This is a genomic window from Amycolatopsis sp. NBC_01488, from assembly GCF_036227105.1.
Lineage (GTDB): Bacteria > Actinomycetota > Actinomycetes > Mycobacteriales > Pseudonocardiaceae > Amycolatopsis.
The window spans coordinates 8,523,691-8,580,049 of record NZ_CP109434.1; the positions used below are offsets into that span (position 1 = coordinate 8,523,691).

At 72.9% G+C, this 56,359-nt stretch carries 54 protein-coding genes and 1 pseudogene (1 of these 55 cut by a window edge); 32 read left to right on the forward strand and 23 right to left on the reverse strand.

Annotated elements, in window-relative coordinates:
- Window positions 1–4 precede the first annotated feature (4 nt).
- From OG738_RS40035 to OG738_RS40050, 4 genes are read right to left on the reverse strand one after another with little or no spacing between them, the layout of a single operon-like run.
- Window positions 5–796 (reverse strand): MHYT domain-containing protein, encoded by a 792-nt coding sequence (locus tag OG738_RS40035; RefSeq protein WP_329048910.1) that lies wholly within the window; start codon window positions 794–796, stop codon window positions 5–7.
- Window positions 797–814: 18 nt separating this feature from the next.
- A complete protein-coding gene (locus tag OG738_RS40040) occupies window positions 815–1,207 on the reverse strand; it encodes a DUF742 domain-containing protein (RefSeq protein ID WP_329048912.1) in 393 nt (130 codons plus the stop codon).
- Window positions 1,204–1,713, reverse strand: coding sequence for a roadblock/LC7 domain-containing protein (locus tag OG738_RS40045; protein ID WP_329048914.1), 510 nt, complete (start codon window positions 1,711–1,713; stop codon window positions 1,204–1,206). The genes OG738_RS40040 and OG738_RS40045 overlap by 4 nt, the downstream gene beginning before the upstream one ends.
- The gene (locus tag OG738_RS40050; RefSeq protein ID WP_329048916.1) at window positions 1,710–4,415 is read right to left on the reverse strand and encodes an ATP-binding protein; all 2,706 of its coding nucleotides are present in this window, start codon (window positions 4,413–4,415) and stop codon (window positions 1,710–1,712) included. The genes OG738_RS40045 and OG738_RS40050 overlap by 4 nt, the downstream gene beginning before the upstream one ends.
- Before the next feature lie 473 nt (window positions 4,416–4,888).
- Between OG738_RS40050 and OG738_RS40055 the strand changes: the two genes are divergently transcribed.
- Window positions 4,889–5,398, forward strand: a complete 510-nt coding sequence (locus OG738_RS40055; protein ID WP_329048917.1) for a low temperature requirement protein A — start codon at window positions 4,889–4,891, stop codon at window positions 5,396–5,398.
- Window positions 5,296–5,784 carry a low temperature requirement protein A gene (locus tag OG738_RS40060; RefSeq protein ID WP_329056976.1) on the forward strand — a complete coding sequence of 163 codons (489 nt, stop codon included), beginning with the start codon at window positions 5,296–5,298 and terminating at the stop codon, window positions 5,782–5,784. The genes OG738_RS40055 and OG738_RS40060 overlap by 103 nt, the downstream gene beginning before the upstream one ends.
- Here OG738_RS40060 and OG738_RS40065 read toward each other — a convergent pair.
- On the reverse strand, window positions 5,781–6,239 hold the full coding sequence (locus tag OG738_RS40065) for a MarR family winged helix-turn-helix transcriptional regulator (protein WP_329056978.1): 459 nt from the start codon (window positions 6,237–6,239) through the stop codon (window positions 5,781–5,783). The two genes, OG738_RS40060 and OG738_RS40065, sit on opposite strands and share 4 nt — an antisense overlap.
- Before the next feature lie 86 nt (window positions 6,240–6,325).
- On the opposite strand from OG738_RS40065, the gene OG738_RS40070 reads away from it, so the two are divergent.
- From OG738_RS40070 to OG738_RS40100, 7 genes are all read left to right on the forward strand, one after another.
- Complete coding sequence (locus tag OG738_RS40070; protein WP_329048919.1) at window positions 6,326–8,119, forward strand: thiamine pyrophosphate-requiring protein; 1,794 nt, start codon at window positions 6,326–6,328, stop codon at window positions 8,117–8,119.
- Window positions 8,116–9,204: an enolase C-terminal domain-like protein gene (locus OG738_RS40075; RefSeq protein ID WP_329048921.1), complete on the forward strand. Its 1,089-nt coding sequence runs from the start codon at window positions 8,116–8,118 to the stop codon at window positions 9,202–9,204. The genes OG738_RS40070 and OG738_RS40075 overlap by 4 nt, the downstream gene beginning before the upstream one ends.
- A 13-nt stretch (window positions 9,205–9,217) precedes the next feature.
- Window positions 9,218–12,289 (forward strand): FAD-binding and (Fe-S)-binding domain-containing protein, encoded by a 3,072-nt coding sequence (locus OG738_RS40080; RefSeq protein WP_329048923.1) that lies wholly within the window; start codon window positions 9,218–9,220, stop codon window positions 12,287–12,289.
- 109 nt (window positions 12,290–12,398) lie between these two features.
- Window positions 12,399–12,737: a hypothetical protein gene (locus tag OG738_RS40085; RefSeq protein ID WP_329048925.1), complete on the forward strand. Its 339-nt coding sequence runs from the start codon at window positions 12,399–12,401 to the stop codon at window positions 12,735–12,737.
- Window positions 12,738–12,739: 2 nt separating this feature from the next.
- Window positions 12,740–13,741 (forward strand): SDR family oxidoreductase, encoded by a 1,002-nt coding sequence (locus tag OG738_RS40090; RefSeq protein ID WP_329048927.1) that lies wholly within the window; start codon window positions 12,740–12,742, stop codon window positions 13,739–13,741.
- Window positions 13,738–15,459 carry a glycoside hydrolase family 15 protein gene (locus OG738_RS40095; protein ID WP_329048929.1) on the forward strand — a complete coding sequence of 574 codons (1,722 nt, stop codon included), beginning with the start codon at window positions 13,738–13,740 and terminating at the stop codon, window positions 15,457–15,459. Before OG738_RS40090 ends, OG738_RS40095 begins: the two co-directional genes overlap by 4 nt.
- Window positions 15,460–15,507: 48 nt before the next feature.
- On the forward strand, window positions 15,508–16,425 hold the full coding sequence (locus tag OG738_RS40100; protein WP_329048931.1) for a sensor histidine kinase: 918 nt from the start codon (window positions 15,508–15,510) through the stop codon (window positions 16,423–16,425).
- A 6-nt stretch (window positions 16,426–16,431) separates the two neighbouring features.
- Here the strand turns inward: OG738_RS40100 and OG738_RS40105 are convergent, their stop codons facing one another.
- On the reverse strand, window positions 16,432–17,106 hold the full coding sequence (locus tag OG738_RS40105) for a TetR/AcrR family transcriptional regulator (protein ID WP_329048933.1): 675 nt from the start codon (window positions 17,104–17,106) through the stop codon (window positions 16,432–16,434).
- 123 nt (window positions 17,107–17,229) lie between these two features.
- Between OG738_RS40105 and OG738_RS40110 the strand changes: the two genes are divergently transcribed.
- Window positions 17,230–18,156 (forward strand): NAD-dependent epimerase/dehydratase family protein, encoded by a 927-nt coding sequence (locus OG738_RS40110; protein WP_329048935.1) that lies wholly within the window; start codon window positions 17,230–17,232, stop codon window positions 18,154–18,156.
- 13 nt (window positions 18,157–18,169) lie between these two features.
- Here the strand turns inward: OG738_RS40110 and OG738_RS40115 are convergent, their stop codons facing one another.
- Window positions 18,170–18,535: an STAS domain-containing protein gene (locus tag OG738_RS40115; RefSeq protein ID WP_329048937.1), complete on the reverse strand. Its 366-nt coding sequence runs from the start codon at window positions 18,533–18,535 to the stop codon at window positions 18,170–18,172.
- A 343-nt stretch (window positions 18,536–18,878) separates the two neighbouring features.
- On the opposite strand from OG738_RS40115, the gene OG738_RS40120 reads away from it, so the two are divergent.
- The 6 genes from OG738_RS40120 (at window position 18,879) to OG738_RS40145 (ending at window position 25,189) form a co-directional block, all read left to right on the forward strand.
- Window positions 18,879–20,444 carry an acyl-CoA synthetase gene (locus tag OG738_RS40120; protein ID WP_329048939.1) on the forward strand — a complete coding sequence of 522 codons (1,566 nt, stop codon included), beginning with the start codon at window positions 18,879–18,881 and terminating at the stop codon, window positions 20,442–20,444.
- Window positions 20,441–21,217: a crotonase/enoyl-CoA hydratase family protein gene (locus tag OG738_RS40125; RefSeq protein ID WP_329048940.1), complete on the forward strand. Its 777-nt coding sequence runs from the start codon at window positions 20,441–20,443 to the stop codon at window positions 21,215–21,217. The genes OG738_RS40120 and OG738_RS40125 overlap by 4 nt, the downstream gene beginning before the upstream one ends.
- Window positions 21,214–23,133 (forward strand): acetoacetate--CoA ligase, encoded by a 1,920-nt coding sequence (locus OG738_RS40130; RefSeq protein WP_329048941.1) that lies wholly within the window; start codon window positions 21,214–21,216, stop codon window positions 23,131–23,133. Before OG738_RS40125 ends, OG738_RS40130 begins: the two co-directional genes overlap by 4 nt.
- A complete protein-coding gene (locus tag OG738_RS40135) occupies window positions 23,130–24,023 on the forward strand; it encodes a 3-hydroxyacyl-CoA dehydrogenase NAD-binding domain-containing protein (protein ID WP_329048943.1) in 894 nt (297 codons plus the stop codon). The genes OG738_RS40130 and OG738_RS40135 overlap by 4 nt, the downstream gene beginning before the upstream one ends.
- An 11-nt stretch (window positions 24,024–24,034) precedes the next feature.
- Window positions 24,035–24,901: a 4-hydroxyphenyl-beta-ketoacyl-CoA hydrolase gene (gene couO / locus OG738_RS40140; protein WP_329048945.1), complete on the forward strand. Its 867-nt coding sequence runs from the start codon at window positions 24,035–24,037 to the stop codon at window positions 24,899–24,901.
- 66 nt (window positions 24,902–24,967) lie between these two features.
- Window positions 24,968–25,189 carry a DUF2188 domain-containing protein gene (locus tag OG738_RS40145; RefSeq protein WP_086680578.1) on the forward strand — a complete coding sequence of 74 codons (222 nt, stop codon included), beginning with the start codon at window positions 24,968–24,970 and terminating at the stop codon, window positions 25,187–25,189.
- Window positions 25,190–25,304: 115 nt separating this feature from the next.
- Here OG738_RS40145 and OG738_RS40150 read toward each other — a convergent pair whose 3' ends face one another.
- A complete protein-coding gene (locus OG738_RS40150; RefSeq protein ID WP_329048948.1) occupies window positions 25,305–26,027 on the reverse strand; it encodes an ATP-binding protein in 723 nt (240 codons plus the stop codon).
- Between the two features lie 104 nt (window positions 26,028–26,131).
- Between OG738_RS40150 and OG738_RS40155 the strand changes: the two genes are divergently transcribed.
- A complete protein-coding gene (locus OG738_RS40155) occupies window positions 26,132–26,827 on the forward strand; it encodes an HAD family hydrolase (RefSeq protein WP_329048949.1) in 696 nt (231 codons plus the stop codon).
- Here OG738_RS40155 and OG738_RS40160 read toward each other — a convergent pair.
- Together OG738_RS40160 and OG738_RS40165 are read right to left on the reverse strand one after the other, a co-directional pair.
- Window positions 26,820–27,437, reverse strand: a complete 618-nt coding sequence (locus OG738_RS40160; RefSeq protein WP_329048950.1) for a class I SAM-dependent methyltransferase — start codon at window positions 27,435–27,437, stop codon at window positions 26,820–26,822. The genes OG738_RS40155 and OG738_RS40160 overlap by 8 nt on opposite strands.
- A gap of 57 nt (window positions 27,438–27,494) precedes the next feature.
- Window positions 27,495–27,968, reverse strand: a complete 474-nt coding sequence (locus OG738_RS40165; protein ID WP_329048951.1) for a carboxymuconolactone decarboxylase family protein — start codon at window positions 27,966–27,968, stop codon at window positions 27,495–27,497.
- Between the two features lie 142 nt (window positions 27,969–28,110).
- Here OG738_RS40165 and OG738_RS40170 point away from each other — a divergent pair, with 142 nt between their 5' ends.
- Entirely contained in the window at window positions 28,111–28,989 is an 879-nt protein-coding gene (locus tag OG738_RS40170) for an RNA polymerase sigma-70 factor (RefSeq protein WP_329048952.1), read from the forward strand.
- A 16-nt stretch (window positions 28,990–29,005) separates the two neighbouring features.
- On the opposite strand, the gene OG738_RS40175 is transcribed toward OG738_RS40170, so the two are convergent.
- Window positions 29,006–29,710 (reverse strand): alpha/beta fold hydrolase, encoded by a 705-nt coding sequence (locus tag OG738_RS40175; RefSeq protein ID WP_329048953.1) that lies wholly within the window; start codon window positions 29,708–29,710, stop codon window positions 29,006–29,008.
- Window positions 29,711–29,832: 122 nt separating this feature from the next.
- On the opposite strand from OG738_RS40175, the gene OG738_RS40180 reads away from it, so the two are divergent.
- Window positions 29,833–30,390: a TetR/AcrR family transcriptional regulator gene (locus tag OG738_RS40180; protein ID WP_329048955.1), complete on the forward strand. Its 558-nt coding sequence runs from the start codon at window positions 29,833–29,835 to the stop codon at window positions 30,388–30,390.
- A 103-nt stretch (window positions 30,391–30,493) separates the two neighbouring features.
- Window positions 30,494–32,476 (forward strand): DNA ligase D, encoded by a 1,983-nt coding sequence (gene ligD, locus OG738_RS40185; protein ID WP_329048956.1) that lies wholly within the window; start codon window positions 30,494–30,496, stop codon window positions 32,474–32,476.
- Window positions 32,477–33,139: 663 nt separating this feature from the next.
- Here the strand turns inward: ligD and OG738_RS40190 are convergent.
- Window positions 33,140–34,081: a glycoside hydrolase family 43 protein gene (locus tag OG738_RS40190; protein ID WP_329048958.1), complete on the reverse strand. Its 942-nt coding sequence runs from the start codon at window positions 34,079–34,081 to the stop codon at window positions 33,140–33,142.
- A gap of 96 nt (window positions 34,082–34,177) precedes the next feature.
- Here OG738_RS40190 and OG738_RS40195 point away from each other — a divergent pair, with 96 nt between their 5' ends.
- The 7 genes and pseudogenes from OG738_RS40195 to OG738_RS40225 all read left to right on the forward strand — a co-directional run.
- Window positions 34,178–34,939: an AI-2E family transporter gene (locus OG738_RS40195; protein WP_329048959.1), complete on the forward strand. Its 762-nt coding sequence runs from the start codon at window positions 34,178–34,180 to the stop codon at window positions 34,937–34,939.
- Window positions 34,894–35,712, forward strand: a complete 819-nt coding sequence (locus tag OG738_RS40200) for a DUF3152 domain-containing protein (protein WP_329048960.1) — start codon at window positions 34,894–34,896, stop codon at window positions 35,710–35,712. Before OG738_RS40195 ends, OG738_RS40200 begins: the two co-directional genes overlap by 46 nt.
- Window positions 35,713–35,956: 244 nt before the next feature.
- Window positions 35,957–36,808, forward strand: coding sequence for a geranyl diphosphate 2-C-methyltransferase (locus OG738_RS40205; protein WP_329048962.1), 852 nt, complete (start codon window positions 35,957–35,959; stop codon window positions 36,806–36,808).
- A gap of 27 nt (window positions 36,809–36,835) precedes the next feature.
- The gene (locus OG738_RS40210; protein WP_329048964.1) at window positions 36,836–37,942 is read left to right on the forward strand and encodes a family 2 encapsulin nanocompartment cargo protein terpene cyclase; all 1,107 of its coding nucleotides are present in this window, start codon (window positions 36,836–36,838) and stop codon (window positions 37,940–37,942) included.
- A gap of 27 nt (window positions 37,943–37,969) precedes the next feature.
- On the forward strand, window positions 37,970–39,373 hold the full coding sequence (locus OG738_RS40215; protein WP_329048965.1) for a family 2B encapsulin nanocompartment shell protein: 1,404 nt from the start codon (window positions 37,970–37,972) through the stop codon (window positions 39,371–39,373).
- 5 nt (window positions 39,374–39,378) lie between these two features.
- Window positions 39,379–40,767: a family 2B encapsulin nanocompartment shell protein gene (locus OG738_RS40220; protein WP_329048967.1), complete on the forward strand. Its 1,389-nt coding sequence runs from the start codon at window positions 39,379–39,381 to the stop codon at window positions 40,765–40,767.
- A gap of 102 nt (window positions 40,768–40,869) precedes the next feature.
- A pseudogene (locus tag OG738_RS40225) lies at window positions 40,870–41,037 on the forward strand (NAD-dependent epimerase/dehydratase family protein); the annotation flags it as partial.
- A gap of 77 nt (window positions 41,038–41,114) precedes the next feature.
- Here the strand turns inward: OG738_RS40225 and OG738_RS40230 are convergent.
- From OG738_RS40230 to OG738_RS40265, 8 genes are all read right to left on the reverse strand, one after another.
- Entirely contained in the window at window positions 41,115–42,116 is a 1,002-nt protein-coding gene (locus OG738_RS40230; protein ID WP_329048968.1) for a proline racemase family protein, read from the reverse strand.
- Window positions 42,117–43,028: a dihydrodipicolinate synthase family protein gene (locus OG738_RS40235; protein ID WP_329048969.1), complete on the reverse strand. Its 912-nt coding sequence runs from the start codon at window positions 43,026–43,028 to the stop codon at window positions 42,117–42,119.
- On the reverse strand, window positions 43,025–44,422 hold the full coding sequence (locus OG738_RS40240) for an FAD/NAD(P)-dependent oxidoreductase (protein WP_329048971.1): 1,398 nt from the start codon (window positions 44,420–44,422) through the stop codon (window positions 43,025–43,027). Before OG738_RS40240 ends, OG738_RS40235 begins: the two co-directional genes overlap by 4 nt.
- On the reverse strand, window positions 44,419–44,670 hold the full coding sequence (locus OG738_RS40245; protein ID WP_329056980.1) for a (2Fe-2S)-binding protein: 252 nt from the start codon (window positions 44,668–44,670) through the stop codon (window positions 44,419–44,421). Before OG738_RS40245 ends, OG738_RS40240 begins: the two co-directional genes overlap by 4 nt.
- A complete protein-coding gene (locus OG738_RS40250; protein ID WP_329048972.1) occupies window positions 44,670–45,827 on the reverse strand; it encodes an NAD(P)/FAD-dependent oxidoreductase in 1,158 nt (385 codons plus the stop codon). Before OG738_RS40250 ends, OG738_RS40245 begins: the two co-directional genes overlap by 1 nt.
- Before the next feature lie 37 nt (window positions 45,828–45,864).
- Window positions 45,865–46,509, reverse strand: a complete 645-nt coding sequence (locus OG738_RS40255) for a helix-turn-helix domain-containing protein (protein ID WP_329048973.1) — start codon at window positions 46,507–46,509, stop codon at window positions 45,865–45,867.
- Between the two features lie 117 nt (window positions 46,510–46,626).
- Window positions 46,627–47,586 carry a threonine ammonia-lyase gene (locus OG738_RS40260; RefSeq protein WP_329048974.1) on the reverse strand — a complete coding sequence of 320 codons (960 nt, stop codon included), beginning with the start codon at window positions 47,584–47,586 and terminating at the stop codon, window positions 46,627–46,629.
- Between the two features lie 141 nt (window positions 47,587–47,727).
- Window positions 47,728–48,909 carry an MFS transporter gene (locus tag OG738_RS40265; protein WP_329048975.1) on the reverse strand — a complete coding sequence of 394 codons (1,182 nt, stop codon included), beginning with the start codon at window positions 48,907–48,909 and terminating at the stop codon, window positions 47,728–47,730.
- Window positions 48,910–48,999: 90 nt separating this feature from the next.
- Between OG738_RS40265 and OG738_RS40270 the strand changes: the two genes are divergently transcribed.
- Window positions 49,000–49,713, forward strand: coding sequence for an ArsR/SmtB family transcription factor (locus OG738_RS40270; protein WP_329056983.1), 714 nt, complete (start codon window positions 49,000–49,002; stop codon window positions 49,711–49,713).
- Window positions 49,714–49,797: 84 nt separating this feature from the next.
- A complete protein-coding gene (locus OG738_RS40275; protein ID WP_329048977.1) occupies window positions 49,798–51,315 on the forward strand; it encodes a DUF2235 domain-containing protein in 1,518 nt (505 codons plus the stop codon).
- Window positions 51,316–51,318: 3 nt separating this feature from the next.
- On the opposite strand, the gene OG738_RS40280 is transcribed toward OG738_RS40275, so the two are convergent.
- Window positions 51,319–52,098 (reverse strand): NmrA family NAD(P)-binding protein, encoded by a 780-nt coding sequence (locus OG738_RS40280; RefSeq protein WP_329048979.1) that lies wholly within the window; start codon window positions 52,096–52,098, stop codon window positions 51,319–51,321.
- Between the two features lie 80 nt (window positions 52,099–52,178).
- Here OG738_RS40280 and OG738_RS40285 point away from each other — a divergent pair, with 80 nt between their 5' ends.
- Complete coding sequence (locus OG738_RS40285; RefSeq protein WP_329048981.1) at window positions 52,179–53,102, forward strand: AraC family transcriptional regulator; 924 nt, start codon at window positions 52,179–52,181, stop codon at window positions 53,100–53,102.
- Here the strand turns inward: OG738_RS40285 and OG738_RS40290 are convergent.
- Window positions 53,092–55,104, reverse strand: a complete 2,013-nt coding sequence (locus OG738_RS40290; RefSeq protein WP_329048983.1) for a phosphocholine-specific phospholipase C — start codon at window positions 55,102–55,104, stop codon at window positions 53,092–53,094. The genes OG738_RS40285 and OG738_RS40290 overlap by 11 nt on opposite strands.
- A 164-nt stretch (window positions 55,105–55,268) precedes the next feature.
- Between OG738_RS40290 and OG738_RS40295 the strand changes: the two genes are divergently transcribed.
- Together OG738_RS40295 and OG738_RS40300 are read left to right on the forward strand one after the other, a co-directional pair.
- Window positions 55,269–55,796, forward strand: a complete 528-nt coding sequence (locus OG738_RS40295; RefSeq protein WP_329048985.1) for a MarR family transcriptional regulator — start codon at window positions 55,269–55,271, stop codon at window positions 55,794–55,796.
- Window positions 55,793–56,155: a hypothetical protein gene (locus OG738_RS40300; RefSeq protein WP_329048987.1), complete on the forward strand. Its 363-nt coding sequence runs from the start codon at window positions 55,793–55,795 to the stop codon at window positions 56,153–56,155. Before OG738_RS40295 ends, OG738_RS40300 begins: the two co-directional genes overlap by 4 nt.
- 154 nt (window positions 56,156–56,309) lie before the next feature.
- On the opposite strand, the gene OG738_RS40305 is transcribed toward OG738_RS40300, so the two are convergent.
- A protein-coding gene (locus OG738_RS40305; RefSeq protein WP_329048988.1) for a muconolactone Delta-isomerase family protein crosses the window boundary here: on the reverse strand, window positions 56,310–56,359 show its end. It continues 250 nt past the right edge of the window; the window shows 50 of its 300 coding nt (coding positions 251–300); its start codon lies beyond the right edge, outside the window; its stop codon occupies window positions 56,310–56,312.

The window sequence follows — 56,359 nt, forward strand, 5'->3', positions numbered from 1 at the left end:
TTTCTCACTCACGACCCCCGGCTCGGACCGCGACGGCGTCTTCCGGTGACACCGAGGCCGGGTCGGCAGCCGAGGGCGAAACCGCCGGGGCCATCAGCACCGCGCACAACGGCACCGCCATCGCGATCGCCGCCAGCACGAACACCGGGAACAGGAACGAGAACACCTCCACGCCCGCCGGGTCGGGGGCGTTCACGTCCATGGTCATCCGGACCGCCGCCATGCCCGTGTAGTGCATGCCCGTCACCGCCGCGCCCATCACGAAGCCCGCCAGCAGCCGCAGGGACAGCCGGTCCAGGAACACCGCGAACCACAGGGCCGCCGTCGCCGCCACCACCGCGATCACCACCGACAGCGCGACCAGGCCGCCGTCGTAGCCGAAGTCGCCCTTCACCCTCAGCGCCGACATTCCCGTGTAGTGCATGACGTTCACCGCCAGGCCCGTGATGACGCCGCCGAGCGCGAGGCGCCACCAGCCGAACTTCGCGCGGCCGCCCACCACCACGAGGCCCGCGAACACCGCCGCCACCGAAAGGATCGCCGAGAGCACCGTGCGGAAGATGTCGTAGCGGACCGGCATCCCGGGCGTGCTGAACCCGAGCATCGCGACGAAGTGCATCAGCCAGATGCCGACGCCGCCGATCGAGATCGCCGCCAGCACCAGCCAGCGCATGCGGTGGCGGGGGTTCGCCGTGTGGCGGGCCTGCACCGCGCACGCCAGCCCGAGCGCGCAGCCGACCACCGACGTCAGGTACGCGAGCACGAGCAGCCAGTGCCCCAGCGCGAAGTGTTCCATGACCAGTCCTTTTCGGTGCTAGAGGTCGCGCAGCCCGTGCAGCACGCGTTCCATCAGGTCGTGGCGCTCGTCCCAGGTGGACGTGTCCGACAGCGTGTCGCGGACGATCACCAGGTTGTCCTGCATGAGGTCCGACACGAGCACGCGGACCACGCCGAGCGGCAGCGCCAGCAGCGCGGCGACCTCCATCAGCGACCGCGGCCGGACGCACACCTCGGCGACCTCCGCCAGCGCGCTCGACGTCAGGTACGCGGCTTCGGCCCGGCCCGCCGCCGTGGTCTCGACCAGCGCTTCGACGGCGATCTCGACCGTCGGTGCCGTCCGGCCTTCCGTCCAGGCGTACGGGCGGGCCAGCGACGGGCTGCGCCGCGGCTCCTCCCCGTACGGCCCGGGCGGCGGGTCGTCGATCACCGGTGGTCCTGGGCCACCGATATCTCGCGCGCGGGCACGTCGACCTTCTGCCCGACCCGCTCGACCAGCATCGTCATCTCGTAGCCGACCAGCCCGATGTCGCAGCCGGTCGAGGCGAGGACGACCAGGTTCGAGCCGTCGCCCACGCTCATCAGCAGCAGGAACCCCTGCTCCATCTCGATCACCGACTGCACCACCCGCCCGGCGGTGAACAGCTCCGCGGTGCCCAGCGACAGGCTGGACAGCCCGGCCGCGATCGCCGCCAGCTGGTCCCCGCGCTCGCGGGGCAGGGCTTCGTCGGCCGCCACGAGCAGGCCGTCGGCCGAGACCAGCACCGCGTGCGCGACCCCCGATACGTCCTGGACGAACCCGTTGACCAGCCAGTTCAGCGTCGCCGTCCGCTTGGGCGGCGCGCCGGAACCGGGATAGGCCGGCGTCCCGCCGAGGGATCGGGCCGACGGTTCGGCACCGGGGCGCCGCGGCTGCAGGCCGGGAAGTTCCGTCATCGCGGATCCACTTCGTCCTTTCCGGATTCTTCGGCGCGGTTCGCGGTCTCCCGCCGGGCCGCGCGCATCCCCTGGTAGTGCCGGGAGAGACTGGTGCGGACGGCGGCCGCGTCCCGGAACGACCCGCCGCCGGTCTGCTGCTCGCGCACGCGCGGGACGACCGCGCCGGGGGCGAGCTGGGCGCCCGGCCGCCGGGTCGGCAGGCCCGCATCGGTGAGCCGTTGCGCGATCGCGGGCTTGAGAGCGCTTTCGGCGGCTTGCCGCGCGCGGTCGGCCGGGGTGTCCCACTCGCCGACGACGGGCTTTTCGGTCCGGGCGAAGGGCTTTTCGACCGAGGTGGGCCAGTCCGCGGCCGGGATCGAGGGGTCGGCGGCGTGGGCGGCGGAGGTGGTTTCGGGGTGGCCGGCCCGGCTCGCAGCTTCGGCACGGCCGGCCGAGTCCGCCGGCTCAGCAGCGGAAGTTCCTTGCCCCCCAGGGATTTCGGCCTGGCGGGGTCGCTCCGCGCCCTCAGCACGACCGACCGCAGAGATCCCCTGCACCGCAGCGGCTCCAGCCACGCCGGGCCACTCAGCCTCGTCGAGCCGGCCCGCGAAATCCGCGGACTCCGTCGGCTCGGCCGCGGGCTTGTTCCCCACCGCCGGCCACTCCCCCGACCCGGCGGAGCCGGTGCGCCGCACCACCGGCTTCGCGGCCGGCTCGGTGAACCAGCTCGTCACGACCTGCTCGAAGATCGGTGTCGACGCCTGCGCCGGCACCAGCGGCGGCCGCGGGTGGCCGTTGCGGCTCGCGGCGGCCGTCGCCAGGCGGCCGGCTCCGATCGGGCGTGCCAGGTCCGCGATGACCAGCGCGCCCGGGACGTGCACGCTCGCCGTCACGCCCCCGTGGCGCGCGCCCGTGCCCGTCGCGCGCAGCCGGACCGTCACGCCGTGCAGCGCGGCGAGCCGGCCGACCACGAACAGGCCCATCCGCCGTGTCGTCTCCGGGCCGACCGTCCCGGCCGCCGCGAGGCGGTCGTTCACCGTGGTCAGCTCCGCCGGGGTCATGCCGAGCCCCTGGTCGACGACCTCGATGAGCAGGCCGCCATCGGCACCGCGGTCGGCCGTCAGCGCGACCTTGTGCTCCGGCGGCGAGAATCGCGTCGCGTTCTCCAGCAGCTCGGCGAGGATGTGCACGACGTCCGCGGCCGCCTCGGGCTGCACCGAGCCGCGCGGCGCGTTGCCCAGCGCCACCCGCCGGTAGTCCTTGACCTCGGACGTCGCCGCCCGCAGCAGGTCGCGCGTCGGCACCGGTTCGCGGCCGTGCCGGACCGGCCGGCCGCCCGCCAGGACGTGCAGGTTCTCGCCGTTGCGGCGCAGCCGGGTCGCGATGTGGTCGATCCGGAACAGCTCGTCGAGCCGGCGCGGGTTCTGCTCGCCCGACTCGAGGTCTTCGATGATCGTCAGCTGCTGCTCGACCAGCGACTGGCTCCGCCGCGAGAGCGTCATGAACATCTCGCTGACCTGCTTGCGCAGCTCGGCCTGCTCGACGGCGAGGCGGACCGCCTGGCGGTGCATGGCGTCGAAGGCGCGGGCCAGCTGCCCGATCTCCTCCTCGGTCCGGACCCCGGAGTCGGGCACCGCGCGCCAGTCGACGTCCTGGCCCTCGCGGACCTGCCGGACGGTCTCCGGGAGCTGCTCGTTCGCCGCGCGCAGGGCGGCCGCGCGCAGCCGGCGCACCGGCGTGACGAGCGAGCGCACCACCAGCAGCGCGATCGCGAGCGCGCCGAGCAGCGAGCCGAGGACCAGTGCCGTGTCGCGCAGCGAGTCCGACCGGGCGCGGTCGGCCGCGGACGAGACGTCGGAGGTCAGCTTCGCCGCGACGCCGTTGAGCACGCCCGTCACGCCCGCGGCTTCGGCGGTGATCGACGGAGCGAACGACGCGAGCGCCGCGTCGCCGCCGGGCTCCTGCAGCGTGTCCAGGCGTTCGTCGGCGGAGCTCGTCGCCACCTTGAACCGCGCCAGCGCGTCGCCCGAGAGCTGGTGTGCGGCCTGCTCGCCGAGCACCTCCTGCTCGGCGGCGGTCTGCACGACGGCCGGGCGCAGCGACGCGTCGTCCGGGCTGCTGTGCGCTGCCCGCACGTAGGTCTCCTCGGTGGCCAGCTCGGCCCGCAGGTGCACCAGCAGCCGGGTGGTTTCCGCGCCGGCCGCGGTTTCGTCGCCGGCGTCGGCCGGGACGAACGCGGGCACGAGGTCGCCGAGGGTGACGATGATGTCGTTGTAGCCGGCGGCCTTCGCGCGGACGTCGCCGCCGCCCGCGCCGGCCGCGCGGATGCCGGCGAGCTTGCCCAGCGCGGTGTTCAGCGCCCGGCCGGTGTCCACGGCCAGCGGCGCGAAGCCGGTGTCGCGCTGGATCGCGGCCACCTTCGCGTCGACCGCGGCGGTCAGCGTGTCCGGCGCCCCGGCCGGGACCGCCACCGCCGCGACCATCTCCTCCCCCAGCGACGCGGTCAGGTCGATCGTGTCCCGCAGCACCGGCAGCCGGTCGCGTGCTGCGCTGAGCGCGGTGGCCCGGTCGAGCTCGCCCTGGATCCGGATCTCCGCGAGCGCCACGGCGACCAGGACCGGCAGCAGCAGGACGACGCTGATCTTGGTGCGGACGCTCCAGTGCGCCGGCCACCACGCGGCGTCCGCCGCACGGCGGGGCGTGGATCTGCTTTCGTGCATGGCGGAATCGCTCGATTCCCAGCCGCGCGCACGGCTGACGTCGAACCCGGACAGGTGGAGGGCCCCAGGGCCGATCACGGACGTCCCGAGCGGATTTCGGCACCCGGCTCCCGGACCGGGGAAGACGTGGCGTTGATCGAGCCGACCAGCAGAGAACATCACGCCCGCCGTCCTTGTCAACCCTGAGGACGGCGTTTCGGAACGCGGGGAATGAATTCGTGGCGATTCGCTCCGACGGTTCACGCCTTGTGTCCCGACGGTCGCTGCTTGCACACCGTACAAGTACTGTTCGCCCAGCTCCGGGCCCTGACACCAAGTGCACAACCACGCCGGGCGCACTGGCGGCAGAATTACCCACAAGAGCCACCGGAGAAGAATTCGTGGCGAATCGCGCCATTGTTCGGACGGTGTGTTATTAATTCCCGCACCGCCCGGCCGGGAAGCCCGGCCGGGGACCCGGCAGAATCGCCGTCGTGACCGATGGGGACGAAACCGGCGGCGGCAAGCGGGTCGGCTGGGTCGAGCTGTACTTCGACCTGGTCTTCGTGTTCGCGGTGGGCCAGGTGGCGCACGGCATGGTGGCGGACCCGCACTGGGCGCGCGCCGCCGCCGCGCTCGGCCTGTTCGCGACGCTGTGGTGGACGTGGATCGGCTTCGCCGTGCTCTACAACCGCCGCGGCGACGACAGCCGCGCCGCCGACCGGCTGTTCGTGCTCGCCGGCACGATCCCGTGCGGGATCGCCGCCACGCAGGCGCACCACGTCTTCGAGGGGCATCCCGCGGTCTTCGCGGCGGCGATGGCCGGGGTCCGCCTGATCCTGGCGGCCGCGGCGCCCTCTGGTGGCTGTACTTCTCCTCGGCCGCGCGGATCTACGAGCGCCTGCTCGATCTCTCCGGCGGCAACCCCGCACTCGCGTACTCGCTGTACGCGGTCGGCCACCTCTTCCCGGCCTTCGCGCTGCTGCTCGTCGCGACCGGGGTGAACCTGTCTCTGCACGAATCGCCACCGCGAGCGGCGGCGTGGTTCACGACGGCGGGCCTGGCGATGTACCTGGCCGGCACCCGGGTCTTCTCGGCACCCGGCCGCCCGCGCTGGTACGCGAGCCTGGCCCGGATCGCGGCCCTCGCGGCCACGGTGTGCCTCGCTTTCCTAGGCCTCGTCCTGCCGGCGCCCGCGGTGGTCGTGGTGATCGCCGCGTGGGCGGTGATGAGCACGGTGGTGGCGGCGGGGATCCGCCACCGCACGCTCGACCGCTTCGACGAGGACCCGGTGGCGTTCCTGCGCGGCGTCCAGGAGGAGCGGCGGCGCGGGGCCGCCGGCGAGCAGGCGGCGGAGAGCCGGCCCGCCGGACCAGCTCTCGAGTCCTAGTTTGCGCCACGCAACAGTGACCGGGAATCCGTTTCGTACGCTTTGACGGCCGCGGCGAACCGCACGAACGTCGCGATCGCGGCATCCCGGGCGTCGGCGTCCAGGTGCCGCAGCACGGCCGTCAGCACCTGCCGCCGGTCGTGGTCGACGCGCTCGACAAGCTGGCGGCCCGCGGGCGTCGGCGCGAGCAGCGTCTCGCGGCGGTTCAGCGGGTTGGCCGCCTTCTCGAGGAGGTCCAGCGCGACCAGCCGAGCACACGCCCGGGTGACCGACGAGGGGTTGAGCGCCAGCTCCTGGGCGACTTTGCCCATGGTGACCGGCGTCCGGTCGGCCACCACCCGCAGCGCGCGGAACTGGGTCAGGGTCAGCTGCTCGGTGGTCCGCCCGACGGTGGCGTCCGCGATCGCCACCATCGCCCGGAGCGCCTCCAGGGCGGCGTCGACGTCCGACCTCATTTGCGTCACGCAAGCATGATAAGCCGAAAAGCGGGTAAGCGACTCCCTGGCGAGCGGAAAGGCCGCTGTCACCGAAGGGAGAACTCATGGCTCAGACGGTCGGTGACTACCTGCTTCAGCGCTTGCGCGAGTGGGGCGTCGAGCAGGTCTTCGCCTATCCGGGCGACGGGATCAACGGCCTCGTCGCCTCGTTCGGCAAAGCGGACAACCAGCCACGGTTCGTCCAGGCCCGGCACGAGGAGATGGCCGCCTTCTCGGCGGTCGGCTACGCGAAGTTCAGCGGACGCGTCGGTGTCTGCATGGCCACCTCGGGCCCCGGCGCGATCCACCTGCTCAACGGGCTCTACGACGCCAAGCTCGACCACGTCCCGGTGGTGGCGATCGTCGGGCAGACCGCGCGCAGCGCGATGGGCGGCAGCTACCAGCAGGAAGTCGACCTCCAGGCACTGTACAAGGACGTCGCGAGCGAATACCTCGTCGAGGTCAACGTCGCCGAGCAGCTGCCGAACGCGCTCGACCGGGCGATCCGCACGGCCGAGTCGTCCCGCTGCCCGACCGCGCTGATCATCCCCGCGGACCTGCAGGAAGAGCCCTACTCGGCGCCCCAGCACGCGTTCAAGCAGGTGCCCTCCAGCCCGCCGAGCACGTCCTGGCCCGCCCCGGTCCCGCCCGAGGCCGACCTCGACGCCGCGGCCGAGGTGCTCAACGCCGGCGAAAAGGTCGCCGTCCTGGTCGGGCAGGGCGCGCGCGGCGCGGCCGAAGAGGTCCGCCAGCTCGCGGAGGTCACCGGCGCGGGCGTGGCCAAAGCGTTGCTGGGCAAGGACGTCCTGTCCGACGAGCTGCCGTACGTGACCGGCTCGATCGGGCTGCTCGGCACCCGGCCGAGCTACGAGCTCATGCGCGACTGCGACACGCTGCTGATCGTCGGCTCGAACTTCCCGTACAGCCAGTTCCTGCCGGACTTCGGCCAGGCCCGCGCGGTGCAGATCGACCTCGACGGCCGGTTCATCGGGATGCGCTACCCGACCGAGGTCAACCTCGTCGGCGACAGCGCGGCCACGCTGCGCGCGCTGCTGCCGCGGCTGACGAGCAAGCCGGACCGCCAGTGGCGCGAGACCATCGAGAAGAACGTCGCCTCCTGGTGGGACACGGTCGAGAAGGAAGCCGCGGTGGAGGCCGACCCGGTGAACCCGATGGCCGTCGTGTCCGAGCTGTCGAAGCGGATCCCGGAGAACGCCATCGTCACCGCGGACTCGGGCTCCTCCACCAACTGGTACGCCCGCAACCTGCGCATCCGCGGCGACATCCGCGGGTCGCTGTCGGGCACGCTGGCGACGATGGGCCCGGGCGTGCCGTACGCCATCGGCGCGAAGTTCGCCCACCCCGACCGGCCGGTGATCGCGCTCGTCGGCGACGGCGCCATGCAGATGAACGGCCTCGCCGAGCTGATCACCATCGCCCGCTACCAGCACCTGTGGAGCGACCCCCGCTGCGTGATCTGCGTCTTCCACAACAACGACCTCAACCAGGTCACCTGGGAGCTGCGCGCGATGGGCGGGGCGCCGAAGTTCGAGGAGTCCCAGAGCCTGCCGGACGTCGACTACGCCGGCTTCGCCCTGTCGCTCGGGCTCACGGCGGTCACCGTCGACAAGCCGGACCAGCTGGCCGCGGCGTGGGACACCGCGCTGAGCGCGGGCAAGCCTGCCGTGCTCGACGTCCGGTGCGACCCCGAGGTGCCGCCGATCCCGCCGCACGCGACGTTCGAGCAGGTGAAGTCGGCCGCTCAGGCGGTGCTGAAGGGCGACCCCGACGCGTTCCACCTCGTGGCTCAGGGGGTCAAGACGAAGCTGCAGGAGTTCCTGCCCGGGAAGAACCGGTGACCACGATCGAGCGGGTCGGCGCCCAGGCCTACCGGGTGCCGACCCCCGCGCCCGAGGCCGACGGCACCCTGGCCTGGGACGCCACCACGATCGTCGTCGTGCACGTCGAAGCCGGCGGGCTCCGCGGGCTGGGCTGGACGTACGCGGACGCGGCCTGCGTGCCGCTGATCGAAGGCGTGCTCGCGACCGCCGTCCGCGGCCACGAGGTGCCCGACGTGCCCGCCTGCTGGGCGGCCATGCAGCACGCCATCCGCAACCTCGGGCGCCCGGGCCTGGTCTCGTGCGCGATGTCCGCCGTCGACATCGCGTTGTGGGACGCCGCGGCCCGCTCGCTCGGGCTGCCCTTGACCAGGCTGCTCGGCCGGGTGCACGACGAGGTCGCCGTGTACGGCAGCGGCGGCTTCACCACGCTCACCGACGGCGAGCTGATCGCGCAGCTGGACCACTGGGTGCGCCGGCAGCGTCTCCCGCGCGTGAAGATCAAGATCGGCGAGTCGGCGGGCACCCGGGTGGCCCGCGACCTCGAGCGGGTGGCCGTCACGCGGGACAAGGTCGGCGACGACGTCGAGGTCTACGTCGACGCCAACGGCGCCTACTCCCCCGCCCAGGCCCGCCGGGTCGCCGAGCGGCTGCTGGAGTGGGGCGTGACGTGGTTCGAAGAACCCGTCTCGAGCGACGATCTGCCCGGGCTCGCGGCAACGCGCTTCCCCGGCGGCCCGGACATCGCCGCCGGGGAGTACGGCTACGACCTGCCCTACTTCGCGCGCATGCTGCCGTCGGTCGACTGCCTCCAGGTCGACGTCACCCGCTGCGGTGGCTACACCGAGTGGCGGCGAGCCACGGCGCTGGCCGCGGCGGTGAACCGTGACGTGTCCGCCCACTGCGCCCCGAACCTCTCGGCGCACGCCGCCGCGGCCACGCAGAACTTCCGGCACATCGAGTGGTTCGCCGACCACGACCGGATCGAGCGGCTGTTCTTCGACGGCTGCCTCGACCCGGCCGGCGGCACCGTCACCCCCGATCTGACCGCGCCCGGCCACGGCCTGACCTTCCGGCCCGAAGCCGCGGCCGAGTACGCACTCTGAAGGAGGATCCGCGATGGGACCCGTCCAGCTCCCCGACCCCGTGGTGCGCCACGCGGACCACGAAGACCTCGACGCCGGCGCGCTCGCCGCGGCACTCCGTCGGCAAGTGCAGGGCGAAGTCCGCTTCGACGACGGCACGCGGGCGGCGTATTCGACCGACGCGTCCAACTTCCGCCAGGTCCCGATCGGTGTCGTCGTGCCGCGCACCCCGGACGACGCCGTCGCGGCGATCGCGGTGGCGCGGGAGTTCGGCGCCCCGGTCCTGTCCCGCGGCGGCGGCACCAGCCTCGCCGGCCAGTGCACCAACACGGCCGTCGTGCTCGACTTCTCCAAGTACTGCACCGAACTCGAGTCCGTCGACGCCGACGCGCGCACCTGCGTCGTGCAGCCCGGCATCGTGCTCGACGTCCTGAACCGGCAGCTGGCCGACACCGGCCTGCGGTTCGGGCCGGAACCGGCGACGCACATGAACTGCACGCTCGGCGGCATGATCGGCAACAACTCCTGCGGCGCCACGGCCCAGCGGACCGGCAAGGTCGTCGACAACATCCGGCGGCTCGAAGTGCTCACCTACGACGGCACGCGCTTCTGGTGCGGCGAGACGTCCGACGAGGAGTACGCCGGTATCGAACGCCACGGCGACCCGCGGGCGGCCATCTACCGGCAGCTGCGGCGGCTGCGCGACGAGTACGCCGACGAGATCCGCCGCCGGTACCCGGACATCCCGCGCCGCGTGTCGGGCTACAACCTCGATTCCCTGCTGCCCGAGCACCACTTCGACGTCGCCGGGCTGCTCGTCGGCAGTGAGTCCACTTTGGTCACCGTGCTGCGGGCCGAGCTGGAGCTCGTCCCGGTGCTGCCCGAGCGGACGCTCGTCGTCCTCGGCTACCCCGGCATCGCGAAGGCCGCCGACGCCGTGCCCGCGATCCTCCCGCACGAGCCGGTCGCCCTCGAAGGCATCGACCACAAGCTGATCCGCGACCAGCAGATCAAGCACCTGAACCCCCAGGCCCTCCAGGAGATGCCCGAAGGCCGCGCGTTCCTCATGGTGCAGTTCGCCGCCGGAACGCACGAAGAGGCGGAGCAGCAGGCGCACAAGATGCTCGACGCGCTCCACGACACCGAGCACGAAGCCGACGTCGCGTTCCTCGACGATCCGGCCCGCGAGGACGAGCTGTGGCAGGTCCGCGAGGCCGGGCTCGGCGCCACCGCGCACGTCCCGGGCAAGGCCGACACGTTCGAGGGCTGGGAGGACTCCGCGGTCGCGCCCGAGCGGCTCGGCGAGTACCTGCGGAAGCTGACCGCGCTGTACGAGGAGTTCGGCTACGCCAGCGACACCGGGCCGAGCCTGTACGGCCACTTCGGCCAGGGCTGCGTGCACACGCGGATCCCGTTCGACCTCTACTCCGCCGACGGCGTCGCGACCTACCGGCGGTTCATGGAGCGCGCCGCCGACCTCGTCGCCTCCCTGGGCGGGTCGTTCTCCGGCGAGCACGGCGACGGGCAGTCGCGCGGCGAGCTGCTGCCGAAGATGTTCGGCACGGACATCGTGACCGCGTTCGGCAGGCTCAAGGCCGTCTTCGACCCCGGGAACCGGATGAACCCCGGCAAGGTCGTCGCGCCCGCGCGGCTCGACGAGCACCTGCGCCTCGGCGGCGACTGGGCACCCGCGGACCCGCAGGACCTGCACTTCCGGTTCCCGCACGACGGCGGTTCGTTCGCCCAGGCCGCCAACCGCTGCGTCGGCGTCGGGCGCTGCCGGCAGCACACGACCAGCGGCGGCCAGGTGATGTGCCCGTCGTACCAGGTGACCGGCGAGGAGGAGCACTCGACGCGCGGCCGGGCGCGGCTGCTGTTCGAGATGCTCGACGGGCACGGCGACAGCCCCGTCTCCGACGGCTGGCGCTCGGACGCCGTGCGCGAAGCCCTCGACCTTTGCCTGGCGTGCAAGGGCTGCAAGACCGACTGTCCGGCCAATGTGGACATGGCGACGTACAAGGCGGAGTTCCTTTCCCACCACTACGAGGGCCGCCCGTGGCGGCGGCCGCGCTCGGACTTCACGATGGGCTGGCTGCCGGCGTTCGCCCAGGTGGTGGGCCGCCTGCGGGCCGGCCGGGTGGTGAACGCGCTGACCCACGCGCCGGGGCTGTCCCGGCTGGCGACGCTGGCGGCGGGCGTCGAGGACCGCGAAGTCCCGTTGTTCGCCGGGGAAACGCTGCAGCAGTGGTTCGCGCGGCGCGGGCCGTCCGGCACCGGCGCCCGCGGGACGGTGCTGCTGTGGCCGGACACGTTCACCAATTCCTTCCACCCGCACGTCGGGCGGGCCGCGGTCCGGGTGCTGGAGGACGCGGGGTGGCGGGTGACCATGCCGTCTTCGGCCCTGTGCTGCGGGCTCACCTGGATCTCGACCGGACAGCTGGGCGCCGCCAAGAACATCCTAGCGCGCACGGTCCGGGAGCTGGCCCCGCACCTGCATTCCGGCGGCCTGGTGGTGGGGCTGGAGCCCAGCTGCACGGCGGTGTTCCGGTCCGACGCGCCCGAGCTGTTCCCGGGCGACCAGGACGTCCGGCGGCTGCGCGCGCAGACGGTCACCCTCGCCGAGCTGCTCACCGAGCACTCCCCCGGCTACCGGCCCCCGCGGCTGGACGCGAAGGCGATCGCCCAGGTGCACTGCCACCAGCACGCGGTGCTGGGCTGGGACGCCGACGCAAGCCTGCTGAAGGCGGCCGGCGTCGACGCGGAGCACCTCGACTCCGGCTGCTGCGGCCTGGCCGGCAACTTCGGCTTCGAGAAGGGCCACCTCGAGGTGTCCGAGGCCTGCGCGGAGCGCGTCCTGCTGCCCCGGGTGCGATCGGCACCCGAGGACACGGCGGTACTGGCCGACGGCTTCAGCTGCCGGACGCAGCTGCACCAGCTGAACAGCGGCGGGCGGGAAGGGGTGCATCTGGCGGAGTTGCTGGCGAGTGGGCTCGACGGTGCGGAAGAGTCACCGCGGAGGAAGCGCACGGCGTCGGTCGCGGCCGCGGCGCTCGCGGTGAGCGCGGCGGCGGGCCTCGCCGTCGCGCGACGGCGAGGTGCGCGATGAGCCGGCGGGCCGCCGGGATCGGACTCTGCCTGGCTCAGTCGCCCGCCCAGGCCGTCAGCCGCCGGACCGCCGCCACCGGACGCGGCCCAGTCCGCCGGAGGGCCGCCCGGTGACCCGCCGCGTCGATGCGGCTCGCCCGGCGAAACGGATCGCGCGAGCCCGGCTCGTCTGGGCCGGCGGCGTACTCCTCGGCTCGCGAGTCCTGCCCGTCCCGCGGAAAGTGGCTCTCGTCCTCGCCGCGCGTCACCTCGTGCAGGGCGCCGCCGCCCTGCGGCGGCCGGACGGGGTGGTCGCCCGGTGGGGCTGGACCGCCGATGTCGCGCACAGCCTCAGCATGGTCGGCCTGGCCGCGCTGTCCCGGCGATGGCGCGCGGCCGCGCTGGCGAACGCCGTCGTCGCGGCCGGCTGGGCCCGTGCGGCCCGAATCCGCACCGGAGAACGGAGGTAACCATGTCCGACCACACGCAAGTCGTCGTCGTGACCGGGGCGAGTGGCGGAATCGGCCGGGCCGTCGCGCGGGCCTTCGGCGCTCGGCACGCCCGCGTCGCCCTGCTCGCCCGCGGCGAAAAAGGCCTGCGAGAAGCCGCCGAGGACGTCACCCGCGGTGGCGGGACCGCTCTCGAAATCCCCACCGACGTCGCCGACTTCGACCAGGTCGAGGCCGCCGCCGAGCGGGCCGAACAGGAGCTGGGCCCGATCGACGTCTGGGTCAACGTCGCCTTCACCTCGGTGTTCGCGCCCTTCAGCGAGATCGAGCCCGACGAGTTCCGGCGCGTCACCGAGGTCAGCTACCTGGGCTACGTCCACGGGACCATGGCCGCCCTGCGCCGCATGAAGGCCCGCGACCGCGGCACGATCGTGCAGGTCGGCTCGGCACTCGCCTACCGCGGGATCCCCTTGCAGAGCGCGTATTGCGGCGCGAAGCACGCCATCCAGGGCTTCAACGAGGCGCTGCGTTGCGAGCTGCTGCACGAGGGCAGCCACGTCCGGACGACCATGGTGCAGATGCCGGCCGTCAACACGCCGCAGTTCTCGTGGGTGCTCTCGAAGCTGCCGGACCACGCGCAGCCGGTGCCGCCGATCTACCAGCCGGAGGTCGCCGCCCGCGCCGTCCTGCACGCCGCCGACCACCCGCGCCGGCGCGAGTACTGGGTGGGCGGCAGCACCGTCGGCACGCTGATCGCGAACGCCGTCGCGCCCGGCGTCCTCGACCGCTACCTCGCGAAGACCGGGTTCAAATCCCAGCAGACCGGCGAAGCGAAACCCGCCGACCAGCCCGCCAACCTGTGGGCCCCGGCCGACAAGACCCGCGACTACGGCGCGCACGGCGAGTTCGACGCCAAGTCCACTCCGCGCAGCTTCCAGCTGTGGGCGAGCCGGCACCACGGCCTGCTGGCCGGGAGCGCGCTCGCCGCGACGGCGCTGGCGGTGTGGCGCCGAGCCCGGTCATGACCGGCTTGGCGCCGCATGTCCTGCGGGACTACGCGCTGCTCGCCGACGGCGAACGCGGCGCGCTGTGCGGCCCGCGCGGCGACATCGCCTGGCTCTGCGCGCCCGGGTGGTCCGACAGCGCGGTGCTGTCGGCGCTGATCGGCGGGACCGGGAGCTACACCGTCACCCCGGCCGGGCCGTACGTCTGGGGCGGGTTCTACGAGCCCGGCACCCTGATCTGGCGCAACCGCTGGATGACGACGTCGACCGCCGTCGAATGCCGCGACGCACTGGCCTACCCCGGCGATCCGCACCGGGTCGTGCTGCTGCGCCGCCTCGAGGCGGTCGAGCGGGACGTCCGGGCGGACGTCCGGCTCGACCTGGCCGACGGCTTCGGGCGCCGGTCGCTGCGCGAGCTTCGGCGCGACGGCGACGGCACCTGGACCGGCCGCACCGGCGCCCTGCGGGTGCGGTGGACCGGCGCCGGCGACGCGGTGGCCGGCGAGGACGGGCTGGGCTTCGAGGTGTCCCTGCCGGCCGGCGGGCGGCACGACCTCGTCCTCGAGATCAGCGACCGTCCGCTGCCCGACCCCGTCGACGCGGGGCGGCTCTGGCAGGCGACCGAACACGCTTGGGGCACCTCGGTTCCCGAGCTGGCGGACACCGTCGCGCCCCGCGACGCCCGCCAGGCGTACGCGATCCTGCGCGGCCTGACGACCACCGGGGGCGGCATGGTCGCCGCGGCCACGCTGGGCCTGCCGGAACGCTCGGAGGCCGGCCGCAACTACGACTACCGGTACGTGTGGCTGCGCGACCAGTGCTACGCCGGGCTCGCGGCGTCGGTCGACGAGCCGCACCCGCTGCTGGACGACGCCCTCCGGTTCAGCACCGCCCGCGTCCTCGACCACGGCGACCGGATCCTGCCCGCCTACCGCCCCGACGGCACGCCGCCGCCCGACGAAACGACGTTGAAGCTGCCCGGCTACCCCGGCGGCTCCGACGTCGTCGGCAACCACGTCGCCCACCAGTTCCAATTGGACGCGCTGGGCGAGCTGCTGCAGCTCCACGCGGCCGCGGCCCGCCACGGCCGGCTGGACGGCGACGTCGAGCGTGCCTCCGACGTCGTCGTCCGGCTGATCACCGAGCGCTGGGACCGGCCGGAAGCCGGTGTCTGGGAGCTGGACGACGAGTGGTGGACGCACTCGCGCCTCGCCTGCGTCGCCGGCCTGCACGCGCTGGCGCGTGAGGTGCCCGCGCACCGCGGGGCCGAGCTGTCCGGGCTCGCCGACAAGCTGCTCGCGGAGACGACGTCCCGGTGCCTCGACGCGCGGGGCTACTGGAAGCGCAGCCCCGCCCACTCCGGAACCGACTCGGCGCTGCTGCTGCCGCCGGTGCGCGGCGGCCTGCCCGCCGACGACCCGCGCACCCGCGCCACGCTCGCGGCGGTCCGCGAGAACCTCACCGAGGACGGCTACGTCTACCGGTTCGCCCCGGACGAACGTCCGCTCGGCGAGGCCGAAGGCGCGTTCCTGCTGTGCGGGTTCACGATGGCGCTGGCGTGCGGCCACCAGGGCGACCGGACCGAGGCGTTCCGCTGGTTCGAACGCAACCGGGCCGCGTGCGGGCCGCCGGGACTGCTCGCCGAGGAGTACGACGTGCGGCAGCGGCAGCTGCGCGGGAACCTCCCCCAGGCGTTCGTGCACGCCATGCTGCTCGAGGCGGCCCAGCGGCTCACCTGAAGACCGCTCACGCATACTGGAGGCGTCCCCACGGCCCAGGGAGGCGATGTGAGCGCGGCCCCTTTCGCGCACCCGGCGTTGTTCTACCGGGACGACGCCGAGTACCTGGCCGGGATCGTGCCGTTCGTGTGGGGCGGGCTCGCCGCGGGCGAGCCGGTGGCCGTCGCCGTGCCGGGGCGGAACCTCGAGCTGCTGCGGCGTGAACTGGGCACGGACGCGGAGAAGGTCCGCCTGCTCGACATGACCGACGCCGGGCGCAACCCCGGCCGGATCATCCCCCGGGTGCTGCGGGCCTTCGCCGACGCCCGGCCGGACCACCCGGTGCGGATCGTCGGCGAGCCGATCTGGGCGGAGCGCTCGGCCGTCGAGTACCCGGCGTGCGTGCAGCACGAAGCGCTCATCAACCACGCCTTCGCCGGCCGGGACGTGACGATCCTCTGCCCGTACGACGTCGCACGCCTCGGCGCGGCCGCGCTCGCCGACGCCGAAGCCACGCACCCGGTGCTGATCGACAGCACCGGCCACCGCCCCAGCCCCGCGTACGCGCCCGACGACGTCCTCGCGCGGTACAACAGTCCGCTTCCCCCGGCGCCCGACCGCGTGGCCGAGCTGGCGGGCACGACGAACCTCGCGGCGGCGCGGGCCCTGGCCCACGCGCAGGCGGCGAGCGGCGGCCTGAGCGCCGACCAGATCGCCGACGTCGAGGTGGTCGTCACGGAGCTGCTGTCCAACTGCGTCGAACACGGCGGCGGGACGGGCACGGTCCGGCTCTGGTGCGCGGACGGCGAGTTCGTCTGCGAGGTCCACGACGACGGTGTCCTGGCCGACCCGCTGGCCGGCCGGCACCCGGCGACGCCGGAGCAGCCGCGGGGACGCGGGCTGCTGCTGGTCAACTACCTGGCCGACCTGGTCCGCCTGCACACCGGCGGCGAGGGGACGACGTTCCGGGCGTACTTCCGCGCCTGAGCGGGCTCAGGGCAAGCCGGCGAGATCCGCCAGCAGGGCCAGGTGGTGCCCGAAGTACTCGGTGCGGGCCTGGACCATGTCGTCGAGGCGGTGGAAGACCTCGAAGCCGACCTGGCCGAACAGGTGCGTCCACGCGAACAGCACCCGGTCCAGCCGTTCTTCCGCCAGCTCGCCGGGCTGCTCCTCGATCAGGCGGCGCAGGTCGGCGCGGACGGGCGCGGGCAGCGGTGGCCCGGCCGGGACGTCCGGGGCCTCCGCGACGATCGCCGCGAGCAGGAGGATCACCTTCGACGCCGGGGCCACCGTTTCCGGCGGCGCGGCGTACCCCGGCACGGGGTTGCCGTAGAGCAGGCCGTACTCGGCCGGGTGCGCCAGCGCCCAGGACCGCACCGCGTGGCACGCCGCGAGCCACCGGCCGCGCAGCTCCTCGCGCGGGATCGCCGCTTCCGCGTCGACCGCCGCGTCGCCCAGGCCGTCGTACGCGTCGATGATCAACGCGGTCAGCAGCGCGTCTCGGCTCGGGAAGTACCGGTACAGCGCCGAAGCGACGATGCCCATGTCCCGCGCGACGGCGCGCAGCGACAGGTTCGCGCCCTCCACGGCGAGGCGGCGGCGAGCGGCTTCCTTGATCTCCTGGTGCATCTCCGAGCGGACCCGGGCACGCAGCGACGAGGCGGACACGGCCCCAGTGTCGCACACGCCGAGAACACCCGAACTCGACGAGAACACCGTTCTTGACGCCAGGACCGCAGCCGCCGTACGGTGTTCTTGTCCGAGAACAGTGTTCTCTCCCTGGGGGTTTCCATGGCTCTGCACGTCATCGTCGGCGCCGGTCCGGTCGGCACGGCCACCGCTCGCCTGCTCGCCGCCCGCGGCGAAGAAGTCCGCCTGCTCAGCCGCCGGGGCGGCGGCCCGGACGGCGTCCAGCTCGTCGCCGCGGACGCTTCCGACGCCGCCACGCTCGCGCGGCACACGTCCGGCGCGACCGCGCTCTACAGCTGCGCCGGACCCGCGTACCACCGCTGGCCCACGGACTGGCCGCCACTCGGCGCGGCGCTCCTGCACGCGGCCGAGAGCAGCGGCGCGGTGCTCGTCACGACCGGCAACCTGTACGCGTACGGCGCCGTCGACGGCCCGATGACCGAGCAGCTGCCGGCGCGCCCGAACTCCGTGAAGGGCGAAGTGCGCGCGAAGCTCTGGGCCGACGCGCTGGCGGCACACGAAGCGGGCCGCATCCGCACGGCCGAGGTCCGCGGGTCGGACTACCTCGGTGCGGGTGCACTGTCGGCGTTCACGGCCTTGGTGCTGCCGAAGATCCTCGCGGGCAAGCGCGCGGCGGCTCCGGCCGACCTCGACGCCCCGCACAGCTGGACCCACGTCGGCGACGTCGCCCGCACGCTGGTCGCGGTGGCGGCCGACGAGCGGGCGTGGGGCCGTGCGTGGCACGCGCCGACGGCACCCGCGATGTCGGTGCGTCGGCTCGCGACGCGCGCGGCGGAGCTGGCGGGGGCGCCGGCGGCCCGCGTGACGACGATGCCGGCCGTCGCCCTGCGCCTGGCCGGCCTCGTCAACCCGCTGGCGCGGGAGATGGTCGAGGTCCAGTACCAGCTGCGGGCGCCGTTCGTCCTGGACTCCTCGGCGGCGACGGCGGCGTTCGGCATCGAGCCGACGCCGACCGACGACGCGCTGCGGGAGACGATCGGCGGCCTGCGCGAACCGGCCCGGTCCTGACGAGGGAGCGGGCTCAGTTCGGGATCTCGGTCGCCCGCTCCCAGCCCGACGGCAGCCGGCACACGTTCAGCGCGTGGTCGAGGCCGCTGCCGGCCAGCGCCCGGCGCACCACGCGGTTGTCGCCGGTGACGATCCGGAGGGTGGTGCTCTCGCGGACCGTCCGCGCGTGGATGTCCGCGAGCACCGAAAGCCCGGCGGAGTCCAGGAAGTCGACCTCGGAGAGGTCGAGCACCAGGACCGGGAACCGCCGGTGCGCCCAGGTGCCGAGGACCGAGCCGAGTTCGGCGGCGCTGTCCTCGTCGAGCGCGCCGCTGATCCGGACCATCACCGCGCCGAAGTACGGCCGGATGACCTTGATGGCGGAGGAACTTCGTTCCACCCGGGGGGACGGCACGGGGATCGCCGTCGCGGGGTGCTGCACGACCAACATCTCTGTACGCCTTCAGTCGCGGATGGCGTGCCGAGCGGTGTCCACTGCCCGCTCGAACGCCGGCAAGTCGGGGGAGGGCGGCTGTTCCTGAACCGCACCCTCGCAGCGTAGTCCTTGATCCAAACGGCGCAACCCCGCCATTGGCCGAAATGCACCCCGCCGAAAGCGCGTCTTTCCGGCGTAGGCACCGAAAACCGGCCGCCGGACGGTCCGCCCTTGACAGCCCGCGCGGGTGACCGTCATGCTCGGTAGAGTCTCAGGGTTCCTGATATAGAACACGGAGGTGCCCGGCGTGCCCCGATCGCCGCACGGCCCGGCCGATTTCGGCCTCGGCAGCTGGCCCGCGCGCCGGGCCCGGATCTCCCCCGGGCGCACCGCGCTCGTCCAGCCCGGCCGCACCCGGACCTACGCCGGGCTGGCCGAGCGCGTCGAACGGCTGGCCGGCGCGCTCGCCCGGCTCGGCGTCCGGCCGGGCGAGCGCGTCGCGTACCTCGGCGTCAACGACGTCACCGTCTTCGAGACGCTCTTCGCCACCGCCCGCCTGGGCGCGCTCTTCGTGCCGCTCAACTACCGGCTCTCCCCCGCCGAGATCCGCTACATGCTCGACGACAGCGGGGCTTCGGTGCTCGTGCACAGCCCGGACACCGACGACCTGCTGTCCGGGCCGCTGCCGGAGACGCTCCGGCACGTCGTCGCGACGGACCCCGCGTCGTGCCCGGCCGGCGGGCTGGACTACGAGGCCGCTCTCGCCGCCGCCGGGGACCCGCCGGCTGCCGAAGTGCGGCTGGACGACCCGTGCCTGCTGCTCTACACCTCCGGCACCACCGGCCGGCCGAAGGCGGCGGTGCTCACCCACGGGAACCTCACCTGGAACACCGTCAACCAGCTCGCCCACCTCGACGTCCTGGGCACCGACAAGGCGCTGTGCATCGCGCCGCTGTTCCACTGCGTCGGGCTGGGCCAGATCACGTTGCCGACGCTGCTCAAGGGCGGCAGCGTGGAACCGGTGGCAAAGGTCGACCCCGGCGTGATCCTCGGCCGGATCGGCGACGCCGGGATCACGAGCTTCTCCGCGGTCCCCACGATGCTGGAAATGCTGTGCCGCCACGAGGACTGGAACCGCACGGACCTGAGTTCGCTGACGTGCGTGGTCTACGGCGGCTCGCCGGTCGCCGAGCGCGTCGCCCGCGCGTGGCTCGACCGCGGTGTGCAGCTCCTGCAGGGCTACGGCATGACCGAAGCCTCGCCGGGCGTCTCGATGGCCACCCCCGAAGGCACGCCGGCGCACCCCGTCGCCGCGGGCGTGCCGCACTTCTTCACCGACGTGGCCGGCCTCGGCCCCGACCTGGTTCCCGAGCCGCTCGGCGCGACGCCCGCGGAGCTGCTGGTGCGCGGCCCGCACGTGTTCGGTGGCTACTGGGACCGGCCCGAAGAATCGAAGGCGAGCTTCGTCGACGGCGACTGGTTCCGCACCGGCGACGTGGTCCGCGTCGACGACGACGGCTGGGCTCACGTCGTCGACCGAGTCAAGGACTTGATCATCTCCGGCGGCGAGAACGTCTACCCCGCCGAGATCGAGGCGGTCGCGGTCCGGCTCGACGCGGTCGACGCCTGCGCCGTCGTGGGCGTGGCCGACGAGCGCTGGGGCGAGGTCGGCGCCGCGTTCGTCGTGCGCCGGGCCGGCGCGCAGCTGGACGAAGCCGCCTTCCGCGCCCACCTCGAACGGCACCTCGCCCGCTACAAGGTGCCGAAGTACGTGCAGTTCACCGAAGCCCTGCCGGTCAACGCCACCGGCAAGATCCGCCGCGTCGAACTGCGCGCGCGAGCCGCCGAAGCCTTCCCGAACGGACCCGCATGACGATCCCGCTGCTGCCCCCGTCGCTGCGCCTGGAGCTGCTCGGCGACATCGCCGTGCTGCGCCTCGCGCGCCCCGAGAAGCGCAACGCCCTCGACGACGCCACCGTGCTCGGCCTCGAAACGTTCTTCGGCGCCCCGCCGCGCGGGATCAGGGCCGTCGTGCTCGACGCCGTGGGCGAGCACTTCTCCGCCGGGCTCGACCTTTCCGAGCTGACCGAGCGCGACGCGTTCGAAGGCCTGGAGCACTCGATGATGTGGCACCGCGCCTTCGAGCGGCTCGAACGCGGGCGCGTCCCGGTCGTCGCCGTGCTCAAGGGCGCGGTCGTCGGTGGCGGCCTGGAACTCGCGGCGGCCGCGCACATCCGCGTCGCCGAGCCGTCGGCGTTCTACGCGCTGCCGGAGGGCCAGCGCGGCCTGTTCGTCGGCGGCGGCGGGTCGGTGCGGGTGCCGAGGCTGATCGGCGCGCACCGGATGGCCGACCTGATGCTCACCGGCCGGGTCCTCGACGCCGACGAAGGGCACGCCCTCGGTCTGTCGCACTACCGCGCCGAAGACGGCTTCGCGCACGCGCTCGGCCTGGCCCGCAAGATCGCCGCGAACTCCCCGATCACGAACTTCGCCGTCCTGCAGGCACTTCCCCGCATCGCCCAGGCCAACCCGGCCGAGGGCTACCTGATGGAGGCGCTGATGGCCGCCGTCGCGAGCGGCAGCGCCGAGGCCAAGGAGCGCATGCAGGCGTTCCTGGACAAGCGCGCGGGGAAGGTCGGCCGATGATCCTGCGCCCGGTCGCGCCCGACGTCCGCGAAACCACCGAGATCGGCCGGTACCTGGCCTGGCTGGCCGACCGCGGTCACGCCTTCGACGACTACGCCGCGCTGCACCGCTGGTCGGTGACCGACCTCGACGGCTTCTGGTCGTCGATCAAGGACTTCTTCGGCGTCCGCTTCCACGCCCCCACTTCGAGCGTCGTGCCGGACCGGCGGATGCCGGGCACCGAGTGGTTCCCCGGGGCGACCCTCAACTACGCCGAGCACGCCCTCGGCGGCCCGCCGGACGACGTCGCCGTCATCGCGTACTCCCAGACGCGGGACCGCACCGAGCTGACGTGGGGCGAGCTGCGCGACCAGGTCGCGCGGGCGCGCGCGGGCCTGGCCCGGCTCGGCGTCGGACGCGGCGACCGCGTGGTCGCCTACCTGCCGAACATCCCCGAGACCGTGGTGGCCTACCTGGCGGCCGCGAGCCTGGGCGCGGTCTGGGCGTCCTGCGCGCCCGAGTTCGGCGTCCGCTCGGTGGTCGACCGGTTCGGCCAGATCGAGCCGCGGGTGCTGCTGACCGTGGCCGGCTACCGCTACGGCGCCAAGGACGTCGACCGCCGCGCCGAAGTCGCCGAGATCCGCGCGGGCCTGCCGACCGTCGAGCACGTCGTCCACGTCCCGTACGGCGAGCACGACCTCCCGGACACGCTCTCCTGGCACGACCTGCTCACCGAGAGCGCGCCCGGGTTCGAGCCGGTCGGCTTCGCGCACCCGCTGTGCGTCCTGTTCTCCTCCGGCACCACCGGCAAGCCGAAGGCGATCGTGCACGGCCACGGCGGAATCCTGCTGGAACACCTGAAGAACCACGGCCTCAGCTGGGATCTGCGCCCCGGCGACCGGATGCTGTGGTTCTCCACGACCGCGTGGATGATGTGGAACGCGCTGGTCTCGGGGCTGCTCACCGGCGCGTCGATCGTGCTGGTCGACGGCAACCCGCTGTACCCGGACCTCGCGTGGCAGTGGCGGCTGGCCGCCGAGACCCGCGCGACGCTGATGGGTGCGAGCCCGGGTTTCCTGATGGCGTGCCGGAAGGCGGGCCTCGACGCCGAGCTGTCGCGGTTCGACCTGTCGGCGCTGCGGCAGATCGGCGCGGCGGGCAGCCCGCTGCCGGCCGAGGGCTACCACTGGGTGCGGGACGTCTTCGGCCCCGGCGTCCTGCTCAACGTCGGCAGCGGCGGCACCGACGTGTGCAGCGGGATCGTCCAGGGCGGCCCGCTGCAGCCGGTAGTCGCCGGCGAGATCTCGGGCCCCTGCCTCGGGGTCGACGCGCAGGCGTTCGACGAGCACGGTGTTCCGGTGGTCGGCGAGCTGGGTGAGCTGGTGATCACCGCGCCGATGCCGTCCATGCCGGTCGGGTTCTGGGGCGACGACACGGGTTCGCGTTACCGCGAGACCTACTTCTCGACCTACCCCGGGGTCTGGCGGCACGGCGACTGGATCCGGTTCACGCCCGAGGGCAGCTGCGTGATCGCCGGGCGCTCGGACGCCACCCTCAACCGCGGCGGCGTCCGGCTGGGCACCGCCGAGTTCTACGCGGTCGTCGAGGAGCTGCCCGAGATCGACGACTCGCTCGTCGTGCACCTCGAAGACCCGGCGGGCGGCAACGGCGACCTCCGCCTCTACGTCGTTCTCCGAGACGGCACCTTGGACGCCCCGTTGCGCGAGAAGATCGCGACGGCGCTGAAGAACGCGCTCTCGCCGCGGCACGTGCCGGACACGATCACCGCCGTCCCGGTGATCCCCCGCAACCGCACCGGGAAGAAACTGGAGCTGCCCGTGAAGAAACTCCTGCTCGGCGCCCGGGCCGACGACGTCGTCGGCCGGGACGTGCTGGCCGATCCCACCGCGCTGGACCACTTCGAGGCACCCGCATGAGCACCGTCGCGATCGTCGGCACCGGCGTGATCGGCGCGAGCTGGGCGAGGCTCTTCCTCGCCCACGGCCTCGACGTCGTCGCCACCGATCCGGCACCCGGCGCCGAGGAGCGGTTGCGCAGTGCTCTCGAAGGCACTCCGACGGATCGGCTGCGGTTCGTCGCCGACGCAGGCGTTGCGGCCGCCGCCGCGGACTTCGTCCAGGAGAACGGACCTGAGCGCGAAGACGTCAAGCACGCGCTGTTCGCCGTCCTCGACGAGGCCGCGCGGCCGGACGTGATCCTGGCGAGCAGCTCGTCCGGGTTGCTGCCCAGCGTCATCGCCCGCGGCTGCCCGCGCCATCCCGAGCGGGTCGTCGTCGGGCACCCGTTCAACCCGCCGCACCTGATCCCGCTCGTCGAGGTCGTGCCCGGGCGCGAGACCGCGCCCGAGGTCGTCGACCGGGCGGTGGCGTTCTACACCTCGGTGGGGAAACGGCCGATCCGGCTGACGCGCGAGCTGCCCGGCCACGTCGCGAACCGGCTGCAGGCCGCGCTGTGGCAGGAGGCGTACTCGCTCGTGGAACGCGGCATCGCGACGGTCGCCGACATCGACGCGGCGATCGCCTACGGCCCCGGCCTGCGCTGGGCCGTGCTCGGCCCGTTCCTCAACCAGCACCTCTCCGGTGGCGCGGGCGGGCTCGCACACGTCCTCGAGCACCTCGGCCCGCCGACCGAGCAGTGGTGGCGCGACCTCGGCCGCGTCCACCTGACCCCGGACCTGGCCGAAACGCTGGTGGCCGGGGTCGACGCCGAACTCGCCGGCACGTCCCCCGAGCGTCTGGTCGCCGCGCGCGACGCCGTCCTCGACCGGCTGCTCGCCGCCAAGGCCGCGCAGCCCGACCTGCCCTGACTGGAGTTTCCGTGGACCTTTCCGCACTGACCGCCATCGACGTCCACACCCACGTCGAGCAGGACGGGCACGGCTGCTTCGCCCTCGACCAGGAACTGCTGGACGCGTCGGAGAAGTACTTCCACGCCGGTCAGGACCGCACGCCGACGGTGGCCGCCATCGCCGAGCACTACCGGGCGCGGACCATGGCCGCCGTCGTCTTCACGGTCGAAGCGCCGGCCGCCACCGGGCACCCCGCGCTCTCGAGCGAGGAAATCGCGGACGCGGCCGCCGAGCACGCGGACGTGCTCATCCCGTTCGGCTCGGTCGACCCGCACGCCGGCAAGGCCGCCGTGCGCCGCGCGCGGCGGCTGGTCGCCGAGCACGGCGTCCGCGGCTTCAAGTTCCACCCCAGCCTGCAGGCGTTCGAGCCGAACGACGTCCGGCACTACCCGCTCTACGACGCGATCCAGGAGCTGGGCGTCCCGGCGCTGTTCCACACCGGGCAGACCGGGATCGGCGCCGGGCTGCCGGGCGGGCACGGCATCAAGCTGCGCTACTCGAACCCGATGCTGCTCGACGACGTCGCCGCCGACTTCCCGGACCTGACGATCATCCTGGCGCACCCGTCGGTGCCGTGGCAGGACGAAGCGATCTCGGTCGCGACGCACAAGGCGAACGTGTACATCGACCTGTCCGGCTGGTCGCCGAAGTACTTTCCGCCGCAGCTGGTCCGCGCGGCGAACTCGCTGCTCAAGCGCAAGGTGCTGTTCGGCTCGGACTTCCCGGTGATCACCCCGGACCGCTGGCTCGCCGACTTCGCCGCGCTCGACCTCAAGGACGAAGTGCGGCCGCTGATCCTCAAGGACAACGCCGTCCGGGTACTCGGCCTGGCCTGAACGTTTGCCCGGTCCATCCCCGGGCACCCGCCGGGCTTGGCGCTGGTGCGGACGGAGGCGGACGTCGTGGCCGAGGGAGATGTGCACACCTACTTCGAGGACGGGCTCTGGAAGAACCGCGTCGAGGGCGGGAGCCGGGCGTCGAACACGTCGCCGCGCCGGACGGACGCGGTGCTGGCGGGCCGGCTGATCGCGAAGAAGCGGCGGGTCGGGCACGTCGTCCACACGCCCGAGGGCGACGTCGAAACCGAACGCGACTTCCGACCGCGGGTCAAGCGTCCACAGTAGACGAAGACCCGCCCCCGCTCGGCGAAGGCTGGGGGTAAACCTGCGAGCGGAGGCGGGAGCCTGTATCCCTTACAACGCAGGGGAAACGCGGGTGTTCCCGGACGTGACGCGGACCTCAGCCGCGGCGCAGCACGGCCCACACGGTCTTGCCGCCGGACCGGCACCGGCTGCTCCCCCACGTCTTCGCGACCTTGGCGACCAGCCGCAGCCCGAGCCCGGTCTCGGTCAGGTCCAGCCCTTCGCGGACGACGGCGGGGTGCGAGCTCTCGTCGGCCACCTCGACGGCCAGCCGTCGGCGGCGCAGCTCCAGCCGCAGCCGGGGCACGGAATCCGTGTGCCGCAGGGCGTTTTCGACGAGCTCGGTGGCGACCAGCTGGGCGTCCTCGGCCAGCTCGGGCACCCGCCACTCGGCGCAGGTCCCCCGGACGAACTCGCGGGCGCACGCCGAGGTGCGCGGCGACCGGACCAGCACCCGCCGCGCCCGCTTCCGGGCCGGGCGCTCCCACGCGGCTTCGGCCGCGGCGGCGTCGGCGTACACCGGCGCGCGCTGGCCGGCCAGCACCGCCCGCTGCTCGGGCCGCCCGGTCACCAGCGCGAAGGGCACGGCCGGCCAGTCGCCCACCCGGAGCGCGACCAGCGAGAACACCTTGACCAGCTCGCGGTCGTGGAGGGCGAGGCGTTCGACGTCGAGGAGCACGCCGTTCTCGGACTCGGCGGCGAGTTCGAGCAGGCTGTCACGCAATCGCCCGTAGGTCGTCCAATCGAGGACGCCGACGACGGAAACCGCCGTCGAGCCGTGCCGGGGAACCAGCCAGACGGAATTGTGCCGCGCGAGCACCGGGACCACCTCCTGCTGAGGGTCTCCGGATCGGGTGTCCGATCTCGGAGCGCTCAAACGGCCGTCGGCCCGATGCGTACTTCCGCCCGCCGCGGGTACCCGGCGTGGACCTGCCACCCGAGGAGAGCGCCATCGCCACCGCAGTCCTGTTCGACGTCGACGGCACGCTCGTCGACTCCAACTACCTCCACGTCCACGCCTGGCGACGGGCGTTCCACGAGCTGGAGCGCCCGGTCGACTCCTGGCGCGTGCACCGCGCCATCGGCAAGGGGTCCGGCAAGCTGCTGAAGACCCTGCTCGGTGACGACGACGCCGAGCGCGTCGGCGACCAGGCGAAGGAGCTGCACAGCCGCTACTACCTGGAGACGGCCGAGCTGCTGCGGCCGTTCGCCCAGGCCCCGGAGCTGATCCGGGCGCTGGCCGCGAAGGGCGTGCGCGTGGTCCTGGCGACGTCGGCGGCCCCGGACGAGCTGGACGCGCTGCGCCGCGTGCTCGGGGTGGACGACGTGGTGCAGGACATCGTCGCCGGCCACGACGTCGAAGCGACGAAGCCGGACCCGGAACCGGTCCAGGTGGCCCTGGAGAAGGCCGGCACAGCGCCGGAGGACACGATCTTCGTCGGCGACGCGGTCTGGGACGTCCGAGCCGCCACGAAGGCGGGCGTGCGCACGATCGGCGTCCTGTCCGGCGGCGTCAGCGCGGCGGAGCTGACGGAAGCGGGAGCGGTCGCGACCTACGACGACGTCGCGGCGCTGCTCGCCGACCTCGAAAAGAGCCCGCTGGCGAAGCTCTTCAGCTGACCTTGCGCGCCACCAGCCGTTCGACGAGCCCCAGCTTGAAGCGCTCCCGCCGCTCGACCGGCAACCCGAGCGCCTCCACCAGCCTCAGCGGCCGGCGCCGGAAGTGCTCGCCCGCCAGGGGAACGCTCGCCAGCTCGACCAGCCACTGCATGCCCCGCACCACCCACGACGACGACGCCACGTGGTCGACCAGGATCAGCCGGCCGCCCGGGCGGAGCACCCGCTTCATCTCGCCGACCGCCGCCGCGGGGTCCGGGATCGCGCACAGGCCGAACGTGCACACCACCGTGTCGAACGACGCCTCGGCGAACGGCAGCTCGTGCGCGCTGCCCTGCCGAAAAGTCACCACCCGGCCGAGGTCCCGGGCTCGCGTGCGGGCGAGGTCGAGCATCGCGGAACTGAGGTCGAGCGCGGTGAGCGTCACGCCGTCGGGGTAGCAGGCCAGGTTGAGCCCGGTCCCGGCGGCGACCTCCAGCACGTCGCCGGACGCCTGCCCGCACGCCCACGCCCGCGAGTCGCCGAAGAGGCGGCGGTCCCAGACGCCCATTTCCGCGTCGTAGCTCGCCGACTTGCGGTCCCAATACCGGTTCCACCGCTCCGCCTTGGTCATGCCCCTCAGGGAAGCACGAACCGGCCCGGGAGCGGGTGATCCCGGGCCGGAGCGCCGTCAGCCGACCATGCCGGGCTCGTACGAGCCGCCCTTCTGGTGCAGGATCACCGCGAGCCGGTTGGCCGAGTTCATCTGTGCCACGAGCGCGACCAGCGCGGCGGTCCGGTCGTCGTCGAAGTGCTTGCGCACCGCCGCCCAGGTGTCGTCGGAGACGCCGGGACTCGCGTCGGCGATCCGGGTGCCTTCCTCGGCCAGCGCCAGCGCCGCCTGCTCGGCCTCGCTGAACACCGTGGCCTCGCGCCAGGCGGCGACGAGGTCGATCCGCACCGCCGACTCCCCGGCCGCGGCCAGTTCCTTCGTGTGGATGTCGACGCACCAGCCGCAGCCGTTGATCTGGCTGACGCGCAGCGACACCAGCTCCTGCGTGACCTTCGGCAGCGGCGACTGGACGATCGCCTGGCTCGCGGTGCCGAACCGCTTGGCGAACTTGGCGCCGATTTCGTTGTCGGTCAGGGCGAAACGGGGTTCCATGGTTCCTCACTCGGGGTCGTGAACCGGACGACCACGAGATGCCGCGTCCCCGAGGCCCGTGACAGTGACGACGCTCACGGTCACACGGCGGCCGCGGCCGGCATCTGGTGGGAAACTCCGCGAGACCGAAAGAGGGGCCACCATGGCCGATCCCGCGACCGACGCGTTCCTCGCCCACCGGAACCTGCTGTTCACCGTCGCCTACCAGTTGCTCGGCTCGGCCGCCGACGCCGAGGACGTCCTGCAGGAGACCTGGCTGCGCTGGGCGGGCGTGGATCTGGCCGCCGTGCGCGACGAGCGCGCGTACCTGGTCCGGATCACCACGCGCCTGGCCCTGATGCGGCTGCGGACGCTCGGCAGGCGCCGGGAGTCCTACGTCGGCCCGTGGCTGCCCGAGCCGCTGCTGACCGCGCCCGACGTCGCCGAGGACGTCGAGCTGGCCGGCAGCGTCTCGCTGGCGATGCTGCTGGTGCTGGAGACGCTGACCCCGGCCGAGCGCGCGGTGTTCGTGCTGCGCGAGGTGTTCGACCTTGGCTACGACGAGATCGCCGAGGCGGTGGCCAAGACCCCGGCCGCGGTCCGCCAGATCGCCCACCGCGCCCGCTCCCACGTCGCCGCGCGCCGGCCACGCGGCGAGGTCTCCCCGGCCACCTCCCGCGACGCGCTTTCGGCGTTCCAGCACGCCGTCGAAACGGGCGATCTGCGGCGCCTGCTGGACATCCTCGCCCCGGACGTGGTCTTCCTGGGCGACGGCGGCGGTGTCGTGCAGGCGGTCCTGCGGCCGGTGGTCGGCGCGGCCGACGTGGCCGGCCTGCTGGCCGCGGGCCTCGGCAGCTTCGCGACCGGATCCCTGGTCCCGGCCCAGGTCAACGGCTACCCCGCGTTGCTGTTTCGCCGTGACGGCGCAGTCGACACCGTGCTGGCGGTCCGGATCGACGACGGGCTCGTCACCGGGTTGTACGCGGTGCGCAACCCGGAGAAGCTGTCCCGCCTGGAAGAGGAGACGACGCTGCGGCGTTGAGCCGCAGCGCGTCCGGTCACTCCGTGGCGTCGGCCGCCGCCACGATCACCTCGGCGACCGTCGCCGGCTGGGACACCGCCACCGCATGGGAGGCGTCGATCCGGCGGACCGTCGACGACGCGCGCTCGGCCATGAACGCCTGGGCCGCCGCCGGGATCGCGTTGTCCTGGTTGGCGATCAGCGTCCACGACGGGCGCTTCGTCCACGCCGGCGTCCCCTCGAACGGCGCCGCCAGCGCCTGCTGCGCCACCGGCCGCTGGGTGACCGCCAGGATCGCGGCCGTCTCGGCCGGGACGTCGGCCGCGAAGACCTCGGCGAAGTCCGCGGGCTTGATCGACAGCTCGGGCGCGCCGGCGTGGACCAGGACGTTCGTGGTCTCCGGGCCGAGCTTCGCGCCCGGGTAGCGCCCGGACAGCTCGAACACGCTCTCGCCGGCGTCGGGCTGGAACGCGGCGATGTAGACCAGCGCGCGGACGTTCGGCGTCTCGGTGGCCGCGCGGGTGATCAGCGCGCCGCCGTAGGAGTGGCCGGCGAGCACGACGGGGCCGTCGACGCCCTTGACCACGTCCGCGACGTAGGCCGCGTCGGACTCGACGCCGCGCAGCGGGTTCGCCACCGCGACGACCGGGAAGCCCTGCTCGTGCAGCTTCGCGACGACGCCGGTCCAGCTCGACGAGTCGGCGAAAGCGCCGTGGACCAGGACGATGGTGGGCTTGCTCATGACTGGCTCCTTAGAGAGAACGATCGGTCTTTCTGCCTGCTTACTCTGACGTCTCGAGGACGCCGTGGCAATGTGACGAAGCCGATCTGGCAGAACGATCGTTCTTTCTCTATGCTGGCCTGATGACGACTGCCGACGCGCACCCGAAGGACCGGCTGCTGGCGACCGCGTCGCGGCTCTTCTACGCCGAGGGCATCCACGCGGTCGGGGTGGAACGCCTGGTCTCCGAGGCGGCGGTGACCCGGGCGACGTTCTACCGGCACTACCCCACGAAGGACGACCTGGTGGCGGCGTACCTCGCGGAGACGAGCCGCCAGATCCGCGCGGCGGTCGACGCGGCCCGCGCGGGCAAGCCGCCCCGCGAGGCGCTGGCCGCGGCACTGGCGGTGGTGGGCGACGCAACGTGCGGCGAGGATTTCCGCGGCTGCCAGTTCCTCAACGCGGCCGCCGAATACCCCGACCCCGCCCACCAGGTCCGCCAGGTCATCGACGACCACCGCAGGTGGTTCTTCGAGGTCCTCCGCACCGAGGCGGCGGCCCTGGGCCACCCGGAACCCAACCACGCCGCCCGGGTATTGGTTCTACTCCGCGACGGCGCCCTGCACGGCGGAGAACTCGACGACGCGGAGACGGTCCGGGCGACGCTCAGGCGGGCGGTCGAGGAGTTCTTCCCCGCCTGAGCGAGCCGGGGGGAACAGGCGTTCCGGGACCTTTCACCTGCGGAAACCGAGCAGAACTAGGCCGAACGGGTTACCTTCGAGGCAGCACAGACGGAGGTCCGGCATGGCTGCTCACGACGCGTCCCGCGCCCCGGCGTGGGTCGAGCCGATGCTCGCCAAGGCCGACGGCGGCCGGCTGCGCAGCGGCGCCGAATGGGCGTACGAGTACAAGCTGGACGGCTACCGCGCGGCGATGCGGATCGCCTCGGACGGCACCACGGTCCTCACCAGCCGCAACAACATCGACTTCACCGCCGAGTTCGCCGAGCTCGCCGGGGTCCTCGCCCCCGCGCTCGACGGGCGGGCCGCCTACCTCGACGGCGAAGTCGTCACCTACGGCGAAGACGGCCGCATCGACTTCGAGCGCATGCAGGAGCGCCGCGGCCGCTGGGTCCGGCACCAGAGCGCCCCGAAGACCCGGGACTTCGCCGACGTCCCGGTCCGGTTCCTCGCTTTCGACCTGCTGCGCCTCGGCGACCGCGACCTGCTCAAGGAACCGTACGACGAACGCCGCCGCCTGCTGGCCGCCCTGCCGATGCCCGATCCGTACCGCGTCTCGGTGGTCCGCGCCGTCACCTTCGACGAGCTGGCCGCCGACCGCCGCACGCCGGCGGACTTCCTGGCCCACGCCGCGTCCGCCGGCTACGAAGGCGTCGTCGCGAAGCTGCGCAGCTCGGCGTACGTGCCCGGGCAGCGGCCGGACTCCTGGCTCAAGCACCCGCTGATCCGCACGCAGGAAGTCATCGTCTGCGGGTGGCGTCCCGGGCAGCGCAGCTTCACCGGCACCCTCGGCGGCCTGCTGCTCGGCGCCCACGACCCCGAGACGGGCGATCTCGTCTACATCGGCGACGTCGGCACCGGCTTCAGCCAGGCCGCGCGCGCCGACCTGATGGCCCGGCTCCAGCCACTCGAACGCCGCACTCACCCGTTCGTGACGACGCCGCCGCGCGAAGACACCGTCCGCGCCCGCTGGGTCGAGCCCCGGCTCGTCGGCGAGATCGTCTACCGGCAGTTCACGCGCGCCGGCCGCGTCCGCCACACCGCCTGGCGTGGCCTGCGGGCGGACAAGGAACCCGCCGACGTGCTCGCTCCGCGCGCGGTCCCCCACGAGCCCGCTCCACTCGCGAGTCCCGAGCCGGCCGGCCGGAAGATCACCGTCCAGGCGGGAACCCGGCAGCTCACACTGTCCAATTTGGACAAGGTGCTGTACCCGGCGGACGGCTTCACCAAGGGCGAGGTGATCAACTACTATTCGCGGATCGCCGCGGTCCTGCTGCCGCACCTCGCCGGCCGGCCGGTGACCTTCATCCGCTACCCCGACGGCGTCGGCGGCGAGAAGTGGTTCGAGAAGAACGTCCCCCGCGGCGCGCCGAGCTGGCTGCGCACGGTCCGGCTGCCCAGCACGGGTTCCCGCGGCGGCGGCGACACCATCGACTACCCGCTCCTCGACGACCTCCCGGCGCTCGTCTGGTCGGCGAACATGGCCGCACTGGAACTGCATGTTCCACAATGGACGGTCGCGGCGGACGCGACGCGGCAGCCGCCCGACCGCTTGGTGTTCGACCTGGACCCGGGCCCGGGAACGAGCGTCGTCGACTGTGCCCGCGTCGCCGAACGCCTGCACGACGTCCTCGCCGCCGACGGCCTGACCCCGTACGCGAAGACGTCGGGCTCCAAGGGAATGCAGCTGTACTGCGGCATCCGCACCGACGACCCGGCGGCGCCGTCGGCCTACGCCAAGCGCCTCGCGCACCAGCTCGCGCGGGAGACGCCCGAATCGGTGACGGCGGTGATGGCCAAGGCGCAGCGCACCGGCCGGGTGTTCATCGACTGGAGTCAGAACAACCCGGCGAAGACGACGATCGCGCCGTACTCCCTGCGCGGGCGCGACCACCCGACGGTCTCGACCCCGGTGACGTGGGACGAGGTCCGGGCCTGCCGCCACGTCAACCACCTGACGTTCACCGCCGACGACGTCCTCGACCGCGTCGGCGAGCACGGTGACCTGCTCGCCGGTCTCGACGAGCGCCGCGCACCCCTTCCCTAGCGTCGCTCGAGGAGGCGCCTGGCCCGGCCGACCAGATTTCGCACCGGCGCGAGCCGGGACCGAGGCTCCTCGTGCCGGGGTTCGGGTTTCTCGGGATTCTCCGAGGGCGCAGCGGATTCCGCTTCGCCGGCGGCCGGCTGCTCGGCCGGGTGCGTTCGCGGCGCGGGAATCTCGCCCTCGATGTTTCCGTGGTCCGGCGACGGCTCCGCCGGGCGAGTGGTCACCGGAGCGGGCGCCGACCGCGCGGGCACCGGCGCATGCCGGGGCTGCGGCTCGGGCCGGAGTTGCGGCTCAGGCCGGGGCTGCGGTTCGGGCCGGGGCTGCGGTTCGGGCCGGAGTTGCGGCTCAGGCCGGAGTTGCGGCCGCGGTGGGCGGGGCACCGGCGGTGCGAGCATGTCGGGCGTGATGGCCGGCGTCATGAGCGGCGTGTGGGCCGCGTCGGCGTTCGGCCTCGCCGGTTCACGGACTTCCGGGTAGCGCGCCAGCGGATCGCTCTCCACGGCGACCGCGCGGCTTCGCAGCAGACCGCACAGCCCCAGCAGGCCGAGCAAGCCGACGAGACCCCAAAACACCGTCATGACGGTCCTCCCTTTCCACGCTCCCAGCGGGGATAACCGGCCGGGGGCCCGCCAACCGGACCGGCACCCGAGTGAGTGACACCGCTCAGCCGAGCCGCGGCACATCGTTCGGGAACGACACGGGCAGCTCGTAGAGCCCGCGTGCCGTGCGGGCGCCGCCGAGCCAGCCGTGGAAGTAGATGTGGCCGTCGACGACGTCGGCGCCGCCCGGGGCGTCCACCTTGCCGCCGAGCAGTTCGGTGGACAGGAACTGGGCGTCCGCCTTCACGAACGGCCCGGTCGCCGTCGGCGCGGACGCGTAGCACGTGTGGTAGCCGGAGCTCTGGAACGTGTCCGCGGAGTAGAACAGCAGGAAACGGCTCGCGGTCTTCACCACCGACGGCGCTTCGACGACCGCCTTCTCCGCGGTGAGGTCGGCGCGCAGCAGCTCGACGCGCGGCCCGGCGAGCGTGCGCCCGTCGGCCTGCACCTTCTGCGTCCAGATCGCGGCCGGTGCGCCGGTGGCGCCGCCGTCGCTCTTGTAGAGCAGGTAACGGGTTCCGTCCGAATCGAGGAACGTCTGCGGGTCGATGTCGCCGTGGTCTTCGGGCACGCAGACCAGCGGCTGGTCACCGGCCGGGGTGAACGGCCCGGCCGCCTTCGACGCGGTCGCGGCGCCGAGGCACATCTGCCCGCCGGCCGTCCGCGCCGCCGCGAAGTACAGCATGAACGTCCCGTCCGGCAGCTGCGTGACGTCCGGCGCCCAGAACCCGCCGTCCGGCTTGGCCCACGCGGGAACGGCGCCGAGCGCGTCGCCGGTGATGCGCCACGGCCCTTCCGGCGCCGGCGCGGTCGCCACCGGGATCCGGCCGGAGCCGGTGCTCGTCGAGAACGCGAAGTAGCCGCCCGCGGTCTTCACGACGTCCGGGTCCGGGAAGTCCTGGTTGATCAGCAGCCGCGGCTCGCTGACGGCCGACGCCGCCGGGCAGACCGCGAAGGCGGCCACGAGGACGACCACCGGAACGAGCAGGAATCCCTTGATGCTCATGACCAATTCTGTTTGCCTCCCAACGCTTCCGGCAATGGCGGACGACGCCCGGATCGGGTGGATTCGGCCCCGTCGCGGCGGGGAAGCCGCCGTTCCATGCACGCACCGAAAGGCGCCTACCGCGCCGGCCACGCCGTCGGGGAAGCCGAAGGAACCGCCGCGGAGCAGGAAAAGCCGTTGGGCACACCGGGCAAGCCGCTCGACCGCCGGTCGCCGTTCTTCGCCGGGCTGACCGCCGCGGCCGGCGTGGTCGTCACGGTCGCGGTCGTCGAGGTCGTCCTGGCGGCGTCCGATGTGCTGCTCCTGATCGGTATCGCGTTCTTCATCGCGGTCGGGCTGGAACCGGTGACCGCCCGGCTCGCGCGCCGGATGCCCCGCGCGTTCGCCGCCGGCCTGGTCGTCGGGACCGGGCTGGCCGGGTTCGCCGCGGCCGTCGCCGGTGCGGCCGTTCCGCTGGCCGACCAGATCGGGCAGCTGCGCGACGGCGCGCCGCACTACCTGGCCCTGCTGCACGATCCCGCCACCCTGCTGGGCCGGGCCGACGAGGCCTTCGGGCTCGAAGCGGCCATCCGCCACGTCCACCTGGCGGACGTGGCGAAATCGCTCGCCGGCGTGCTCGGCGACGCGGCGATCGTCGTCGTGCTCAGCACGTACTTCGTCGCCGACTTCCCGCGTGTCCGCACCGCGCTCTACCGGTTGGCTCGGAAGCGCTCGCCGCACCCAAACCACCCGCAAGTTACCGGATTCCGGCGGCCAGGCGACCTCCGTCGCACGACGCCACTCCCCCGGCATCGCCGACCGACACAGCTCCGGTGGCCGAGCCCACGGCCCCGGCGCCACCCCTCACCGACGAGCTGAAAGCCCAGGAAACGGCATGGTGGCCCCCGGCCGTCCTCGTCTTCGCCGTGGCTCTCGCCGTCGCCTTGCTTCTCATCCCCAGCGCCGCCGAGCCGCGACGGCTCGCCGGGACTCCGTCACCCGTGACGACGGCGCCCGTCACCACCCGGCCGCCGGAACCCGCTGCCCTTCCCGACGGCCCGCCCGTCACCCCCGCGGGCGCCGGTACCTGGCACGTCGTCCCCGGGCCCGACACCCTCGCGGGGACCGGCGCGACAGAACTCACCTACACCGTCGAAATCGAAGACGGCGTCCAAGCCCCGGACTTCGCGACCCAGGTGGACGACATCCTCGCCGACCCCCGGGGCTGGATCAGCCAAGGCCGGGTGCGCTTCCGCCGCGAAACCGGCCCCGACGCCCACCCCTCGGTGCGGATCAGCCTCACCACCCCGGCCACCGCCCGCCGCCTTTGCGGCTTCGCGATCCCGTACGACTCCTCCTGCCACCTCGCGCACCGGATCGTCGTCAACCTCGCCCGCTGGATCCGCGGCGCCCACTCCTTCGGGCACGACCTCGCCGGGTACCGCGCCTACGCCATCAACCACGAAACGGGCCACGCCCTCGGCTTCGGGCACGTCGGCTGCCCCGCCACCGGCGCACGCGCGCCCGTGATGATGCAGCAGACTTTCGGTCTCTCGAACACCTACCTCGCCGAGCTGAACCGCGCCGAACGCACGTCCACCCCGGTCCGGCCCGATGGTGCCGTCTGCCGGCCCAACCCCTGGGTCGCCTGACGACCCACGGTCGCGCCGCGTCATCCCAACGAGTTGTCCGCCGTCTCGAACGGGGGCGCACGGGGAGCGCGTGGACCACCCCGTGCGGGGTCGCCGCTGGGCCAGACGGGCAACGACCACGCAGCGCGAGTGAAGCTCCTTGTCCCCGCGGATCTTTCCTCGCTAGCGTCGACGGAGAGGGGACGAAGCCGGGCGCCCGGTTGTTTCCTTGCAGCCCAAGGAAAAACGAGCGAGGAGTTTCTCGATGACGGCTTTCGACCAGCCCGTGACCCGCACCGCGTACCAGCAGTCGGTCGCCGACTACTGGAACGCGGAGAAGGACCCGGTGAACCTCCGGCTGGGCGACGTCGACGGCCTCTACCACCACCACTACGGCCTCGGCGACTACGACCCGGCCGTCCTCGACGCCCCCGAAGACCGGCGCGACCAGGCGATCATCGCCGAGATGCACCGGCTCGAGACCGCACAGGCCGACGTCCTGCTCGATCACCTCGGCCCGATCGCGCCGGGCGACCGGCTGCTCGACGCCGGCTGCGGCCGGGGCGGCACGAGCGTCATGGCGCACCAGCGCTTCGGCTGCCAGGTCGACGGGATCTCCATCTCCGAGCAGCAGGTCGGCTTCGCCAACGAGCACGTGCGGCAGCGCGGGATCGACGGCTCGGTGCGCTACCACCTGCGCAACATGCTCGACACCGGCTTCGAATCCGGGGTGTTCCAGGGCATCTGGAACAACGAGAGCACGATGTACGTCGACCTGCACGACCTGTTCGCCGAACACGCACGGCAGCTCAAGCCCGGCGGCCGCTACGTGACCATCACCGGCTGCTACAACGACGTCACCGGCGGCCGGTCGCGCGCGGTCAGCCAGATCGACCAGCACTACATCTGCAACATCCACGCCCGCGGCGATTACTTCAAGGCGTTGTCCGACAACGGGTTCGTCCCGATCAACGTCGTCGACCTGACGGCCGCGACGATCCCCTACTGGGAGCTGCGGGAGCGGTCCTCGGTCGCCACCGGGGTCGAGAAGCCGTTCCTGACCGCCTACCGCGAAGGCAGCTTCCACTACCTGCTCATCGCCGCCGACCGCGTCTGACCGGGGCCGGTGGCGAGGAAAGGCACCATGACCGTGTGTCCACAGTGGACGTCCGGAGGCGCCGCCGGGGTGCTGGCGGGCCCGTTCGGCCTCGGCACGTCGGCGGCGCGGATCGGGACCCGGTTCCGGCCGGCGCCCGGGCCGGATCCGGCTTACGCGTACCTGCCCTGGGGTGACGGCAGCGCGCCGCCGTTGTACTGCCCGGTCGTGGGCCGCGTCGACGACGCCCTCGCCGGGGAGGTCGACCGCCGGCTGGTCGCCTGGGCCGCCGACTGCGGGTTCACCGGCGAGGGCCTCGACCAGGTCGCCCACGCCGGGTTCGGCCGCCTCGTGATGCTCGCCCACCCCGACTGCGACGACCCGGACCGGCTGCTCGTCGCGGCGCAGCTGAACGCGGTGTGGTGGGCGGCCGACGACTACTACGCCGACGACAGCACGCTGGGCGCGGCGCCGACCGAACTGCCGCCACGCCTGGCGCTCGTCATGGCGGCCATGGACCCCGTCGCGCCGGCCGGGGAGTTCTCGGCGCCCCTCGACGAAGCCCTGCGGGCCGACCCGATCCTCGTCGGCCTGCACTCGGCGATCGACCACCTGGGCCGGCACGGGTCCCCCGTGCTGGTCCAGCGGGTCTGCTACGCGACGTTCGCGATGTTCGTCAGCTGGGACGCCTACGCGGCGTGGCGCCACACCGGCCGCTACCCACCCGCGTGGGAGTACCTGGCGGCCCGCCAGCACGACAGCTTCTACACGTCGATGACCCTCGTCGACGCCGTCGGCGGCTACGAGCTGGCCGCGCCGTTCTACTACGACCCGCGCGTGCGGGAGGCGATGATGCGAGCCGGGACGGCGTCGGTGCTGGTCAACGACCTGCACTCGGTGGCGAAGGACGCGGCCGACGAGAAGCCGGTCTGCAACATGGTCCTCCAGATCGCCGCCGACCGGGGCTGTTCGGTCGACGAAGCCGTCGAGGCCACCGTCGAACTCCACAACAAGATCGTCCACGAGTTCGAGGACGGCCACCGGGAGCTGACGGCGGTGCCGTCACCGGAGCTGCAGCGGTTCCTCGTGGGCGTCCGTTCCTGGATGGGCGGCGGCTTCACCTGGCACGCCACCAATCCCCGTTACCAGTCTTGACCTACGAATGATTGGGTGGTTTTTGCTGTGACTGTCACCGACCCGGTGGACACCGACCAGGCACCGCTGAGCCTGGGCCGGGCCGCCGCCCGCACCCTGGCCACGACAACCAAATCGGTCCCGCAGATGCAGGGCATCTCCACCCGCTGGCTGCTCAAGCTGCTGCCCTGGGTCGAAGTCGCGGCCGGGTCCTACCGCGTCAACCGCCGCCTGTCCTACGCCGTCGGAGACGGCCGGGTCACCTTCACCGCCACCGGCGCCGACGTCCGCGTCATCCCCCCCGAACTCGGCGAACTCGCCCCCCTGCGCGGCTACGACGACGACGACGTCCTCACCGAACTCGCCTCGAGGTTCACCCAGCACGAATACCAGCCCGGCGACGTGCTGGTCGAATTCGGGTCCCCCGCCGAGCAGGTGTTCCTCATCGCCCACGGCAAGATCACCAAAGTCGGCACCGGCGCCTACGGCGACCAGACCATCCTGGGCACCCTCGCCGACGGCGACCACTTCGGCGAATCCACCCTCATCCAGCCCGACGGGATCTGGGAATTCACCGCCAAAGCCGTCACCACCTGCACCGTCCTCACCCTCCCCCGCTCTGCGTTCCACGACGTGCTGTCCCGCTCCGACACCCTCCAAACCCACCTGAACACCCTCACCACCGCCGACGCCTCAGCCCGCAACGACCACGGCGAAGCCGAGATCTCCCTCGCCGCCGGCCACGACGGCGAACCCACCCTGCCCGGCACCTTCGTCGACTACGACGCCCACCCCCGCGAATACGAACTCTCCCTCGCCCAGACCGTCCTGCGCGTCCACTCCCGCGTCGCCGACCTCTACAACCAGCCCATGAACCAAATCGAACAACAACTCCGCCTCACCGTCGAAGCACTCCGGGAACGCCAAGAACACGAACTGATCAACAACACCGACTTCGGGCTCCTGCACAACGCCGACTTCGCCCAGCGCATCCCCACCCGCACCGGCCCACCCACCCCCGACGACCTCGACCACCTCCTCACCCTCGTCTGGAAAGACCCCAGCTTCTTCCTCGCCCACCCCACCACCATCGCCGCATTCGGCCGCGAATGCACCAAAGCCGGCATCTACCCCGACCCCGTCGACCTCGGCGGCCACCACGTCCCCGCCTGGCGCGGAATACCGATCCTGCCCTGCAACAAAATCCCCGTCACCGACACCCGCACCAGCTCCATCCTGCTCATGCGCACCGGCGAACACACCCAAGGCGTCATCGGGCTCCACCAAACCGGCCTACCCGACGAATACCAACCCGGCCTCAACGTCCGATTCATGGGCATCTCCGAACAAGCCATCATCTCCTACCTCGTCTCCACCTACTACTCCGCAGCCGTCCTCGTACCCGACGCACTGGCCATACTGGAAAACACCGAACTCGGCCGGGAGGGCTGAGACCCGTGACGGTGACGGAGGAAACGACGTCCGTGCAGCTGTCGCTGGGGGTCACCGCGGCCCGGACGCTCACCACGACCACCAAGACCCTGCCGCAGATGCGCGGCATCACCACCCGCTGGCTGCTCTCCCAACTCCCCTGGGTCGACGTCCCGGCGGGCAGCTACCGCGTCAACCGCCGCCTCACCTACACCGTCGGCGACGGCAAGCTCAGCTTCTACACCACCGGCGCCCGCGTCCAGGTCGTCCCCGCCGAACTCACCGAACTCGAACTCCTCCACGGCTTCAGCGACGAAACGGCGTTGAGCGCCCTTGCCGAGGCCTTCGAGCAGCGCGAGTACGAACCCGGCGCCACCATCGTCGACGCAGGCACCCCGCTCGACACGCTGATCCTCATCGCCCACGGCAAAGTCACCCAGCACCGCCGCGGCGAATACGGCGACGAAGTCACCCTCGCCACCGCCACCGACGGCGACCACCTCGGCGCCGAACTCCTCGCCCGCGACGACACGACCTGGAACGTCACCGCCCGCGCCGCCACCCGCGTCACCGCCCTCGTCCTCCCCGCGAACGCCTACGCCCGGCTCAACGGCCGATCCGAATCACTCCGCGCCCACGTCGCCGAAGCCATCCGACGCCCCCGCAAACCCCAGAACACCAAAGGCGAAGCCAGCATCGACCTCGCCGCCGGCCACGACGGGGAACCGATCCTGTCCGGCACCTACGTCGACTACGACCCCTCGCCCCGCGAGTACGACCTCGCCGTCGCGCAAACCGTGCTGCGCGTGCACAACCGCGTCGCCGACCTCTACAACAACCCCATGAACCAGCTGGAGCAACAGCTCCGGCTGACCGTGGAAGCGTTGCGGGAACGCCAAGAACACGAACTGATCAACAACACCGACTTCGGGCTCCTGCACAACGCCGACTTCAAACACCGCCTCACCACCCGCACCGGGCCACCCACTCCACTCGACCTGGACGACCTGCTCTGCCGACGCCGCAAGACGAAGTTCTTTCTCGCCCACCCCCGCGCCGTCGCCGCCTTCGGCCGCGAATGCACCCGGGCGCGGGTCTACCCCGACACCGCAGTCCTCGACGGCAAACGCGTCCACACCTGGCGCGGTGTCCCCATCCTGCCCTGCGACAAGATCCCCATCACCGACACCGGCACCACGTCGATCCTCGCGATGCGCACCGGTGAGGACGACGCCGGGGTCATCGGCCTGCGCCCCAAGGAACTGCCGGACCAGTACCAGCCCGGCCTGAACGTCCGGTTCATGGGCATCAGCGACCGCGCGGTGACGTCCTATCTGGTCAGCGCCTACCACTCCGCCGCCGTCCTCGTCCCGGACGCCCTCGGCGTGCTCGACGACGTCGAGACCGGTACCTGACTTGCGCCTGACGCAATCGTCGATTGCCGAACTTGCGTGGTACGACCACCACGATCGCTCCTGACTTCGGACTCGTACCGAATTCCGAAGAAGGAGCAAGACATGCACGTGTTCGTCACCGGAGCGACGGGGTGGATCGGCACAGCCGTCGTCGACGAGCTGCTCAGTGCCGGGCACGAGGTCACCGGCCTCGCCCGGTCGGACACCGGCGCCCTGACGCTGGCCAAGAAAGGTGCCCGGGTCCGGCGCGGCGACCTCGCCGATCTCGAGGTAGCCGAGATCCTGGTCGGCGTCGAGAACGGGTACGCGAACAACTACGGCGTCGACGCGGTCGGCGGCATCACGTCCTAGAGCACGAACCCGGCCGGGAAGGGGTCGTCCGGGTCGAGGAGGTAGGTGGCCGTGCCGGTGATCCACGCCCGGCCCGAGAACTCGGGGATCACCGCCGGCACTCCACCCACCTCCGTCTCCGCCACCAGCTCGCCGGTGAACGTCGTGCCGATGAACGAACTGTTCTCGAACGGCGTGTGCAGCGGCAGCTCGCCGCGCGCGTGCAGCTGTGCCATCCGGGCCGACGTGCCGGTGCCGCACGGCGAGCGGTCGAACCAGCCCGGGTGGATGGCCATCGCGTTCCGTGACACGCGCGCGTCCGAGCCCGGGGCGAGGAACTGGACGTGCTTGCAGCCGCCGATCAACGGGTCGGCCGGGTGCTTCGGCGGACGCTGCTCCGTGATCGCGGCCATGATCGACAGCCCGGCCGCCAAGATCCGGTCCTTTTCGGACCGTTCGAACGGAATGTCCACTTGCGACAGTTCGAGGATGGCGTAGAAGTTCCCGCCGTAGGCCAGGTCGTAGCGGACGTCGCCGAGGCCGGGCACGTCCACCACGGCGTCGCGCTCGGCGAGGAACGACGCGACGTTGCGGAGCTTGACCCGTTCGGCCCGGCCGTCGCGGACGGTCACCTCCGCGAGGACGAGCCCGGCCGGGGTGTCCAGGCGCACCACGGTCGTCGGCTCGGTCACCTCGACCATGCCGGTCTCCACCAGCACCGTCGCGACGCCGATGGTGCCGTGGCCGCACATCGGCAGGCAGCCGGACACCTCGATGTAGACGACGCCCCAGTCGGCGTCGCCCCGGAGGGGCGGCTGCAGGATCGCGCCGCTCATCGCCGAGTGCCCGCGCGGCTCGTGCATCAGGAACTGCCGGAGGTGGTCGAGGTGCTCCATGAAGTACCGGCGGCGCTCGGCCATCGTGGCGCCGGGGATCGGGCCGACGCCGCCGGTCACCACCCGCGTGGGCATGCCTTCGGTGTGCGAGTCGACCGCCGTGATCGCGCGCGAGGACCGCACCTACGCCACCCCCAGCGAGGCGAGCGCGCGGCCCATGTCGGCGCGAACCTGCTCGCGCTGGACCTCCGACAGCGGGCCACGCGGGGGCCGGCACGGGCCGCCGTAGCGACCGACCAGGTCCATCCCGAGCTTGATGGCTTGGACGAACTCGGTGCGCGAGTCCCAGCGGAACGCGGCCACGAGCGGCTCGTACAGCGCGCGGGCCTCGTCGAGCTTGCCGGCCGTGGCCAGCTCGAACAGCCGCGCCGACGCGGCCGGGAAGACGTTGGGGAACCCGGCGAACCAGCCGGTCGCGCCCATCAGCAGGCTCTCCACGACGACGTCGTCGGCGCCGCTGATCACGGCCAGCTCCGGGGCGCGCTCGCGGATCTCCAGCACGCGCCGGACGTCGCCGGAGAACTCCTTGACGGCCACGACGTTGTCGATCCGCGCGATTTCGGCGAGGAGGTCGGGCGTGAGGTCGACCTTGGTGTCGAACGGGTTGTTGTAGACCATCACCGGCAGTCCGACCGACGCGACGGCCTCGAAGTGCGCGAGGATCTCGCCGCGGTTGGCGCGGTAGAGCGTCGGCGGCAGGCAGAGCACGCCGTGCGCGCCGTCCTCGGCCGCCGCTTCCGCCCACTGCTTCGCTTGGTGCGCACCGGGTCCGTGGACGCCGACGACGACGATCCCGTCGCTCCCGACGGCTTCGATCGCGGTGCGGGCGACGCGGCGGCGTTCGTCGTCGGTGAGCGAGGAGTACTCGCCGAGGGAGCCGTTCGGGCCGACTCCACGGCAGCCGTTTTCGACGAGCCAGCGGCAGTGCTCGGCGTAGGCGTCGTAGTCGACGGCCAGCCCGGCGGGCGCGGTGTCGTCGGTTTTGTACGGCAGCGCGGCGGCGACGACCACGCCGCCGAGGTCGCGGGTGCTCATGCGGGAGTCTCCTTCGGATCGGCGAGCTCGCCCAGGCGGATCGGCTGGGCGATCGGACGGTGGTGGCGTTCGACGCCCCCGCAGAGTTCGGCGACGGCGGGCCCGCACATCCGGCCTTGGCACGGCCCGAGCCCGGCGCGGGTGCCGAGCTTGAGGGCGTGCGACCCCGGCGTGACCGAGTCGGCGGCGGCGGTCTTCAGCCGGCCGTAGGTGGTTTCCTCGCAGCGGCAGACGATCGTGTCGTCGCGCAGCCAGCCGGCCCAGGCGGCGCCGATCGGGTGCGCGGTCTTCAGCCGCTGCGCGAACGCGCGGGTCCGGTCGCGCTCCCGCAGCAGGCCACGGCTCGGCGTACCCCCGGCGGCGGCACAACCGGCGACGGCACCCTCCGCTCGCGCGGCGTCCGCTCCGCCGATCCCGGTGATCTCCCCCGCCGCGAAGACCCCGGTCACGCTGGTGCGCTGGTCGTCGCGCACGCGGACGAACCCGCCGTCGAGGACGCACCCGGCGGCAACGGCCAGTTCGGGTTGCGGCGTGAAGCCGTGCCCGACGCAGACGGCGTCGACCTGGTGGGTGCGTTCGGTGCCGGGCACGACCGACCAGTCCGCGCACACCCGGGCGGTGACGACCTCGCGGACCCGCTCGTCCCCGCGCGCTTCGACGACCGCGCGGCCCAGGTGGTACGGCACGCGGTGGCGGGCGAGGGTGGCGAGGTAGCGGGCGAGTTCGCCGGTCTTGCGCACTTGAAGCCCCCATCCTTTGAGGACGGTCGCGGCGGTATTGGCCTCGAGGACGCCTGCCACATCGGCCCCGACGGCGAGCAGCGATGCGGCGACGGGCAGCAGGAAGGGCCCGGCCCCGGCAACAAGCACCCGCCGCCCGACGGCGACCCGCTCCCCCTTGGCCAGCGCCTGCGCGGCACCCGCGGTGAAGACGCCGGGCAGCTGCCAGCCGGGGAAGGGCAGGGTGCGATCGTGCGCGCCGGTGGCGAGGATCAGCGCGTCGGGTTCGAGGGTGTACCGGGTCCGGCCGGAGCCGTCGGCCGGGCCGCGCAGGACGTGGATCCGGAGCATCGCTCGCCGGTGGCCGGTGGCTGAACCGCCTGGTGCTGCGGCATCTTGCGCATTTCGCTCGCCGGTTCGCGGATCGCCCGGCGCAGAAGCACCCCGTCCGCCGGGCGCGGCGGCTTCCAGCGCCCACACGGTGCTTTCCGGCCACCACTCGCATCGGCTCACCAACCCCTCGAAACCGTGCGGCCGGCCGTACCGCCTCCGGTGGTACTGGCCGCCCGGTGCGTCCGACTGGTCCAGGACCGTCACCCGCGCCCCGGCGCGGAGCGCGTGCTCGGCCGCCGCGAGGCCGGCCGGGCCCGCGCCCACGATCACCACCCACGTCATGCGTCCTCCTGCCGGGACTGGGTGCGGATCTCGTCGCCGTCGGCGGCGCGGCGACGGCAGGCGCGGACGTCCGGCACTCCGTTCACCGTCAGCAAGCAGTCGAAGCACGCGCCGATTCCGCAGAACACGCCGCGCGGCGCACCGGATCTCGTGGTGCGCCACGACAGCCGTCCGGCGGCCAGGAGCACCGCGGCCACGGTTTGGCCCGCGATGCCCGGCACCGGCTCGCCGTCGACGCTGATCTCGATCACGCGAGCACCGCCGGACGGTCCACAGTGAACTCCTCCACCGGCATCGACAGCGACGCCCCGGTCAGCAGCTCGCACAGCAGCCTCGCCGTCCCGACGCTCAAGCCGATCCCCGCGCCTTCGTGTCCCGTTGCGTGCCAAAGGTTTTCGACTCGCGGATCCTCGCCGAGGACGGGAAGGTGATCGTCCACATAGGGCCGGAAGCCGCCGTACGCGCGCATCACCGCGGCGTTGGCCAGGGACGGGAACAGTCGCAACGCCTTGGCCGCGATCGCAGTCAGCACGTCCGGCACGATCGCGTCGTCGAAGCCGACGCGGCGCCGCGACGAGCCGATCAGGACCGTGCCGCCCCGCGTCGACTCGACGACGGCGGAGGTCTGCAGCTCGCCGCCGCCGGAGCCGACCGCCCCGACGTAGTCCGCGTCGTAGACCTTGTGCCGCACCACGCCGGGCATCGGCGTGGTCACCAGCACCTCGCCGCGCCGGGGCCGGACCGCAATCGGGGCGCCCAGCCGCGCCGAGACTTCGCCCGCCCACGGGCCCGCCGCGTTCACGACGACGTCGGTATCGAGGACCTCGCCGGGGACGCGAACTCCGGTGATCCGGCCGCCGCGGACGACGGCGCCGGTGACCTCGGTGTCGATGCGCAGGCGGGCACCGTGCGCGAGGGCCGAGCCGAGCAGGGCCAGCGTCGCGGCGGCCGGCTGGACCTGCGCGTCCTCCGGGTAGCGGACGGCGGCGGTGACCTCGCGGGTCAGCGCCGGTTCGGCCGCCACGAGGTCCACTGTGGACAGTGGGTCGACGCGGACCCCGGCTTCGACCTGCTCCGCGGCAAACGCTTTCAGCGCGTGCGCGCCGGCTTCGGTGGTGGCGACGACGATGCCGCCCTTCGGGTCGAACTCCGTCGCGGTCGCCGCGCGCGGGTCGAGATCGGCGATGATCCGCGGCCACAGCCGGGCCGAGAGCTGCGCGAGCCGGAGTTCCGCGCCCGGCCCCTTGTCCGAGACGAGCAGGTTGCCCTCGCCGTGCGAGGTGGTGCCGCCCGCGGGCCGGCCACGGTCGACGACGAGGACGTCGAACCCGGCGAGACTCAGCTCCCGAGCGCACGCCGCCCCGACTACTCCGGCTCCGATCACCGCCACCCGCGTTCGGTTCATCGACCCTCCGCCGTTCGGTAAAGCGAACGATCGGAGGTTAAGTCTCGCGCGGCGGAGCTGTCAACGGGTGCGGCCGCCCGTCGAGGCGTTCGCCGTCGCGGTACTGCAGCAGCAGCACCGAGTGCACGGGCGCGGCGAGCGCGGTGTAGGTGTGCGGCTCGCGGGCGTCGAAGGCGACGTAGTCCCCGGGCCCGAGGTCGACGGTCCGCCCGCCGACCTCGACGCGCAGCCCGCCGGCCTGCACGACGGTGTGCTCGACCCCGACGTGGCCCTGCGACCGCTGGGGCGCGTCGCCGCGGACGACCTGGTCGTAGACCTCGAACACGCTGTTCTCGGCTTCGATCCGCCGCAGCGGCCGCAAGTCGACGCCCTCACCGCGGAGAACTTCGACGTCGGCCGCGCGCACGACGGTCAGCCCGCCGCGCGGCCGGTGGTCGAGCAGGTCGGAGATGGCCACCTCGAGGGCGCGCGACAGGCTGAAGACGGTCTCGATGGTCGGGTTGCCGGTGCCGGCCTCGAGCTGCGAAAGGGTGGCCTTGCCGATCCCGGACCGCCGGGACAGCTCGGACAGCGACAGGCCCCGCGCCGCCCGCGCGGCCCGCAGGTTGACGGCGAGCATGTCCCGGATCGACGGCTGACCGTCGTCGGTCGCGGTCGTCCCACCGTTCGGTAAAGCGTCCATCGAGGCCTGTCTCCGTTCGGTTTGCCGATCGGGCCAGGGCCATGATGACACGCCGAACGCCGCGCCGGAATCGACGCGCCCGATCCGTGGACATCCGAGGTGTTCCGGGCTGGCGCGTCAAAGACCGAGCCAGCCGCGGTACGCGGGCAGGTCGACGTTGCTCCCGCAGACGATCGTCACCACGTGCCGCCCGGCGAAACGAGCTCGGTCCTCGAGGATCGCCGCGAGGCCGAGCGCCGCCGACGGCTCCACGACCAGGCCCGCGTGCTCCAGGAACAGCCGCATTCCCGCGATGATCGACGCCTCCTGCACGAGGACGGCATCGTCGGCCAGCACCAGAAGATCGTCGAGGACCTCGGGGATCGGGAACCGGCCCGCGACGCCGTCGGCGATCGTGTCGGCCGAGTCCGTCGTGACGACGCGCCGCTCGCGCCAGGACAGGGTCATCGCCGGGGCGCGCTCGGGCTGGACGGCGAGCACTTCGGTGCCGGGCGCGGCCGCCTTCAGGACGTGGCCGACCCCGGTGGCCAGCGCCCCGCCGCCGAGGGCGACGAGGACCGCGTCGAACGGCCCGGCGGCCGCCAGCTCCAGGCCGATCGTCGCCGCGCCCTCGCACGTCTCGACGTCCAGGCTGTCCTCGACCAGCCGGACACCGCGTTCCTTCGCGAGGGCCACCGCCCGTGCGCGAGCCAGCTCGAAGTCGCCGTCGACCAGTTCCAGGTCGGCGCCGAACGCCCGGATGCGCTCGAGCTTCGCCGCGGGCGCGAACCGCGACGCCACGACGGTGACGTCGATCCCGCGGCTCCGCCCGGACAGCGCGAGGGCCTGCCCGAGGTTGCCGGCACTGGCGCACACGGCGGCCCGTTCGCCGCGTTCGGCGAGGCCGTGGCCGACGAGCTCGGTGCCGCGGCCCTTGAAGCTGCGGACGGGGTTCGCGGTTTCGAGCTTGACGCTCACCCGGCAGCCGAGCGCGCGTTCGAGGGGTTCGCAGCGGTAGAGCGGGCTGTCGAGGAAGACCGGGTCGATCACCCGGCGCGCGGCCCGGATCCGGCCGAGGTCGAGACGCGTGTCCGCCACGGCTTCGGAGCATAGCGACGATCAGCGGCGCGCGAGCCGGTTCGCGGGTCCGGACCGTCGCCCGCACGCCGCCGAAACGACCACCTCAGCGCGCAAGCACCCGTTCGCACCGCCCACCCACACGTCACCGAAACAACCACGTCAGCGCGCGAGCGCCGGTTCGCGGGTCCGGACCGCCCAGCGGGTCAGCCGCGGGAGGGGCGCGACGGCGACCAGGAACAGCCCCGCCACCAGCACCCACCCCAGCGCGCCGAGGCCGCCGATCGCGAGCGTGAACACTCCCGGTCCGACCATCTGCACCGTCGCCGTGGCCGCCTCGCTCGCCCCCTGGTACGCGCCCTTCGCCTCTTCGCGCATGAGCCGCATCGACAACCCCCAGTTCGCGGCCACGTAGCTCAGCTCCCCCACGACGTGCAGCACCGCGGCGAGCACCACCACCGTCACCGCGCCCGCTCCCGCGCCGCCGGACGTCGTTGCGAGCAGCAGGCAGCTCGCCGCTAGCACCACTCCGGACACCACCGCGGTCCGGGCCGCCCGGGCCGCCGTGCGGCCGAACCGCGCGAACGGCACCTGGAACACCGCGATGCCCACCGAGCTGAGCACGACCACGATCCCGCCCAGCCCCAGCGGCAGCCGCGTCGAGCCGGACAGCCACAGCGGCAGCCCCGCCGACAACATCGCCCAGCACAGGGAAAGCACCGCGGTCACCCCGGCGACGCACAGGTACGGCCGGTCGCGCAGCACCACCCGGGCACCCGAGCGCCGCGACGGGACCGCGGCCGGCGCGGGCACCAGCAGCGTCGCGCCGGCCAGGACCAGGAAGCTCGCCGCGTTGCCCGCGACGGCCAGCGTGTACGCACACGGCGCGTCGGCCGTCAGCACGAGCGCCCCGAGCCCGGCGCCCACGGCGTACCCGACGTGCTGCGCGACCCGCTGCTGCGCCAGCACGCGCATCCGGCGCACGGGGTCGGCGACCAGGCCGGTGATCAGCGCCGTCCGGACCGCCGTCCCGCCGGTGGCCAGCGCCGTGAACACCACCGTCACGGCCAGGAACGACCAGGTGCCGCGCACCGTCAGGTACGCGGCCATCGCGGCGGCGCGCACCAGCGTCGCGGCGACGAGCACCGTCCGGGCGCCGGCGCGGTCGGCGAACGCGCCCAGCGGCACCGCGGCGACCATGCCTGCCGCGCTGGCCACCGCCATCCCCGCGCCCACCGTCACCGGGGACAGCCCGAGGATCCGGGTGAAGTACAGCGCCCAGATCGTGAACCACAGGCCGTCGCCGAGCGCGGAGACCCCGCGCCCCCAAAGAAGGCTTCTCATTCAGTCACCCTTCACGAGAGCCTGAATGGTAGGCACAGCAGTCACCGTTCAGCAACTCATGAAGAGTGCTAGGATCGCGCGGTGAGCGGAATGGTCGAACCCGGGAACGCCGTCCAGCGCGCGATCGTCGGGCTGACACGGGAGCTGTCCGATCCCGTGCGGCTCACGGCGCTGCAGCTGCTGGCCGCCGAGGGCCCGCACACCATGGTGCAGCTGGCCGACGCGCTCGGCGTCACCGCGCCGCGGCTGGGCAACCACCTGGCGCGGCTGCGGGCGGCCGGGCTGGTGACGGTCGAGCACACCGGGCGGCACGCGCTCTACCGCGTCGGCCGTGACGACCTCCTGCCCGTCCTCACCGCACTGGCCCGCCACGGCGGCAACGACTCCGTCGCGCCACCGCGCTCGCCGGAGTCCACTGTGGACATCGCGCACACGTGCTACGACCACGCCGCCGGCCGGCTCGGCGTGGCGGTGTTCGCCATGCTCGTCGAACGCGGCGCGCTGCGGCCGCCGGACGGCTCGGCGGCCGACCTGACCCTGGGCGGCGACGTCTCGGCGTTCCACGACTTCGGCGTCGACCCGGCCGCCGTCGACCCCGGCCGCCGCCGGCTCGCGACGGCCTGCCTCGACCGGACCAACCGCCTCCCCCACCTCGGCGGCGTCCTCGGCCACGAGGTGCTGGCGGCCCTGCTCGGGGACGGCCTCGTCCGGCGCGGCGACGGGGACCGCGAACTCGCCCTCACCCCGAAGGGCAGACGGCGGCTCGGTGCGCTGGGGCTCCATCCGGGGAGCCCGGCCGGCTGAGCTTCGCCGGGCCGTATCCAGGCGGCCGCGCACCGCCTCCTACAGTCCTCGGGGCGGCAACCGCGGCCGAGGAGGGGGAACGGGATGAGCGAGCCGAAGGTCACCCGGCGGCACCTGGTCGTCTGCTGCGACGGCACGTGGAACACGCCCGACCAGCAGCAACAGGGTCAGCCCGCGCCGACGAACGTCGCGCGGATCCACCACGCGGTGGCGGACCTCGACACCCAGCCGCGGTACTACCACCCCGGCGTCGGCTCCGGGCCCGGGCTGCTCGACCACCTCGAAGGCGGACTGGTCGGCAAGGGCCTTTCGGAGAACATCAAGAGCGCCTACGGCTGGCTCGCGCGCACGTACCGGCCGGGCGACGCGATCCACCTCTTCGGGTTCAGCCGCGGCGCGTTCACCGTCCGCAGCCTGTCCGGCATGATCCGGCGCTGCGGCCTGCCGGCGGCGTTGCGGGACGCGGAGCCGAGCGCGTTCTGGGCCGAGGTCGACCGGCTCTTCACCGACGGCTACCGGCAAGGGGCCGGCGAGGCGGCCGAGCCGGTCCCGATCGAGTTCCTCGGCGTCTGGGACACCGTCGGCTCGCTCGGCATCCCGGACTGGCTCGGGCCGCTGAAGCTCGTCGAAGACCACGTCGGGCCCCTCCCCCGGTTCCACGACACGAAGCTCGGCGACCACGTCAGGCACGCCCGCCAGGCGCTCGCGATCGACGAGATGCGCGGCCCGTTCATGCCGACGCTGTGGTCCAACCTGGACGAGGTGGGCGGCGGCCGCACGGCCAGGCAGGTCTGGTTCCCCGGCGACCACTGCGACGTCGGCGGCGGCCACGACCGCACCGGCCTGTCCGACGCCGCGCTGCGGTGGATGATCGACGAGTGCCACGCGGCCGTCCCGGACCTGGTGTTCGACGAGGCGATGTGCGCGCAGATCAAGCCGGACGCCCAGGACGTGCTGCACAACTCGCTCCACAGCGTGTACACGGTCCTGTGCCCGGCGCCGCGGGCGTTCCCGTTCATCACGGCCGGTTCTCCCGACATCGCTCCTTCGGCGGTGGCCCGGCAGGCGAAGCCGCCGATCACCACGGGCCCCTACCGCGAAGGGCGCCTGCTCGCGGCCGGCGAGTCGGCGACCGTCGACGTCTACGCCGGGAAGCCGTGGAACTGGACGGGCCTCTACCTCCCGCCGGGCGAGTACGAGTTCGGCAGTGCGGGAACCTGGCTGGACGGGAACATCGCGCACCACCCGGACGGCACCGAGGCGGACCCGCGGCCGGACTTCCAGGACGTGCTGCACGCGCTGGCCACGTCGTCGGCGTGGTTCCAGACCCAGCTCGCGCGGTTGAACGACGCCCAGGCCCGCTCGTTCGGCGGCCGCCGCTGCGAAGACGCGCGGTGGCTGGCCCTGGTCGGCGCAGTGGCGGCCCCGAACCTCGACGCCCACGACGTGCAGCAGCCGTACGAGGCGTTCCTCGTCGGCGACGGGCTGGAGAAGTGGGTCAACGAGAAGCCGGGCTACTTCTACGCGTACGCCAACGACAGCTGGCTGGGCTACGCGGGCAACCGCGGCTCGGTACGGCTGACCGTCCGGCGGCTCGCCTGACGGTCACCGCCACGACGTCGCGGCGGCGAAGTCCTCGAACGACCGGGGCGGCCGGCCGAGGGCGCGCTCGACGCCGTCCGCGACGTCGGCACCCCGGCCGTCGCGCAGGTCCGCCAGCAAGCCCGTGAGCAGGCGGGCCACGTTTTCCGGGACGCCGTAAGCGATCTGACGCTCGACGAACGCCTCGGGCTCGACGTCGGCGTACTCGATCTTCCGCCCGGCGGCCCGGGCGATCACGCCCACCGCTTCCCCGAAGCTCACCGCGCGCGGGCCGGTCAGCTCGTAGACCTGGCCGTGATGCCGGTCGTCGGTCAGCGCGGACGCGGCGACCTCGGCGATGTCCTCGGCGTCGACGAACGGCGCGCGGCCCGCGCCGGCCGGCAGGGTCAGGACGCCGTCGCGGATTCCTCGTGCCCACGGGCCTTCGCTGAAGTTCTGCGCGAACCAGTTCGGGTGCAGGATGGTCCAGCCGACGCCGGAGCCGCGGACGGCCCGCTCGGCGGCGTGCAGCGGATGGCCCTCCTCGCCGGCGCGCGGAGCGGACAGCAGCACCAGCCGCCGCGCACCCGCCGCGACCGCCTCGGTCACCAGCCGCGGCAGGCGCGGCTCGGCTCGCAGGTCCGGTTCGACGAGGTAGACGGCGGTGACGCCGTCCAGTGCCCAGGTCGACGGGTCGCCGAGGTCGAAACCGGTGGTGCGGGCGGCGATCCGGGCGCCGTCGAGACGCCGGGCGACGCGGCGACCGGTCTTGCCGGTGCCGCCGAGGATCAGGATGTTCGACATGTCCTCATCCTGGGCGGCACCGGCAAGACGATCCATGGGAGATAGTCGACGATTCCTTTGTGATCGTCTAGGGTCGAGCCATGGACGTCCTGAGCGACCTGCTGCACCGGGCGCACGCCGCGGACGCGCTGGTCCGGCAGCTGATCCAGCGGCCGCCGTGGTCGCTGACCTTCGAGGACGGCCCGCCGCTCACCCTGGTCGCCACGCTCGGCGGGCACGCGTCGCTGCGCGTCGGCGACGCCGCACCCGTGCCGGTGGCCGCCGGCGACCTCGCCCTGATCCGCGCGCCCGGCTACACGATCGCCGACGACCCGGCCACCGCGCCACAGGTCGTGATCCGGGGCGGCCGGAAGTACCCGATCACCGCGGACGTCCGGCCCCGCGCGCCGCGGACCTACGGCGACGGCGCGCCCGGCGCCACGACGATGGTGCGGGGCGCGTACGAACTCCGCGGCGTCGTCGCCGGCCGCTTGCTGGACCTGCTGCCGCCGCTGGCCGTCGTGCCCGCCGGGCCGCGGACGCGGGCGGCGCTCGACCTGCTCGCCGCCGAGATCGCCCGCGACGAACCGGGCCAGGACGCCGTGCTCCGGCGCTTGCTGGACCTCGTGCTCGTGCTGGCCTTGCGGGCGTGGTGCGCGTCGGAAGCGCCCTCGCCGTGGTTCCGGGCGCTGGACGACGCCGAGGTCGGGGAAGCCCTGCGCCTGCTGCACGCCGAGCCCGCCCACCGGTGGACGGTCGCGGCGCTGGCCGCCCGGGCCGGGCTGTCGCGGGCCGCGTTCGCCGCGCGGTTCGCGCACCTCGTCGGCGAGCCGCCGCTGACGTACCTCACCGGCTGGCGGATGACGCTGGCCGCGGATCTGTTGCGCGACACCGAAGACACGGTCGCGGCGGTGGCCAAGGCGGTCGGCTACGAGGACCCGTTCGCCTTCAGCGTGGCGTTCAAGCGCAACCGCGGCGCCAGCCCATCGGACTGGCGCCGCGGCAGGGAACCCGCTACGTCGTGAGCGTCGCCGGGTCGCTCGTGCTCGGGCGGCCCGTCTCGACGTGCCCCGCCAGGCGGCGCAGGAACTTCGGGTCGCGGTCCGACGACACCGACACGTCGTACCAGTCGTTGCTGCGCCGGGTGTCCACGTGCTCGACGACCCGCGCGCCCGGGCGCAGCTGGTGCGTCGACGAGCAGCGCCCGTACGCGTCCGACACCGTCAGCCGCACCGGCGTCGTCCCCGGGTTGGCCAAGACCAGCGCCAGCTCGCCGCCTTCCTGGCGCACGCTCACCTCGGGCCCGGCGGCCCCGCCGCGGAACTGCCGCACGAACCCGTTGGGCCCGTAGGCCGTGTAGTCGTACGCCGCGGCAGCGGGCAGAGCGGCCGGCAGCGACTTCCCGGCGCCCACTGTGTACGTGCGAGGCTCGCCCGACGGCGTCACGACGTAGAACGCCGCGCCCGCGCGGCCGTGGTTGGCGAACGTGACCGTCAGGGTGCCGTTCGCCAGCCGGGCGTCGGCCGACAGGTCGTACGGCAGCGCCCGCGCCGGCCGCAGCCCGCGTTCCTGCTTCGGCAGCACGTTGTGCGCCGGGACCGCGGGCACGTAGTCCGGGTGCCGCAGCCGGTCCGGCGGCTGGTAGCCGGCGGTGTCGGGCAGCGCGGGCACGCGGGTGTCGGTGCGCGCGAAGTCGAACGCCGAGGTCAGGTCGCCGCACACCGACCGCCGCCACGCCGTGATGTTCGGCTCCTGCACACCGAAGCGCCGCTCGATGAACCGGATGATCGAGGTGTGGTCGAACGTCTCCGAGCACACGTAGCCGCCCTTGCTCCACGGCGACACCACGAGCATCGGGACGCGCTGGCCGAGCCCGTACGGGCCGGCCGGGTTCGCCGCCGAGCCGGCGAAGATCTCCCCCGTGGTGTCCACAGTGGACTGGCCGGCCGCGGCGTACGGCGGCACGACGTGGTCGAAGAAGCCGTCGTTCTCGTCGTAGGTGATGAGCAGCGCGGTCTTGCTCCACACGTCCGGGTTCGCCGTCAGCGCGTCGAGCACCTGTGCGATGTACCAGGCGCCGTAGTTCACCGGCCAGTTCGGGTGCTCGCAGAACGCCTCGGGCGCGGTGATCCACGAGACCTGCGGCAGCTTCCCGGCCTTGACGTCGGCGCGCAGCTGGTCGAAGTAGCCTTCGCCGGCCTTCGCGTTCGTGCCGGTGCGCGCCTTCTCGTACAGCGCGTCGCCGGGCTTCGCGTTGCGGTAGGAGTTGAAGTACAGCAACGAGTTGTCGCCGTAGTTGCCGCGGTAGGCGTCCTCGATCCAGCCCCAGCCGCCGGCGGCGTCCAGGCCGTCCCCGACGTCCTGGTAGATCTTCCACGACACCCCGGCCTTCTCCAGCCGCTCCGGGTAGGTCGTCCAGGAGTAGCCCTTCTCGTCGTTGCCGAGGACCGGGCCGCCGCCCTGGCCGTCGTTGCCCGTGTAGCCGGTCCACATGTAGTAGCGGTTCGGGTCGGTCGAACCCATGAACGAGCAGTGGTAGGCGTCGCAGATCGTGAACGCGTCGGCCAGCGCGTAGTGGAACGGGATGTCCTCGCGCGTCAGGTACGCCATCGTGGTCGAGCCCTTCGCGGGCACCCAGTTGTCATACTTGCCGCCGTTCCACGCCGCGTGCGTGTCGTTCCAGCCGTGCGGCAGGTCCTGGATGAACTGCAGGCCCAGGTTGTCCGCTTCGGGGTGGAAGGGCAGGATGTCGCGCTTGCCGTCGGACTGCGCCCAGACGGACTTGCCGGAGGCCAGCGTCGCCGGGCGCGGGTCACCGAAGCCGCGGACGCCGCGCAGCGTGCCGAAGTAGTGGTCGAACGACCGGTTCTCCTGCATGAGGACCACGATGTGCTCGATGTCCCGCAGCGTCCCGGTCCGCCGGGCGGCGGGGATCTCGGCGGCGCGAGCGATGCTCGTGGAGAGTGCGGAAAGGGCGGCGGTGCCGCCGGCCAGCTGCAGGAAACGCCGTCGGTTGACGTCCGTCATGGGGACTCCGGGGGTGTCGGGGTGGAGAGCCGGGTCAGTATGTGCGGGCCTTCGAGAACCTGTGCCGGGCCCGAGGCTAACGCCGGGCGAAACCCTGGTAAACGACTGGCGACGACCTGATCTTGACGCGAATACAGAAGTACGTACTAATGTAGAACTTCACTATGAACGACTTCGCCAAAGATTCCGACGACCACCTCTACTCCCCCGACGTCCGCGGCGCGCTGGCCGAGTTCACCCGCGGCGAAGACACCGGCGTGCTCGAAGCCGCCGCGGCCGTCCGCACGGCCGCCCGAAGCCTGGACCAGCTGCGGTCCCACGGCACCGACAGCCGCGGCCTCAGCTCGGGCGCCCTGGACATCCTCATCCGGCTGAGCACGGCCGAAGCGAACATCAAGGACCTCGCCGCGTCGGCCGGCGTCAGCTCGCGCAACGTCACCGGTCTGGTCGACACCTTGGAGCGCGCCGGGCACGCGGTGCGGGTCCCCGACCCGCGTGACCGGCGGTCCGTGCTGGTCCGGATCACCGGCGGCGGCCGGAAGTGGCTCGAGGAGTTCCGCCGGCCGGCACAGCTGGCCATGGCGGCGCTCTTCCGCGGGTTCACCGCCGCCGAGACGACCCAGTTGCGTCACCTCTGCCTGCGCCTGGCGGAAAACCAGCAGGCCCTCGCCCGGCACCTGGAGAACCGATGACCACCCGCGAGACCGTTTCGGCCTACTCCCGCGCCCGCTTCGCCGGCGACGTCACCGCCGCGGCCGCGCAGCTGGCCAGCACGTTCACCTTCCGCAGCCCGCTGATCAGCTCGGACGACGCCCGCGGCCACCTGGCGGGGCTCGGCGCGTTCATCGGCGTGGTCACCGGCGTCGACCTGATCAGCGAACTCTACGGCGAGTCCGAGGCCACGCTCGTGTACGACGTCCACACCGCGACCCCGGTCGGCACCCAGCGCACGGCCGAGCACTTCCGGTTGCAGGACGGGAAGATCACGGCCATCACGCTGATCTTCGACGCGACGCCGTGGCACCCGGTCATGGCGGCCGCCGGACGCTAGCAGCGGTGCCCGCCCGGCTGCCCGGATCATCCACATCACGGGCTGAGCTCGAACACCGGCAGGCACCGCTGCGCGCGGTGTACCCGGCCCCGCCGGCCACAAACCCGCGGCCGCGTCGTGAGCGGGAAACGCCGTTTCCCGCTCACGACTGCGTTCAGGGGCGGCCGACGCCGGGGTCGCTCGGGTGCGGCTCGACCGGCGTCA

Coding starts and splice junctions, on each gene's coding strand:
- OG738_RS40050 (WP_329048916.1), bottom strand. CDS start 4,415: ATGCACGAAAGCAGATCCACGCCCCGCCGTGCGGCGGACGCCGCGTGG.
- OG738_RS40175 (WP_329048953.1), bottom strand. CDS start 29,710: ATGAGCAAGCCCACCATCGTCCTGGTCCACGGCGCTTTCGCCGACTCG.
- OG738_RS40195 (WP_329048959.1), top strand. CDS start 34,178: ATGCACGCACCGAAAGGCGCCTACCGCGCCGGCCACGCCGTCGGGGAA.
- OG738_RS40240 (WP_329048971.1), bottom strand. CDS start 44,422: ATGACGTGGGTGGTGATCGTGGGCGCGGGCCCGGCCGGCCTCGCGGCG.
- OG738_RS40265 (WP_329048975.1), bottom strand. CDS start 48,909: ATGAGAAGCCTTCTTTGGGGGCGCGGGGTCTCCGCGCTCGGCGACGGC.
- OG738_RS40135 (WP_329048943.1), top strand. CDS start 23,130: ATGAGCACCGTCGCGATCGTCGGCACCGGCGTGATCGGCGCGAGCTGG.
- OG738_RS40165 (WP_329048951.1), bottom strand. CDS start 27,968: ATGGAACCCCGTTTCGCCCTGACCGACAACGAAATCGGCGCCAAGTTC.
- OG738_RS40125 (WP_329048940.1), top strand. CDS start 20,441: ATGACGATCCCGCTGCTGCCCCCGTCGCTGCGCCTGGAGCTGCTCGGC.
- OG738_RS40095 (WP_329048929.1), top strand. CDS start 13,738: ATGACCGGCTTGGCGCCGCATGTCCTGCGGGACTACGCGCTGCTCGCC.
- OG738_RS40275 (WP_329048977.1), top strand. CDS start 49,798: ATGAGCGAGCCGAAGGTCACCCGGCGGCACCTGGTCGTCTGCTGCGAC.
- OG738_RS40280 (WP_329048979.1), bottom strand. CDS start 52,098: ATGTCGAACATCCTGATCCTCGGCGGCACCGGCAAGACCGGTCGCCGC.
- OG738_RS40290 (WP_329048983.1), bottom strand. CDS start 55,104: ATGACGGACGTCAACCGACGGCGTTTCCTGCAGCTGGCCGGCGGCACC.
- OG738_RS40070 (WP_329048919.1), top strand. CDS start 6,326: ATGGCTCAGACGGTCGGTGACTACCTGCTTCAGCGCTTGCGCGAGTGG.
- OG738_RS40235 (WP_329048969.1), bottom strand. CDS start 43,028: ATGAGCACCCGCGACCTCGGCGGCGTGGTCGTCGCCGCCGCGCTGCCG.
- OG738_RS40090 (WP_329048927.1), top strand. CDS start 12,740: ATGTCCGACCACACGCAAGTCGTCGTCGTGACCGGGGCGAGTGGCGGA.
- OG738_RS40285 (WP_329048981.1), top strand. CDS start 52,179: ATGGACGTCCTGAGCGACCTGCTGCACCGGGCGCACGCCGCGGACGCG.
- OG738_RS40080 (WP_329048923.1), top strand. CDS start 9,218: ATGGGACCCGTCCAGCTCCCCGACCCCGTGGTGCGCCACGCGGACCAC.
- OG738_RS40190 (WP_329048958.1), bottom strand. CDS start 34,081: ATGAGCATCAAGGGATTCCTGCTCGTTCCGGTGGTCGTCCTCGTGGCC.
- OG738_RS40210 (WP_329048964.1), top strand. CDS start 36,836: ATGACCGTGTGTCCACAGTGGACGTCCGGAGGCGCCGCCGGGGTGCTG.
- OG738_RS40250 (WP_329048972.1), bottom strand. CDS start 45,827: ATGAACCGAACGCGGGTGGCGGTGATCGGAGCCGGAGTAGTCGGGGCG.
- OG738_RS40205 (WP_329048962.1), top strand. CDS start 35,957: ATGACGGCTTTCGACCAGCCCGTGACCCGCACCGCGTACCAGCAGTCG.
- OG738_RS40255 (WP_329048973.1), bottom strand. CDS start 46,509: ATGGACGCTTTACCGAACGGTGGGACGACCGCGACCGACGACGGTCAG.
- OG738_RS40130 (WP_329048941.1), top strand. CDS start 21,214: ATGATCCTGCGCCCGGTCGCGCCCGACGTCCGCGAAACCACCGAGATC.
- OG738_RS40160 (WP_329048950.1), bottom strand. CDS start 27,437: ATGACCAAGGCGGAGCGGTGGAACCGGTATTGGGACCGCAAGTCGGCG.
- OG738_RS40035 (WP_329048910.1), bottom strand. CDS start 796: ATGGAACACTTCGCGCTGGGGCACTGGCTGCTCGTGCTCGCGTACCTG.
- OG738_RS40045 (WP_329048914.1), bottom strand. CDS start 1,713: ATGACGGAACTTCCCGGCCTGCAGCCGCGGCGCCCCGGTGCCGAACCG.
- OG738_RS40170 (WP_329048952.1), top strand. CDS start 28,111: ATGGCCGATCCCGCGACCGACGCGTTCCTCGCCCACCGGAACCTGCTG.
- OG738_RS40270 (WP_329056983.1), top strand. CDS start 49,000: ATGGTCGAACCCGGGAACGCCGTCCAGCGCGCGATCGTCGGGCTGACA.
- OG738_RS40180 (WP_329048955.1), top strand. CDS start 29,833: ATGACGACTGCCGACGCGCACCCGAAGGACCGGCTGCTGGCGACCGCG.
- OG738_RS40295 (WP_329048985.1), top strand. CDS start 55,269: ATGAACGACTTCGCCAAAGATTCCGACGACCACCTCTACTCCCCCGAC.
- OG738_RS40065 (WP_329056978.1), bottom strand. CDS start 6,239: ATGAGGTCGGACGTCGACGCCGCCCTGGAGGCGCTCCGGGCGATGGTG.
- ligD (WP_329048956.1), top strand. CDS start 30,494: ATGGCTGCTCACGACGCGTCCCGCGCCCCGGCGTGGGTCGAGCCGATG.
- OG738_RS40110 (WP_329048935.1), top strand. CDS start 17,230: ATGGCTCTGCACGTCATCGTCGGCGCCGGTCCGGTCGGCACGGCCACC.
- OG738_RS40300 (WP_329048987.1), top strand. CDS start 55,793: ATGACCACCCGCGAGACCGTTTCGGCCTACTCCCGCGCCCGCTTCGCC.